This window comes from Algoriphagus chordae (assembly GCF_003254055.1).
Classification (GTDB): Bacteria; Bacteroidota; Bacteroidia; order Cytophagales; family Cyclobacteriaceae; genus Algoriphagus; species Algoriphagus chordae.
Window position 1 is genome coordinate 1 of record NZ_QKZT01000010.1, and the last position, 57671, is coordinate 57671.

50 protein-coding genes and 1 riboswitch (1 of these 51 running past the window's edge) are annotated in these 57671 nt (G+C 40.2%); of the genes, 23 read left to right on the forward strand and 27 right to left on the reverse strand.

Going from position 1 to position 57671, the window contains the following annotated elements:
* Positions 1 to 264 (forward strand): transposase (locus LV85_RS12055; RefSeq protein ID WP_146260469.1); only part of this gene is annotated, 264 nt, incomplete at its 5' end.
* A 76-nt stretch (positions 265 to 340) separates the two neighbouring features.
* On the opposite strand, the gene LV85_RS12060 is transcribed toward LV85_RS12055, so the two are convergent.
* The 6 genes from LV85_RS12060 to LV85_RS12085 form a co-directional block, all read right to left on the reverse strand.
* The gene (locus LV85_RS12060; protein ID WP_111319742.1) at positions 341 to 1087 is read right to left on the reverse strand and encodes an energy transducer TonB; all 747 of its coding nucleotides are present in this window, start codon (positions 1085 to 1087) and stop codon (positions 341 to 343) included.
* Positions 1088 to 1282: 195 nt separating this feature from the next.
* Complete coding sequence (gene metF / locus LV85_RS12065) at positions 1283 to 2236, reverse strand: methylenetetrahydrofolate reductase [NAD(P)H] (protein ID WP_111319744.1); 954 nt, start codon at positions 2234 to 2236, stop codon at positions 1283 to 1285.
* On the reverse strand, positions 2233 to 4929 hold the full coding sequence (gene metH / locus LV85_RS12070) for a methionine synthase (protein ID WP_111319746.1): 2697 nt from the start codon (positions 4927 to 4929) through the stop codon (positions 2233 to 2235). The genes metF and metH overlap by 4 nt, the downstream gene beginning before the upstream one ends.
* A 4-nt stretch (positions 4930 to 4933) precedes the next feature.
* Positions 4934 to 5986, reverse strand: coding sequence for a homocysteine S-methyltransferase family protein (locus LV85_RS12075; RefSeq protein WP_111319748.1), 1053 nt, complete (start codon positions 5984 to 5986; stop codon positions 4934 to 4936).
* A 65-nt stretch (positions 5987 to 6051) separates the two neighbouring features.
* Positions 6052 to 6151, reverse strand: a riboswitch (SAM riboswitch).
* Positions 6152 to 6241: 90 nt separating this feature from the next.
* A complete protein-coding gene (locus LV85_RS12080) occupies positions 6242 to 7483 on the reverse strand; it encodes a hypothetical protein (protein WP_245942279.1) in 1242 nt (413 codons plus the stop codon).
* A 142-nt stretch (positions 7484 to 7625) separates the two neighbouring features.
* A complete protein-coding gene (locus LV85_RS12085; protein ID WP_111319750.1) occupies positions 7626 to 9557 on the reverse strand; it encodes an ATP-binding protein in 1932 nt (643 codons plus the stop codon).
* A gap of 246 nt (positions 9558 to 9803) precedes the next feature.
* Here LV85_RS12085 and LV85_RS12090 point away from each other — a divergent pair, with 246 nt between their 5' ends.
* Positions 9804 to 10124: a YbjQ family protein gene (locus tag LV85_RS12090; RefSeq protein ID WP_111319752.1), complete on the forward strand. Its 321-nt coding sequence runs from the start codon at positions 9804 to 9806 to the stop codon at positions 10122 to 10124.
* A 17-nt stretch (positions 10125 to 10141) separates the two neighbouring features.
* Here LV85_RS12090 and LV85_RS12095 read toward each other — a convergent pair whose 3' ends face one another.
* The 4 genes from LV85_RS12095 to LV85_RS12110 are packed head-to-tail and all read right to left on the reverse strand — an operon-like array spanning position 10142 to position 13017.
* On the reverse strand, positions 10142 to 10384 hold the full coding sequence (locus LV85_RS12095) for a (2Fe-2S) ferredoxin domain-containing protein (RefSeq protein ID WP_111319754.1): 243 nt from the start codon (positions 10382 to 10384) through the stop codon (positions 10142 to 10144).
* On the reverse strand, positions 10384 to 11637 hold the full coding sequence (locus tag LV85_RS12100; RefSeq protein ID WP_111319756.1) for a DUF819 family protein: 1254 nt from the start codon (positions 11635 to 11637) through the stop codon (positions 10384 to 10386). Before LV85_RS12100 ends, LV85_RS12095 begins: the two co-directional genes overlap by 1 nt.
* A gap of 56 nt (positions 11638 to 11693) precedes the next feature.
* Positions 11694 to 12332, reverse strand: a complete 639-nt coding sequence (locus tag LV85_RS12105) for an NUDIX hydrolase (protein ID WP_111319758.1) — start codon at positions 12330 to 12332, stop codon at positions 11694 to 11696.
* 1 nt (position 12333) lies between these two features.
* Positions 12334 to 13017 (reverse strand): hypothetical protein, encoded by a 684-nt coding sequence (locus LV85_RS12110; RefSeq protein ID WP_111319760.1) that lies wholly within the window; start codon positions 13015 to 13017, stop codon positions 12334 to 12336.
* 316 nt (positions 13018 to 13333) lie between these two features.
* Here LV85_RS12110 and aceK point away from each other — a divergent pair, with 316 nt between their 5' ends.
* Entirely contained in the window at positions 13334 to 15061 is a 1728-nt protein-coding gene (aceK, locus tag LV85_RS12120) for a bifunctional isocitrate dehydrogenase kinase/phosphatase (RefSeq protein WP_111319764.1), read from the forward strand.
* Between the two features lie 10 nt (positions 15062 to 15071).
* Here the strand turns inward: aceK and LV85_RS12125 are convergent, their stop codons facing one another.
* The 3 genes from LV85_RS12125 to LV85_RS12135 form a co-directional block, all read right to left on the reverse strand.
* Positions 15072 to 15839: a TIGR02757 family protein gene (locus LV85_RS12125; protein ID WP_111319766.1), complete on the reverse strand. Its 768-nt coding sequence runs from the start codon at positions 15837 to 15839 to the stop codon at positions 15072 to 15074.
* The gene (locus LV85_RS12130; protein ID WP_111319768.1) at positions 15839 to 16393 is read right to left on the reverse strand and encodes a hypothetical protein; all 555 of its coding nucleotides are present in this window, start codon (positions 16391 to 16393) and stop codon (positions 15839 to 15841) included. Before LV85_RS12130 ends, LV85_RS12125 begins: the two co-directional genes overlap by 1 nt.
* A 185-nt stretch (positions 16394 to 16578) precedes the next feature.
* On the reverse strand, positions 16579 to 17751 hold the full coding sequence (locus tag LV85_RS12135; protein ID WP_111319770.1) for a DPBB and LysM peptidoglycan-binding domain-containing protein: 1173 nt from the start codon (positions 17749 to 17751) through the stop codon (positions 16579 to 16581).
* Positions 17752 to 18116: 365 nt separating this feature from the next.
* On the opposite strand from LV85_RS12135, the gene LV85_RS12140 reads away from it, so the two are divergent.
* The 8 genes from LV85_RS12140 to LV85_RS12175 all read left to right on the forward strand — a co-directional run bounded on the left by LV85_RS12140 (position 18117) and on the right by LV85_RS12175 (position 26176).
* Positions 18117 to 19472, forward strand: coding sequence for an NfeD family protein (locus LV85_RS12140; protein WP_111319772.1), 1356 nt, complete (start codon positions 18117 to 18119; stop codon positions 19470 to 19472).
* Positions 19473 to 19494: 22 nt separating this feature from the next.
* Positions 19495 to 19869, forward strand: a complete 375-nt coding sequence (locus LV85_RS12145; protein WP_111319774.1) for a globin domain-containing protein — start codon at positions 19495 to 19497, stop codon at positions 19867 to 19869.
* Complete coding sequence (locus tag LV85_RS12150) at positions 19862 to 20593, forward strand: lysophospholipid acyltransferase family protein (RefSeq protein ID WP_111319776.1); 732 nt, start codon at positions 19862 to 19864, stop codon at positions 20591 to 20593. Before LV85_RS12145 ends, LV85_RS12150 begins: the two co-directional genes overlap by 8 nt.
* Positions 20590 to 20877 (forward strand): Asp-tRNA(Asn)/Glu-tRNA(Gln) amidotransferase subunit GatC, encoded by a 288-nt coding sequence (gene gatC, locus LV85_RS12155; protein WP_111319778.1) that lies wholly within the window; start codon positions 20590 to 20592, stop codon positions 20875 to 20877. Before LV85_RS12150 ends, gatC begins: the two co-directional genes overlap by 4 nt.
* A gap of 17 nt (positions 20878 to 20894) precedes the next feature.
* Positions 20895 to 23666, forward strand: coding sequence for a tetratricopeptide repeat protein (locus tag LV85_RS12160; RefSeq protein ID WP_111319780.1), 2772 nt, complete (start codon positions 20895 to 20897; stop codon positions 23664 to 23666).
* A 76-nt stretch (positions 23667 to 23742) separates the two neighbouring features.
* Positions 23743 to 24459: an ABC transporter ATP-binding protein gene (locus LV85_RS12165; RefSeq protein ID WP_111319782.1), complete on the forward strand. Its 717-nt coding sequence runs from the start codon at positions 23743 to 23745 to the stop codon at positions 24457 to 24459.
* A gap of 60 nt (positions 24460 to 24519) precedes the next feature.
* Positions 24520 to 25071 carry a cob(I)yrinic acid a,c-diamide adenosyltransferase gene (locus tag LV85_RS12170; RefSeq protein WP_111319784.1) on the forward strand — a complete coding sequence of 184 codons (552 nt, stop codon included), beginning with the start codon at positions 24520 to 24522 and terminating at the stop codon, positions 25069 to 25071.
* A gap of 37 nt (positions 25072 to 25108) precedes the next feature.
* Positions 25109 to 26176, forward strand: a complete 1068-nt coding sequence (locus tag LV85_RS12175; RefSeq protein ID WP_111319786.1) for a branched-chain amino acid aminotransferase — start codon at positions 25109 to 25111, stop codon at positions 26174 to 26176.
* A 58-nt stretch (positions 26177 to 26234) separates the two neighbouring features.
* On the opposite strand, the gene LV85_RS12180 is transcribed toward LV85_RS12175, so the two are convergent.
* The 5 genes from LV85_RS12180 to LV85_RS12200 all read right to left on the reverse strand — a co-directional run bounded on the left by LV85_RS12180 (position 26235) and on the right by LV85_RS12200 (position 29138).
* Complete coding sequence (locus LV85_RS12180; protein ID WP_111319788.1) at positions 26235 to 26618, reverse strand: GreA/GreB family elongation factor; 384 nt, start codon at positions 26616 to 26618, stop codon at positions 26235 to 26237.
* Positions 26619 to 26988: 370 nt separating this feature from the next.
* A complete protein-coding gene (locus LV85_RS12185; protein ID WP_211318404.1) occupies positions 26989 to 27477 on the reverse strand; it encodes a hemerythrin domain-containing protein in 489 nt (162 codons plus the stop codon).
* Entirely contained in the window at positions 27470 to 28198 is a 729-nt protein-coding gene (gene ric, locus LV85_RS12190; RefSeq protein WP_111319790.1) for an iron-sulfur cluster repair di-iron protein, read from the reverse strand. The genes LV85_RS12185 and ric overlap by 8 nt, the downstream gene beginning before the upstream one ends.
* Positions 28195 to 28608 carry a hypothetical protein gene (locus tag LV85_RS12195; protein WP_245942281.1) on the reverse strand — a complete coding sequence of 138 codons (414 nt, stop codon included), beginning with the start codon at positions 28606 to 28608 and terminating at the stop codon, positions 28195 to 28197. The genes ric and LV85_RS12195 overlap by 4 nt, the downstream gene beginning before the upstream one ends.
* Before the next feature lie 95 nt (positions 28609 to 28703).
* Entirely contained in the window at positions 28704 to 29138 is a 435-nt protein-coding gene (locus LV85_RS12200) for an RrF2 family transcriptional regulator (protein WP_111319794.1), read from the reverse strand.
* Positions 29139 to 29329: 191 nt separating this feature from the next.
* Here LV85_RS12200 and LV85_RS12205 point away from each other — a divergent pair, with 191 nt between their 5' ends.
* The 3 genes from LV85_RS12205 (at position 29330) to LV85_RS12215 (ending at position 32229) form a co-directional block, all read left to right on the forward strand.
* Entirely contained in the window at positions 29330 to 29836 is a 507-nt protein-coding gene (locus LV85_RS12205; protein ID WP_111319796.1) for a hypothetical protein, read from the forward strand.
* Between the two features lie 66 nt (positions 29837 to 29902).
* Positions 29903 to 31004, forward strand: a protein-coding gene (prfB, locus tag LV85_RS12210) for a peptide chain release factor 2 (RefSeq protein WP_394336121.1) whose coding sequence is annotated in 2 segments (ribosomal slippage) — positions 29903 to 29953 and positions 29955 to 31004 — 1101 coding nt in all. Because the reading frame shifts where the segments join, the coding sequence is not laid out codon by codon here.
* A 49-nt stretch (positions 31005 to 31053) separates the two neighbouring features.
* Positions 31054 to 32229, forward strand: coding sequence for an MFS transporter (locus tag LV85_RS12215; protein ID WP_111319800.1), 1176 nt, complete (start codon positions 31054 to 31056; stop codon positions 32227 to 32229).
* Between the two features lie 106 nt (positions 32230 to 32335).
* On the opposite strand, the gene LV85_RS12220 is transcribed toward LV85_RS12215, so the two are convergent.
* The 5 genes from LV85_RS12220 to LV85_RS12240 all read right to left on the reverse strand — a co-directional run bounded on the left by LV85_RS12220 (position 32336) and on the right by LV85_RS12240 (position 37600).
* The gene (locus LV85_RS12220; protein WP_111319802.1) at positions 32336 to 33688 is read right to left on the reverse strand and encodes a M24 family metallopeptidase; all 1353 of its coding nucleotides are present in this window, start codon (positions 33686 to 33688) and stop codon (positions 32336 to 32338) included.
* A gap of 70 nt (positions 33689 to 33758) precedes the next feature.
* Entirely contained in the window at positions 33759 to 35114 is a 1356-nt protein-coding gene (locus LV85_RS12225) for an MATE family efflux transporter (RefSeq protein WP_111319804.1), read from the reverse strand.
* A 1-nt stretch (position 35115) separates the two neighbouring features.
* Positions 35116 to 35658, reverse strand: a complete 543-nt coding sequence (locus tag LV85_RS12230; RefSeq protein ID WP_111319806.1) for an NUDIX domain-containing protein — start codon at positions 35656 to 35658, stop codon at positions 35116 to 35118.
* A 55-nt stretch (positions 35659 to 35713) separates the two neighbouring features.
* Positions 35714 to 36196: an Lrp/AsnC family transcriptional regulator gene (locus tag LV85_RS12235; RefSeq protein WP_111320014.1), complete on the reverse strand. Its 483-nt coding sequence runs from the start codon at positions 36194 to 36196 to the stop codon at positions 35714 to 35716.
* A gap of 210 nt (positions 36197 to 36406) precedes the next feature.
* Positions 36407 to 37600, reverse strand: coding sequence for a tol-pal system protein YbgF (locus LV85_RS12240; RefSeq protein ID WP_111319808.1), 1194 nt, complete (start codon positions 37598 to 37600; stop codon positions 36407 to 36409).
* Between the two features lie 79 nt (positions 37601 to 37679).
* Here LV85_RS12240 and LV85_RS12245 point away from each other — a divergent pair, with 79 nt between their 5' ends.
* A complete protein-coding gene (locus LV85_RS12245; RefSeq protein ID WP_111319810.1) occupies positions 37680 to 38330 on the forward strand; it encodes a sulfate ABC transporter permease in 651 nt (216 codons plus the stop codon).
* Between the two features lie 65 nt (positions 38331 to 38395).
* On the opposite strand, the gene LV85_RS12250 is transcribed toward LV85_RS12245, so the two are convergent.
* A complete protein-coding gene (locus LV85_RS12250; RefSeq protein ID WP_111319812.1) occupies positions 38396 to 39202 on the reverse strand; it encodes a sulfite exporter TauE/SafE family protein in 807 nt (268 codons plus the stop codon).
* 213 nt (positions 39203 to 39415) lie between these two features.
* On the opposite strand from LV85_RS12250, the gene LV85_RS12255 reads away from it, so the two are divergent.
* On the forward strand, positions 39416 to 40219 hold the full coding sequence (locus LV85_RS12255) for a universal stress protein (RefSeq protein WP_111319814.1): 804 nt from the start codon (positions 39416 to 39418) through the stop codon (positions 40217 to 40219).
* Here LV85_RS12255 and LV85_RS12260 read toward each other — a convergent pair whose 3' ends face one another.
* The 3 genes from LV85_RS12260 to LV85_RS12270 form a co-directional block, all read right to left on the reverse strand.
* Positions 40220 to 40876, reverse strand: a complete 657-nt coding sequence (locus LV85_RS12260) for a Crp/Fnr family transcriptional regulator (protein ID WP_111319816.1) — start codon at positions 40874 to 40876, stop codon at positions 40220 to 40222.
* Between the two features lie 127 nt (positions 40877 to 41003).
* Positions 41004 to 45128: a hypothetical protein gene (locus tag LV85_RS12265; RefSeq protein WP_111319818.1), complete on the reverse strand. Its 4125-nt coding sequence runs from the start codon at positions 45126 to 45128 to the stop codon at positions 41004 to 41006.
* 23 nt (positions 45129 to 45151) lie between these two features.
* A complete protein-coding gene (locus tag LV85_RS12270; protein ID WP_111319820.1) occupies positions 45152 to 50623 on the reverse strand; it encodes a hypothetical protein in 5472 nt (1823 codons plus the stop codon).
* 603 nt (positions 50624 to 51226) lie between these two features.
* Here LV85_RS12270 and LV85_RS12275 point away from each other — a divergent pair.
* The 7 genes from LV85_RS12275 to LV85_RS12305 all read left to right on the forward strand — a co-directional run.
* Positions 51227 to 51454, forward strand: coding sequence for a FeoA family protein (locus LV85_RS12275; RefSeq protein WP_111319822.1), 228 nt, complete (start codon positions 51227 to 51229; stop codon positions 51452 to 51454).
* Between the two features lie 4 nt (positions 51455 to 51458).
* A complete protein-coding gene (feoB, locus tag LV85_RS12280; protein WP_111319824.1) occupies positions 51459 to 53588 on the forward strand; it encodes a ferrous iron transport protein B in 2130 nt (709 codons plus the stop codon).
* Position 53589: 1 nt separating this feature from the next.
* Complete coding sequence (locus LV85_RS22465; RefSeq protein ID WP_111319826.1) at positions 53590 to 53706, forward strand: FeoB-associated Cys-rich membrane protein; 117 nt, start codon at positions 53590 to 53592, stop codon at positions 53704 to 53706.
* A 51-nt stretch (positions 53707 to 53757) separates the two neighbouring features.
* Positions 53758 to 55227 carry a lipopolysaccharide biosynthesis protein gene (locus LV85_RS12290; RefSeq protein ID WP_111319828.1) on the forward strand — a complete coding sequence of 490 codons (1470 nt, stop codon included), beginning with the start codon at positions 53758 to 53760 and terminating at the stop codon, positions 55225 to 55227.
* A 505-nt stretch (positions 55228 to 55732) separates the two neighbouring features.
* Entirely contained in the window at positions 55733 to 56653 is a 921-nt protein-coding gene (locus LV85_RS12295) for a universal stress protein (protein WP_111319830.1), read from the forward strand.
* A gap of 109 nt (positions 56654 to 56762) precedes the next feature.
* Positions 56763 to 57311, forward strand: coding sequence for an RNA polymerase sigma factor (locus tag LV85_RS12300; protein ID WP_111319833.1), 549 nt, complete (start codon positions 56763 to 56765; stop codon positions 57309 to 57311).
* 34 nt (positions 57312 to 57345) lie between these two features.
* On the forward strand, positions 57346 to 57671 hold the 5' portion of the coding sequence (locus LV85_RS12305; RefSeq protein WP_111319835.1) for a hypothetical protein. Its footprint extends 34 nt past the window's final position; 326 of the gene's 360 nt are visible here — the first part of the coding sequence; it begins with the start codon at positions 57346 to 57348; the stop codon falls past the right edge of the window.

The window sequence follows — 57671 nt, forward strand, 5'->3', positions numbered from 1 at the left end:
CGACTTAGCGCCTATTTTGCTTATACCAAAAGCATCCGCAAGATGATCTATACCACTAATGCAGTCGAAGGGTATCACAGGCAGGTTAGAAAGGTCACCAAAACCAAAGGCGCATTTACCAGTGATATGGCATTGTTGAAACTCGTCTATCTGGCGACAAGAAGGATCGAGAAAAAATGGAGTTCCCCTTTACACAATTGGGGCTTGACTGTCCAACAATTAGCCATTAAGTTTGAAGGAAGGCTAAAGTTGGATATAAATTAATAAATTAGTTCCCTTCCCTTGGGGTACCCCAAGGGAAGGGAAGGACAGAGTTTAGCTAACACTCCCCTTTTTTTATCTAATCCGTCAATTCAAAATTTACTGGAAGTCTGGTGATACATTTTTCTGGGACCCCGTTCACTGTATATGGAGTCCAAGTGTAAGGATATTTTTTTACAGCTCTTAACGCTTCAGCTCCTAGTGAGGGATGAATTTCTTCTGGATTTGCAATCTCAGGATCTATGATTTTACCCTCTTCTGTCAATTGAAAAGAAATTATAACTTTTCCTTCTTGGTTGGCCATCCTAGCATCAATTGGATAGCGAAGTGTTTTAGCCAGATAGTTATTCCAACCTGAAAGACCATCTTTTGGTATTCCTTCACTAATTATCGGCTTGGAAATCACATCGCCTAGTTCTGAATAATAAACTTCGGTCTTCACAGAATCAGCCACACATGTTACCTCCGACTTCACCTGACCATTTTCATAATAGGTCTTTATTAATTCTTCAGAAGTGACAAAATTCTTCTTTCCATTTCTCTTGAGCTTTCCACTATCATAAAAAATTAACGAGAGCTCACTTTTATCAGACCCTTGATCATCCTTCAATAAGGTGTATTGAGCCACTTTTAATTTCCCACTCCTAGCGAAAGTTTGGCTTTTTAACCCTGTCGAATCTTCATCAATAATTTTGAAGAATTTGTAATCATATTTAACAGTATCGTACACTTGCATATAATGCTTATTCAAGAACTCCAGACGCTGGGCATAAAGCATATTACACCAAGTAATTGAAAGCAAAAAGGAAAATAGCACTAGTTTCATGAAGGCAATATTTTGCCGCTAATCTAGAATATTTCCTTTGCAATTTTACATATGGTATCTGAGATATTTATCACTTAAAATCATTCAACTAATTCTTTCGTTATAATCGATATCTATGATTCAATTTGCATTTCAATTTATCGAAATGGGATGCGGCTTATAATACCCAAGGTTATAGAATTAGACCTATTTAGACTAGAATATTTCTTTAGCGATTTTATAAGTTGTATCTGCTTTACTCATCGTATAAAAATGTAAGGATGGCACGTTCTCTTTCACCAATTCTTTACACTGCTGAATAGACCAGTCTATTCCTACCGCTTTGACTTCAGCATTGGTCTTACACTTTTCCAGTTCGTCCATCAGTGGGTCAGGTAAATCCAAGAAAAAGGTTCTTGGAAGCATAGTGATCTGACCAATTGTGGTGATTGGTTTGATTCCAGGAATAATAGGAACTGTAATACCAGCAGAACGTACTTGAGCTACAAAATCGAAGTATTTCTGGTTGTCGAAAAACATTTGAGTCACGATATACTCGGCACCCTTATCAACTTTTTCCTTTAGATATTTCAAATCAAACTTCATAGAAGGAGCTTCGAAGTGCTTCTCCGGATAACCTGCAGCACCCACACAGAAATCCGTCTGAAAACCTATCTCGGTTTCTTCGTGTAGATATCTTCCTTCATTCATTCGAATAATTTGCTCTACCAATTCACTGGCATAGCCATGACCTTCCGGTTCTTTAATGAATTTCCCTTCAGTCTTTGGAGCATCTCCACGCAGCGCAAGCACATTCTCAACTCCGATAAAATTAAGATCAATCAGTGCATTTTCAGTTTCCTCTTTGGTAAATCCTCCGCAAAGCAAGTGAGGCACAGCATCGATATGGAAGCGATTCATAATCGCAGCGCATATCCCAACCGTTCCAGGGCGTTTTTTTGTACTTATTTTCTCCAATAGCCCATTCGGATGCTTCTTATAGATAAACTCTTCTCTATGGTAAGTTACATCTACAAATGGTGGCTTGAAATCCATCAAAGGTGCAATCCCCTCAAGTAATTCTTTCAAACTTTGGCCCTTCAGGGGTGGTAATATTTCAAAGGAAAACAACGTTTCTTTTGCGTTTCCTAAGTGTTCTGTGATTTTCATTTGCTAGGTTCTACAAGGGTTAAATTAGGTTGATAAGCTAGGTTTGGAGATAGTAAACGCTCTGCATCTCGAAGGGAAATTCCCTTGCGCTCTGCATAGCTGGCGACCTGATCTTCACCTATTTTTCCAAGTCCAAAATATTTACTCTCTGGGTTGCCAAAGAAATAGCCAGAAACAGAAGAAGTTGGGTACATGGCATAACTAGAGGTAAGTTCTATTCCAATCTCTTTTTCCATGTCCAACAGTTTAGAAATAGTCATTTTTTCTGAGTGCTCTGGACAAGCTGGATATCCGGGGGCAGGTCTGATACCTGGGTATTCTTCGCGAATCAAAGAATCATTTTCGAAACTTTCATCCTTAGAATAGCCCCAATATTCCTTTCTAATCAATTCATGCAGGTATTCAGCCGAAGCTTCGGCAAGTCTATCTGCTATTGATTTGAACATGATATCACTGTAATCATCTCCGTCTTTTTGGAATTCAGCAAGCTTCTTCTCCATTCCAATACCAGATGTCACCGCAAAGCATCCTATATAATCCGTCTCAGTAGGATGTAAATAATCAGCTAAAGATCTATTCGGTATGCCTTTTCCTTTCTTCCCTTGCTGACGCAAGAAATGAAAGCTGGCTGTTTGATTTCCTTCTACATCAAATACAACTGCATCATCCTCAGAACGCTGCACTGGATAAAGGCCAAAAACAGCATTCGCAGTCAGCCATTTCTCAGCAATTGCTTTATCAAGCATTTCATTGGCTTCATCGTAAACTTTTTTGGCTTCAGCTCCCACAACGGGATCAGAGAAAATCTTTGGGAATTTCCCACTTAGCATCCAAGTACTGAAGAATGGTGTCCAATCTATATACTTGCGAACCACATTCAAATCCAAGTCTTTAAGAACAGTTCTACCAAGTTTCTGTGGTACAACAGGAGGAAATGACTCCCAGTCAATTTCTACAGGATTAGCTTTCGCCTGCTGGTAAGTAACCAATTGCTTCACAGATTGCTTAGCCTCATGCGCTACACGGAGCTCTTGATAGATATCCTTGTATTTCAAACGGTAAGCTTCTTTAGTTTCTATAGAAATGGCCTCTCCAGCAATAGGAACTGATTTACTAGCATCCATCACATGTACTACCGTGCCACTATATATTGGATCAATCTTAACTGCCGTATGGATTCTAGAGGTGGTTGCCCCTCCTATAAGTAATGGAATCTTGATCCCCTGTCGCTCCATTTCGGAAGCTACGTTCACCATTTCATCCAAGGATGGCGTGATCAAGCCGCTCAATCCAATGATATCTACTTTATTTTTTACAGCTTCATCTATAATTTTCTGTGCATCTACCATCACTCCCAAATCAATGATGTGGTAGCTATTACATGCTAAGACTACGCCTACGATATTCTTTCCAATATCATGAACATCCCCTTTCACAGTAGCCAGAAGGATCTTTTTCAAGGAAGATTCCTCTTGACCTTCTTCTGGAAGTGGCATAAATGGCTCCAAATAGGCAACTGCCTTTTTCATCACCCTGGCAGATTTCACTACCTGTGGAAGAAACATTTTTCCTTCACCAAATAGATCTCCTACCACATTCATCCCGTCCATCAATGGTCCCTCTATGACTTTCAGCGGGTTCTTAAATTCAAGTCGCGCTTCTTCGGTATCCTCTACGATGAAGTCCAAAATACCCTTCACGAGTGCATGCTCCATACGTTTGGCAACGGGATCTGAACGCCAGGCTTCATTTACTACTTCCTTCTTATCGGCTGACTTCACAGTTTCTGCAAAATCAAGCATACGCTCCGTAGCATCCTCTCTGCGGTCGAAAAGTACATCCTCAACACGATCAAGCAAGTCTTTTGGAATATCATCGTAAATCTCCAGCATGCTTGGGTTTACAATGCCCATGTCCATGCCGCTTTTGATCGCGTGGTATAAGAAAGCTGCGTGCATCGCCTCTCTCACAGGATTATTTCCTCGGAAAGAAAAACTCACATTACTCACTCCCCCACTGACCTTGGCACCAGGAAGATTTGCTTTTATCCATTTGGTAGCATTGAAGAAGTCCAGCGCATTCTTGCGATGTTCATCCATACCAGTAGCTACAGGGAAAATATTGGGATCAAAAATAATATCATGAGGATTAAACTTGACCTGATCCACCAGAACTCTATAACTTCTCTCGCAGATCTCTATCCGTCTCTCATAAGTATCAGCTTGCCCATCTTCATCAAAGGCCATTACCACTACAGCGGCTCCAAACTTCTTTACCGTCTTGGCTTGCTGGATAAACTCTTCCTCACCATTCTTCAAGGAAATAGAATTGACAATTCCTTTACCTTGAACACACTTCAATCCCGCTACAATAATCTTCCACTTGGAGCTATCAATCATGATAGGGATCCTAGAGATCTCAGGCTCAGAAGCAATCAGATTTAGAAATTTGACCATCGCAAATTCACCATCAAGCATTCCTTCGTCCATACAGACATCCAGCACTTGAGCGCCACCACGCACTTGATCCAAAGCTACTTCTAACGCTTCATCGTAATTCCCATTCAATATCAAGCGTGCGAATTTCTTGGAACCAGTAATATTGGTTCGCTCGCCTACATTGACAAAATTGATTTCGGGTGTAAAAACTAGAGGCTCTAAGCCCGATAGTTTCATGTAATTAGTTATTGCCATCTTCTCAGTCCAACGTTTCTTCTAATTCTTCTTCTTGTAACTTTCTAGGCTGAAAATTGGCAGCCATTTGTGCTAAAGCTGAGATATGCTCAGGCGTAGTTCCGCAGCATCCTCCCAGAATATTTAGCATCCCTTCTTTCATAAAATCATGAACTTGATCAGCCATTTCATCGGCACCCTGGTCATACTGCCCAAATTCATTTGGCAACCCTGCATTAGGATAGGCACTAACATAGAACGGTGCTTTTTTGGCTAGCACCTTCAAGTATGGTCTCAACTCTTTTGCTCCCAAGGCACAGTTCAGTCCTACAGAAAGTAGCGGAACATGTGAGATCGATATCAAAAATGCTTCTGTAGTCTGTCCGGAAAGCGTTCTTCCCGAAGCATCAGTAATTGTCCCTGAAATCATGATAGGAATACCCCCATCTTTTGGATCCAAAGGAATCTCTCTTTCCTCATAAACATCTTGGATCGCAAACAAAGCAGCTTTGGCATTGAGCGTATCGAAAATAGTCTCTACCAAAATAATATCAACACCTCCATCAAGTAATCCTCTTACCTGCTCAGCATAAGCCTCAGCCAACTGATCGAAAGTAATGGCTCGATATCCTGGGTCATTCACATCTGGTGAAAGAGAAGCCGTTCTATTGGTCGGGCCGATCGCCCCAGCTACGAAGCGAGGTTTCTCAGGGTTCGTGGCTGTAAATTCATCTGCCACTTCTCGAGCCAACTTCGCTGACTCAAAATTGATGGCATAAGCCAAATGAGAAAGATCGTAATCTGCCTGTGCTATGGTAGTGGCAGAAAACGTATTGGTTTCTATAATATCTGCTCCAGCCTTAAAGTACTCGGCATGGATATCCTTGATGATCTGCGGTTTGCTCAGAGACAAAAGGTCATTGTTGCCTTTTAGTGATTTAGGGTGCGAAGCTAGCTCGGGAGTGCGAAAATCCTCCTCAGTCAGCGTATAGCGTTGAATCATGGTCCCCATGGCTCCATCGAGTATCAATATTCGCTTAGAAAGTTCTTGAAGTAGGGATTCCGTTCTGTTTTGCATACTGTTTTTTTGTTAATCAAAAAGCTTGTCGAGCAAAACACGGAGAGAAGTACAAGGTACTAGTCCGCTCATCTGTTCCCGATGAATTGGGATGGGAGTTAGCACCTTTGTTTTCAGGTTGCTAAGACGTCGTCGGGCCCTTCCCTCGGTCTTTCTCGATAAGCAGCCCAAAGTTAATAGCATTTTGATAATAAAACAGGAGAATCACTTAAAAGGACTCACTAAAAGCTGAATTTCATTAGCAAATGAACAAATTTATGGTCTTACTCCTACCCCAAAACTCAAATAGGGCCCTGCCATAAAACTAGACATACTCAAATCGCCAAGTTTGTAATTTCCAATCGGAATCTCATAGCCTGCAGCGGCTGTAAACACCAAGTCAAAAAGTTTTCTTTTGGTCATAGGAATACCGTATTCAGCGAATATTTCAGGCTTTACCATAAGTCCGCTATTTCTCAAATACCCATCAAAATACCGCTGTTCGAATAGCTCAGGGAAATCAGGTTTAAAATCATTTGTAATCGTATATCGAATATTCCCATAACCTAATCCTGCCAAGGCGCCCAAACCAAAGTTTCTATATTCAATAAAATTATAGCCCATGTTTCCATAAACACGCAGGCTATTGAGCGTATGCTCCTTTACACTAGTAGCATTTCCGGTAAGCGCCAGATTATATAGTTCTGCACCGTAAAGCAATTTCTCCGTATTTCCCAAAATTCTTAAACCCCAGTTAGATGGTGTACCCTTCAATGGATTATAACCCGCTCCTTCTAAAATAGCATTGAATTCTTTGGGAGTAGTAAAATGTACTCCTCTGATTAATGAAACACTGATGCTTGCATCCTTGTAAAAGAAATTACGGTCCGGCAGTGAAATCCCCGCTCCTACCCTTATAAATGCACCACTTTGCGCATTATCAAAAGAAATACCTTCCATATTCCATTTGCCTTCTAAAGGACTAAAAGAATAACCAAGCTTGCTAATGATCTGTAAGGATTCTGGCCGGCCTGGTAGATCAAAATCATAACTAAGTTGAAAACCTATTTCCGTTAGGAAATTGCCATAATGGAATGTTCCTTTTTGAATATCCTTTTTTCGAAGTACATATCCTTGTTCTGGATTGTCTAAAAAAGCATCCAAATCTTCTGTCTGATGAGTCGGCAACATTTGAAAATTGAGGAAACCAACCCCTAAGGACATATAATGAATTAGCTGAAATTTCGATTCTTCGGTAAATGCATAACCAATATTTAATAAGGCGCGGGAGGTTCTATAGTTAATCGAAAAATCATCAAATTCATTTACTCCGCCTCTATTGTGTAATACATCCAAGCCCAGCATAAAATCGTTAATTCTTGCCTGATAGCCTAATCCAATGGTTTGATATTTATTTCTGAGGCCAGATAGACCTCGCTCTTCCAGCATTTTATCAAACTGATTGAGTTTACCTCCTGAAGTTCCCACCACAGCATAAAAGGTGGAGCGCTTAGTCATTAATTGCTGCGATTCCGCATCAATAAATATAAAAAAAACAAAAAGCACTAGAGTGAGTCTATTAAAAAGGGGCATTGAATGGTCGATTTGAAATAAGCTGGCTAATCCACAGCTCTTAGGCAAAATTAATGCTAAACCGGAATCAACTGAGATCTTTCGAATTAAGATATGCAGTTAATTTTCCATAGAGCCCTTCGGGAGTGAATGGTTTTTCCACAAAATCATCAATCCCTATTTCATCCATTTGTTCCTTAATCTCATGATGTGAAGTAGCAGAAAGCACTAAAACAGGGGTTTCCCTTTTGTCGCTATCCATATTTTCTCGAATCGATTTCGCAACTGCAAAACCATCTAAAACGGGCATCTGGATATCTAAAAGTACTAGATCAAATTCTCCTTTTTCAAATTCATAGATTGCCTCTTGTCCATCTGAGGCTATCACAACCTTAGGCACATTCCACATCTTTAGGAATTTCTTAATCAAAATTTGATTCACCAAGTTGTCCTCGGCAACCAAAATTGAAGCCTCTTCCAAGGATTTTTTTTTATATTCTTTCCGTTGCTTAGGAGATAAACTGCTTTCTTCCACACTGTTAAATTTCAAAACAAACTCGAATGCGGTCCCAACATTCACGGTTGATGATACCTGGACTTTCGAACCATGAAGTTCTAGCAATCTTTTCACAATTGCTAATCCAAGCCCTGTTCCTCCAAATTTGCGTGTGGTATCTGAAGAGGCCTGTGTAAAGGCTTCAAAAACAGAATCCAACTTATCTTCAGAAATCCCAATGCCAGTATCTTCTATTCGGAATTTAATTTCACAGTCATTTTCAGTTTTCTTCTGCAACTTCAAAATTGTCCTAACCTTACCGTCAAATGTAAATTTGATAGCATTAGAAAGTAGGTTATGAACAATTTGACTAATACGAACCGGATCACCTATTAAGTTCTTAGGAATTTCTTCGTCAATCTCTGTGCTTACTGTTAAGCCTTTTCCTCTGGCCTGAAAACTGTAAGAATGTACAATGCGATTGATCAAAGCCTTAAGATCAAAGGAAACCTGCTCTAGTTCTATTTTTCCAGAATCAATTTTATTGAAGTCAAGTATATCATTGATCAATACCATCAGATTTTCAGCAGAAAACTGTAAAGTCCTCAGATTTTCCAATTGATCAGCTCTCGGCTTGTCCTGCATAAGAAAATGTGCCAATCCAATCACTGCATTCATTGGTGTACGGATTTCATGGCTCATGATCGAAAGAAATTGTGACTTCGCCAATGAAGCCTGTTCAGCTTTTTCCTTTGCTTGAAACAAATCCTTCTGTGCCTGTTTTAGTTCGGTAATATCTCTAGAAATGCCAGTATAATATCCCTGATCTTTTCCCAATTCATGGACCATCCGGCCATTAGAACTAAACACTCTTTCTTCCCCATTAATATGTTTGACTCGGAATTCCAGATACTGGTTTTCTTTCAAAAAATCACCTACCTCTATCTCCATCGTTTGAAAGACCTCTAAATCATCCTGACACAGATAGTTGAGCACACTAGTCCCTATCACGTCTTTTGATTCATAGCCGAGAAACTGCTTTACATTCGGAGAGATATAGTTCAGAATAAGTGTGTCAGAGAGCGAAAAAATAATTTCTGTGGATTCTTCTACTAGTCTCCTATACTTTTCCTCTGATTTCAAAAGCTTCTCCCTAGCCAACTGTTCCTTTTTATACTTTTCAGAGAGAAACCTCATTGCGTGAGCTCTTACTATTAAAAACCTGCCAGAATAGCTCGATGGTAGATTGGTGAATGACCATTCGTATTGCTGATTGTCAAAAATTTTAGGCTTAAGAGAATTTAGAAAAACATTCTTAGGCACTTCACCTGTTTCAAAAAATTTGTTCAAAGCTTTTACGACTTCTTCATCGTCTATTACATCCCGCCATGAGTCAGATATGGGGAAAAAATTTTCTGTAAAAAACTTATTGTAAAATATAATCTCTTCAGACTCAATAATAAATAAAGGATCATTTATCTCATTGAATACATCAGAAATATCAAATTGAGCGAATTGAGTCATAGGTTAAAATTCTCAAGATATCTAAGAGGTCTCAACCTCAGCCTAAAAGTTATTCCAAACCAATATCATAAAAAATATGATTGTATTACAAGAAATTGCAATAACAAATTATCCATTTACCTAAATACTCTGCTCATATTGGCTAATTATGAAAGAATCCAAGCTTCTGCTGCATAAAAACCTTTTTCAGACTAAATTCGTGAAGTCATTTATTAAGCAAAATTTTCAAATCACTAACTACTCAAAATGATTGTATCAACCACCAACACACTTGATGGCTACAGTGTGGAACAATACTTAGGAATTGTATCTGGAGAAACCATAATTGGCGCCAATGTATTCAAAGACTTTTTTGCGAGCATCACCGATATTGTCGGTGGACGTTCATCCGCTTATGAGCGAGTATTGCGAGAGGCAAAAGCAACCGCAATGTCCGAAATGGAAATGCAAGCGAGAACTTTCGGAGCAAATGCAATTATTGGAATTGACTTGGACTATGAAACCATACGCGATGGTATGCTGATGGTCACCTCGAGCGGTACAGCTGTGAAAGTGATAAAACACTAATTAAAAATCCTGAGAAATCAGGATTTTTTTATTTGTATCAGGACCTTCTCCGCAGTTGTGTTTTTACAAAAATGATCACCTACAATCACATTAGGGGCTGTTTTACACATATCCATGCACTTGGTTTTAATGAATTTACAGCTCCCTTTCAAATCAGGTTCAGCTGTCATCCTTTTCAATTCCTTATATAGATTTTTAGCACCCGCTTTTTTACAATCGGATCCATTACATATAAAGACAAGTTTTCTGCTGTGTTTCATTATCCTCCCGAGACTGCTTGCATCATCAAGCCACAAAGATACGCACCATAGGTGCCCGCGGCATATCCTAATACTGCCAAAAGTACGCCAACTGGGGCAAGTGAGGCATCGAAAGCTGCCGCCACAATAGGCGCTGAAGCCGCTCCTCCTACATTAGCCTGTGATCCTACCGCTACATAGAAGAACGGCGCTTTGATGAGATAGGCTACGATGAGCATGATAATTACATGGAAAAGCATCCATACAATCCCCACAACAAATAAAAGTGGATTGTCGAACACTGCGCCTAGATCCATCTGCATTCCAATCGTAGCGATCAATACGTACAACAATACACTTCCTAAACGCGACGCTCCAGCTCCTTCTAACTTCCTCACCTTAGTGAAGGACAGTAACAATCCTGCTGTGGTCGCTATAACAACAATCCAAAAGAAAGGTGAATCCAAAGAGAACTGTTTCAAATTGGGATAATTCTCCCCAATAAACGGCGCTACATAATCTGCAATCAAATGAGCGAATCCTGTCACTCCAAAACCTACTCCCAGAATAATCATCGTATCCGAAAGAGTTGGGATCTTCATGATCCCCTTCCTGAATTCTGCGATTTTATCACGAAGCTCATAGATTTTGGTGCTATCAGCTTTGAATAACTTATCTATTTTCTCAGGCTTAGCAGCCCAATACAGCAACACAGCCATCCAAAGATTTGCCATCAACACATCCACCGCAATCATCTGACTAAACAGGGCTGGACTTGGACCAAACACTTCCAGCATCGCAGTCTGGTTTGCCCCTCCTCCTATCCATGAACCAGCTATCGTAGATAGACCTCGCCAAACTTCATCAGGACCAGAACCACCCAAGAGATCAGGAAACAAAGTTCCAACTGTCAACAAAGCCAGCGGCCCTCCTAGCATAATCCCTACAGTCCCAGCCAAAAACATGGTAAGCGCCTTGGGGCCTAGTTTCAAAACACCCTTGATGTCGATACTAATCGTAAATAACACCAGGGAAGCAGGCAGCAAATATCTACTGGCAACTTTATAGAGAGATGAACTTTCTCCTGAGATTAGGCCAAAAGAATTGGCTAAGGCAGGGACAAAATAGCATAGCAAGACAGTAGGAACTATACCGTAGAATTTCTTCCAAAAAGGTCTATCGCTGGCTGATGTGAAAAAAATGATTGCCAGAATTGCCATAAGCAATCCAAAAACTACCGCATCATTTGTAAGCAAGGGTGTATGTTCTTCCATTATATCTAAGCTAGTCGACTGCAACAATACCAACTATTGGCCAAAAAGCCCAAAGTCTATGCTTTTCCATTTTCAAGTATTTGAAGCAATTCACTCAAAATCATCGCTGTGGCTCCCCAGACCATTTCTTTTTCCACTTCAAAATAGGGCGTATCCAGACGGAAGTTATTGCTGAACTCTAAGACCTTTTGCTTACGAAACGCAGGTTCATAGAGCGTACTTACAGCAGCTTGGATTATTCTAGCGACTTCCTTCTCTTCGGGAACAAAATCAGGGATAACATCAGAATATCCCAAAATAGGACTCACCAAAAAATTGCTGGTAGGAATAAATAGATCACTCATTCTGCCAATCAAATTAACTTGCTCTGGCAGAACTCCTACTTCTTCCCAAGCTTCCCGAAGTGCAGTTTCCTCTTCATTAGCATCTTCTGCTTCCTTTTTTCCCCCTGGAAAAGCTATCTGTCCACTATGTACTCCTGAATAAACTGGTCTTTTGATTAGCGGGAAAAATGCTTTGTTTTCAAAGGGATAAAGCAATATTAAAACGGAACCCTTCCGGTGATCAGCTGGAAGTTTGGGATCAAACCTTCTTTTATCTACTGGATTAGGTGACATAGAAAGTTGCGCTTCTTTGCCAGGCAATGGATACTTCATCCCTTTTTCCAACAAATTCAAAACGCTAACAAAATCCATTTTAACCCAAATCTATCTGTTTGATTTTAGTATTGATGTAAGACTGTGGTTCGTAGGATTCTGAAGCTTTATCCATCTGAAATTGCTTCAAAATATGCGTATCGACATTAATTAGCCAAACCATTGGCCTATATCCCGTCAAATCCTGAAAAAAACCAAAAACCATAAATTCGTTCTCATTCAACCACAATCCATCTTCAAACAGACCCGATGGCCCCATCATCAATAAGCGTTCTTTCATACCATCTTGCCTGTACCAGACCACTTCCGCGTCAGGGTTCAAAAATGGTCTATCAATTGCATCTTGGGCTTCTACCTTATAACTATAGATATCCATGGTGCCATTTCCAGTAGGATGAGGAAACTGATAAGGGTAAAGTGGATCTCCTTTGAGAATAGGATTCTTCTCAGGCATTTCCATAGGATCTATGGTATCCGTCATCATAAAATCAAATTGGCTAGCATCAAACCTCCCCAACTCCGTACTCCAGTGACTATGCCACTTCTTGTTTTGGGCGAATGCCAGGTCTATCTGTGCTCTATTACGGTTTATTTCTTCTTCATCCACCGAAACGTTTTCTATCCGCTCATTCACCTGCTTTTCCTTGTTTTCACAGGCAAAAAATGACAAAAAAGCAATGCCGGTAATCGTCAAATAACTAAATGTACGTTTCGATCTCCTCATGGAAGTTTTAATTGAGAAGGTTAAGCTAAGTCAGGACGACTTAAAAACAAAAAAGGTTGGGACATTGACCCAACCTTTTCCTGCTCTCAAACCTATTAAACCTATTGTAGATATTCGTTTTATGAATACCTCCGAAAATTATAAAATGTTTTCATATACTCCAAACAATCGATTGCGAAAGATTTTCGAAATTTTATTTTCCCAAAGATTTCCAGCTATAAAGCGCTAAAAATCAATGAAATTATATCTTAGCAAATGCCAAAAATATTTTTCAATAAATTTTAGCTTTTTCCTCAGTCTGATCCCATAAACTTATATGTACTCAACACTTTCTAAACAACTCGCTAAAAAAATCGAAACTGGCTTTATCACCTACATGGAGCTTTTCAATACTTACACGAGATTGGCTCCCAAATATTTTAGCGAAAAGGCATGGCATGCTACTCATCTCAACAATAAGCAGAGACTCCGACTTTATAAGGATCTGCTTTTCCCCCTTGCAAAAGAATGTACAGAAATGCTGGAGGACAAAGCTGCCGATTCCGACAGTTGGATGCAGGTGAAATCTGAATATCATATCCTTATAGCCAATAGACCAGATCTAGAACTTGCAGAGACATTTTTCAATTCAGTGATCAGAAAGGTTTATCCCAAATTGACAATCGATGAGGACTTAATGTTTGTCATGGAAGGCTTTGATTCTTGTACCGTCAGGGAGTCGGAAGAACTCCTTAGAACCTACCCTTCTTTCCTTGGTTTGGAAAAAAACGTTCGTCAAATCCTAGATGATTTTGATTTTGGCGCTCCTTTTATGGACAAAGAGCAGGATATCAAATTTCTGATCGCAAGTGTAAAAAAGGTAATTCTTACCAGATACCGAGTTGCACCTGAAACGAAAACTCAGATTTTGAAATCAGTTTTCTATCGAAACAAAGCAGCATACTTAATAGGCAGGACATTTTTAGGACATAAATGGATGCCTTTTATTATTCCAGTGCTTCATGGAGAAAAGGGTGTATTCGTAGACACGCTTATTTTTGATCCTAATCTGATGAGCAGCATGTTTAGCTTTACACGATCATATTTTATGGTCGAAGCTGAGGTTCCTTCCCAAGTCGTTGGCTTTCTCCTCTCGGTCATTCCACACAAGAAAATCCACGAACTTTACAATGCTATCGGCTTCAATAAGCATGGCAAAACACTTTTCTATAGAGATTTCCTCCATCACATGGATGCTAGCGAAGATCAATTCGAAGTGGCTGCAGGGATTAAAGGAATGGTGATGACTGTATTCACCTTGCCTTCATTGAATATCGTATTCAAACTGATCAAGGATCATTTTGAGCCTCCAAAAACCATGACTAGGCAAGAAGTTCGTAGCAAGTACAAACTCGTTTCTCTACATGATCGCGTGGGAAGAATGGCGGACACGCATGAGTTTGAATACTTCAAAATCCCAATAGGACGAATAAGTCCCGACCTGATGATAGAGTTGCGTAAGACTACCAATTCACTTTTGAAGGTTACCGATACTCATCTAATCATCAAACACCTATATACAGAGAGGAGAATGGAGCCTCTAAATATATTCTTGGAGCACTGCAGCACTGAAGAAGGTATGAAAGCTACTGAAGACTATGGCAGAGCTATCTTACAACTAGCACAGGCCAATATTTTCCCAGGTGATATGATGACCAAAAACTTCGGTCTTACACGTCAAAAGCGCGTGATTTTCTATGATTACGATGAGATCGAGTTTTTGACTGATATGAATTTCCGTGTCAAACCGAAAGCAGAAACCTACGAGCAGATCTATGCACCAGAACCTTGGTATTCTATAGCAAAAAATGACGTGTTCCCAGAAGACTTCAAGCGCTGGATGATTGGAAGAAAGGACATCAAAGAGCACTTTCTGTCCTATCATCAAGATCTTTTTGATCCGAATTATTGGCAGGGAATCCAACATAGAATTACCACTGGAGAGCTAATTCATGCTTTCCCCTATCCTGATGAGATTAGATTTCGACCACAAGAGAAAATTTAAACTAAACTCCTTAAAACTTCTCTTCTACTCCTAATCCAAAAAGTGCAAAGTCATATTTAACCGGATCCGCAGGATCAAACTCACGAAGTTTCTGTGTCAGCTCCAGTGCGGTCAACCAGTCCGTTTGTTTTCGGCTGATCAACCCCAACTTCCTCCCTACTCGATCCACATGCAAGTCACATGGACAAATCAGTTGGGAAGGCGAGATATTTTTCCAAAGCCCGAAATCAACTCCCTTATCATCGTCCCTCACCATCCAGCGCAGGTACATATTGATACGCTTGCAGGCTGATTTCCGGCTTGGCGTGGCAATATGTTTTCGAGTACGTGCTGGGGAGTCTGGTATAGAAAAGAAGTATTCCTGGAATTTTGTCAAGATAGTCTGCATGGCATCTATCTCGCCCGTTTGCCCAAGCAAAAAAGCTTCCTCTAGAGAATCGTGCTTTGCATAAAACCAGCTCAAAAAATGGATAAAATAGAGCGTATCCACGTCATTGAAGGTTCTGTGCTTAAAGTTCAGAAATGGTTTCAGATCATCTTCTTGATGATTCAGTATAAAATCATGCGGAGAATTATCCATCATCTGAAATAATTCCAGGCACTTATTGATTATCGTTTTGCGCTGTCCCCAAGCCAAAATAGCAGCAAAGAAGCCCGAAATCTCTATATCTTCTTTCTTAGAAAAGCTATGCGGAATAGAAATAGGATCAAGACTAATAAAACCGGGGCGATTGTATTGTTCTACTTTCTCGTCCAGAAATTCCTTGAGATTATGCATCAAAGGGCAACTTTTACTTCTCCGCCTTGAGTACCATCAAACCACTTAAAGCACAACTCATTCTCAACCTTTTCAGACACATGCCAATCAAAGCACTTGATATTCGTAAGCGAGCGCAGTGAATCTTCATCTGGATCGTACAAGCAAATATCAAAATCCGGCAAATCTTTGGAATCTGTACTGTTCCACTTTTCTAATAAATATCCTTCTTCGAGCACACGGACCTTTTTTCCAAAAACAAAATCAGAAAGAATTGAAGGCACGCCATCTTTTCTCCTTACCTTAAACCCAGAAGGTCCAAACACAATCTGCTTGATCAATTTGGCTTCCAGCAAATCTCCAGAAAAAGGCAAATCTTCCCATTCAGACTCCTTCAAAACCACTTTTTTACCCTCAGGGCGAAGTCTATTCAGGAATCTGGAAAGCAGTGAAAAAACATAAGTCACCCCAATAAACAGCAAACCGAAGCTGGCCAAAATCGGGTAAGAAATAATAAAAATCAGATTCCAAATGAATCGGAAAATGTGGTGGAATATGAGTTGGACTTTGTTCATAGCTCGTATGCAAAATTAGCGCTGGCTTTGCAGAAACCAAAATTCTCTCTTAAAACCTAAGGAGAATACTATAGGTTCAAAACGAACGAAGACCGCCAAATCTGACGGTCTTCTAATTATAATTATGTTGGGAACATTATAGACTTTCATTTGAAAGCCACTACAGTCTACTGTTTCCCAGCTTCCTAATACATTACTTCTACAGGGAATCTACCATTCACAGCTTTCAGCTGATCAAATGCTGCCTGAGAAAGCTTGATGATTAATTTGCTATTGTCTCCAGTTTCAGGCAGCGTACCAACTACTCTTGCGAAAATCGTTACATCATTCTCCTCATTTTTCACTCGCATGATCGTTCCTACTGGCGCTGTTCTGTGAAGCACTAAATATTTTTTGTGTCCACCTGTACCTTCGATCAACTCCGCTTGCCCAGTTTCTTTAATATTTTTGAAACCACCAGAAGTAGCTGCATCAGCAGGCTCTACCATCATTTCATCAACACTAGAAACAACTCTCGGCGTGCCAATCACAGGTACTGTTGATTCCTGCATTGCTCCGCGACCTACTTTCAAAACCTGACCGTCTTGAAGATTATTGGAAGTCAAGGCATTCCAAGTTATCAAATCTTCTACGCGGGCTGAATACTGACTTGCAATAGAGAAAAGGGTCTCTCCAGCTTGTACTGTATGTGATCTCCACTCTCCAGGCACCATCGGCTTGCTAGTTTCAGCGATTACCTCAGGAGCCTCTGTTATGATCGCTTCAGGTTTTGGTGAAGATTCTATTTTTTCTTGTTCTTTAACAGCATCTTCCGCTTTCTTTGCCTCTTTAGCTTTAGCTCTAGTCTCAGATTTGGTCTCAACCGTAGTCGTAGCCACTGCCACAACTGGTGCTGGTTCTTTCTCCACGGCTATAGGAACAGCTGGCTCAATGATCAGCGACTGACCCACACTGAGGTCATTTCCTTTCAAACCATTGTCTTTCATCACAGATTCAACCGTAACGCCATACTTTTTGGAAATTGAGAAAAGCGTCTCACCAGGAACTACATTATGTAAAACTGACCCTGCAGGAATCTCCGCCATAGATATATAAGGAACCTTAATCGTCTGGCCGATTTTCAAGCCTCCTTTCAACACTGGATTAGCGTTAACTATGTCACTTACAGGTGAGTTATATCTACGTGAAATCCCAAAAAGAGTCTCCTTTGGATCCACTTCATGCAAAATAAATGATTTGTCTCCAATGCGCTCAACCCCTACTGAATCTACCGAAGTAAGCTCAGAAGCCATTGATAAGGAGGAGGAAAGAGAAAAAACGAGAAGAAAGGACCAGAAAAACTGTGATCTATTGCTCATAGGGTTGTGCTGAGTTGGGAGTAAACGAATTAGAATTACAAGATTAATTGCCAAAGTCAAGAGGCGCAAGAATTATGCTAGAAATCGAGTCTGTCTGCCACAGACAGGCATGAAACAAGCGACACTAAGATAATAGGGATGATTATATATCCTGCGAGATTCCATGTGGCTTTTTAAAGAAAATCACAAACACATGAATAGAAATGGCGAATCATCATTTGGTATTGGCTGCAAAGATCGGAGAATAGTCCAAGAATCGGAATTTATATGAAGATATTCCATCAACAAATCTCAGCTATTTGAATAAAAGAATCAGTTTTTATGTGTATTTCGTATCTTTTATCTCTCGTACACGCATTCCAAAAATGAAAATCTATTTCAGTTCATTACTTCTATTCCTACTCCTTTCTTCTCAACTAGTTCTAGCCCAAACGGATACTGGAATTGACAAGAAGGTTTTCACCTTCAAAATCGATACGGATATTGATCCTGCCATGACGCGTAGAGTGAAATTGGCACTAGAGAAAGCGGAACAAGAAGATGTTGATTTGATTATTATTGAGATGGATACTTATGGTGGAGCTGTGAATGACGCCGATGAGATCCGAACTATGATTCTCAATTTGAAAACCCCAGTTTATGTATTTATAGATAAAGATGCTGCTTCTGCGGGAGCACTGATCTCTATCGCTACTGACAGTATTTATATGGCACCTGGCGGAAGTATCGGCGCAGCCACGGTAGTCAATGGTACTGATGGAGCAGCAGCTCCAGACAAGTATCAATCCTATATGCGCTCCATGATGAGAAGTACAGCGGAAGCCAAAGGCCGTGATCCAAAAATTGCGGAGGCAATGGTAGATGAAAAAATTGAGATCGAAGGCGTATCAGAAGCTGGTTCTGTGATTACATTCTCTGTTTCTGAGGCAGAAAAATACGGTTTCTGTGAAGGTCAATATGATTCGATTAAAGATATTCTGATTGCCCAAAATCTCGAAGATGCTGAAATAATCGAATATGAAACCGGCTTCTCAGAGAAAATAATAGCCTTTTTCCTAAATCCAGCTGTAAGTGGCTTTTTGATTCTGATCATCATCGGAGGTTTGTATTTTGAATTGCAAACTCCAGGAGTGGGTTTCCCAATTCTCGCCTCTATGGTTGCAGTATTACTATATTTCACTCCTTACTATCTCAATGGCTTGGCAGAAAACTGGGAGATTATGGTCTTCTTTATAGGGGTGATTTTGTTAGCGGTGGAGCTGTTTGTAATACCCGGTTTCGGGATTTTTGGTGTACTTGGGATTGTCGGAATATTGACAGGTTTGGTACTTGGTATGATCCCCAATCAAAATTTCAACTTTGATTTTGTGCCAGCTGCAGATCTATTTGGAGCATTGCTCACCGTGATTTTAGCGGCCATCGCATCTGTAGGGATAGTTTTTTGGCTGACTCCCAAAGTCAATGAATGGTCGGCGTTCAAGTTTATCTCACTTTCTACCACTCAGCAAAGAAGCGAAGGCTACACCTCGTCTTTCAACTCAGCCTTACTCAAGGGAAAAACTGGACTGGTTCACTCTAGATTAAGGCCAAGCGGGAAAATAGAAATAGATGGTGATGTCTATGACGCCTATTCACGAGGAGAATTTATTGATCAGGGTGAAAAAATCATCGTCATTTCCACGGAAGGCACTTCCTTGAAAGTGAAAAAATGGGAGGCTTGATAGAAATTGGTAAGTTTGCGCCATGAATGGGACTCAGACGATTTACGAACTGATAGGCAAAGAACAAATCCGCTTACTTACCAGCTATTTCTATCAGGAAGTATCCACTAATGAAGCCTTGAAGAAGCTCTATCCCGAAGATTTGGCGCCTGCTGAGGAGCGTTTGTTTCTATTTTTGATCCAAGTTTTTGGTGGACCTGAAACTTATTCTGAGCAACGAGGCCATCCAAGACTGAGAATGCGGCACGCCAAGTGGAAAATAGATGCTGCCATGCGAGATCATTGGATGAATGCTATGCTCAACGCATTGGATCAACTTGAGCTTGATCCGAATGTCCGCGAAGCCATGATGAGCTATTTCGTGAAGGCAGCTAATCACATGATCAACCATGAATAAGCTGTTTCCAAGGCTGTATTCGATCTATGCCGCATTAATCTTTACCCTGAGTTTTCTATTGATTTTCCCCTTTATCCTGATATGTATCTGGATTCCTGGCTGGAATAAATATGGTAGAAAAATCAACCGTTACTGGGCTAGAGGCTATTTCCTCTGCATTTTCCTTCCTGTGGAATTTGAGAAGAGCGAGAAGATAGAAAAGAACAAACCCTACATATATTTAGCTAATCACTTCTCTTACTTGGACATTGCCATGATGGGATTTATCCCTGGTGATGTGTTATTTGTGGGAAAAGCATCGATCCGGAAAGCACCTTTATTCGGTTATTATTTCAAAAATCTCCATATCGCCGTGGATAGAGACAGATTGAGAAGCAGAGCTGAAACGATGAAGCAAACTGATCAAGCTCTTGAAAATGGTAGTTCAGTGATCATTTTTCCTGAAGGAGGAATCTTCACTAAAAATCCACCACAGATGATTCCATTCAAGAATGGGGCTTTTCGAATGGCGAAAGACAAACAAATCCCGATTATCCCTGTCACTTTATCCTATAATCATCTAATTTTACCCGACGACGGAAAGCTATTGGTACACTGGCGACCCGCCAAAATGATTCTCCATGAGCCATTAATGCCTGAAAGTTTTGATTCTGAAAAAGCCTTGAAAGAAAAATGCTTCCAAGTAATTCAGACTCAACTCGAACTAGATAATTTAAACACATGAAAATAGATACCAATTCAATCAAGAAAATTGCGCATTTAGCGAGATTGGAATTTGACGAAAGCTCTGCTGAGAAAATGTCAAAAGACATGAGTCAGATCCTCGACTGGGTAGAGCAATTGAGCGAAGTTGATACTGAAAATGTAGCACCTCTGACGACCATGTCTTCTGAAGTGAATGTGATGCGTGAAGACAAAGTAGGTCATCAGCTAGACCATGAATCAGGCCTTAAAAATGCTCCTAAGCGAGATGCTGATTACTTCCGTGTTCCTAAAGTAATGGAATAGCAGATTTGAAAAACACATTGAAAACCTCCAAAGCATTTAAAATCTTAGCCCTCCTATTCATAGTTTCAGGAGGGCTTTTTGCGCTGAATTACCTGATTTTTGATGCACAACCCTATGTCAATATTCAAGCGGGCTCGTTTCTGGATACCATAGCAATTCCGTTTGACTGGGTTCAAATTGGCCCAATTTCCTTTCCGATTAAGGTTGACAATTACCTTGTTTTTCAGGAATTCAAAGCCTTAGCACCTGAGCTGCATGTAAAAGAATCGTATGTTTATGCAGGCATCGTCTGGCTGGGAGCGGTTTCCGTATTGACCTTACTAACTGAATTCAAAAAGACATATTTCATTATTGGCGGCATCCTTTGGATTGCTTTGCTCACACTTAGCAATTTCAATGGACTGAATATTGGTGGTCAAAGTGCCAACTATCCCTTGCTCATTCTTCTCTCTGGCAGTCTTTTACCTTTAATATATTTTCACCTCTGGGGCCAAAACATTCATCTTGCTATCAAATGGCTAGTGTTTTTTGCAGGGACATTTGCTGCTCTTGCTATACTCGTCAGCCTAAGTTCAATAGATAGTCCAGCAATCTACCTTGCCGAACACAGTTTGATGATAGGTTTTGGTCTCGCGCTTACTTGGGTATTTTGGAATGGACACGGAGTACTTTCAGGTATTTACATTTTACTTGCTAGAGCCAACCGAAATCTCAACCTCAACATCAGCGTCCAAATCAGTATCATTGCCCTGCTGTATTTGGGCACAGTTTTCTATATTCTTCTTGATTTGCAGCGGGAATTGCATCCCTCTTTCACCGCATTCTCTGCGCTATTTCTCCTTATACCTATAGGTATATTTGGATGGATTTCAATAGGTGAAAAAGTAAATCAAAGTGATCAATTGGTCTCGAGACCTGCAGTGATCAAGGCACTCCATTTAATAGGTTTTGGTCTAGCATTATGGCTTGTTTGGAAATTGAAATTATCAGGAAATCAGCCAGGAGAAGAGCTGTACAAGCATCTATTGGTTTATTCTCAACTTGGTTTTTCCTTATTCTTCTTTATCTATCTGATGGCCAATTTCATGTCCGTCATGAATTCTGGAAAATCTGTAGAAACGATTCTTTACAAACCATACTCTCTTGTTTATTACCATGTTAGGATAGGTGGGTTAATTGCAATTCTAGTCCTGATGACTTATGCTGGCGGAATAGTAGGTGTTCAGGCCAACGGTATGACAAGTAATATTCTTGCTGATTATTACTACCTGATTGACAAGAAACTAGAAGCAAGTATTCTATACGAAAATGCCTGGTTGCGCTATCGTAAAAACCCTAAAGCAAAATTCCTAACTGCGAAATTGCTATTTGATCTAAAGCAGCCAACACTGGCAAAGCAAAACTTGGAAGAAAGCTTTACCGAAGCCCCGCAAGTAGATAATATCCTACTTTTGAGCGAAAGGCTTCATCAAGAAAACAAGGTTTTCGAAGCGATCTATTACTTGGAAAAAGGACTTGAAATTTTTCCTGACACTCCTCAGTTGATCAATAACTTGAGTTTGATTTATACAAAGGTCAATAAGTCAACTGAAGCATTGGACTTGATGAGAAAGTTAGATACTGATCAGCCAGTGTTGAATTCAAATCTAAGTGCTTTACAAACTAAACTTGGTCAACCGGAAATCAATCCAAGTTCAAATTCGGATTTGATCTCACAACTTAACGAGCTTGCCTCATCGAATGCTTTAGCCAATATTCCTCCTGAGGAGCTAGCAAATTCAATTCAAGAAAAGTTGCTGACTGAAACCTCTCCTATGCTGATCAATGCTGGGTGGAGAAATCTAATGTCAGAGATCAATAGAAATGATCCGAGTTCAGACTTAGCCTTCTTGGATAGTTTAGGGCAAATAACTGAAATGACAGACTACCTCATGTCCATGCAAGAGACTGCTGTGATTCGAAGTATGGCGGCAGGAAGGGTGACTGAAGCGGTGAAAAATCTGAATGGCTTAGCCTTTAGGAATCCCAATGATGCAGCTTATTACCTTCAGCTATCGGGTAGCATTTTGGCACAAAATCTAGACTTCCGAAAAGCTGCCAATGAATTTATCGCAGCTGAGGATAAAGGCTTTCAAGGATTCAGTACGCATCACTGGAGTATTTTTGGATTAGCAGGAATGCCCGAAAAAGCAGTAGAAATTCGTGATAAATATCAAGTTCGGCTACCAGCTTATGTTTCTAATGAGGATAATACCATTCCAGAATACTTGCAAATAATCGGTAGGTTTCATGAAAGTTCAGCAGAAACACTACTGTCTCAATGGCGGGCACTTGGCGAAAATGCCTTGAAAACGGACATCGCAATTCGCCTGATTGCATACAAGGCCCATGGCTTATCTAAAGAAAACTTGAAAGAAATAGGCAATTTTATTTCTGATAGAATCGGCCCACAACCTGAGATGGAAACTTTTGTAAATAATCCTGATCTCAAGAACATAGATGCTATTAATGCATTTATCTCCTGGATAAAAGCAAGTGATGACTTGACAGCCAACCCATATCTTAGTCCATTGATTATTAGCGCAGTAGAGATAAATACTGATCCACTAGATCAATATGAAATCTTGAATAATGCTACTGAATTCAATCACGACCCTATCTTATGGATTAGAAAAATCAAGGCTGCAAAAGAAGCTGGACTTGACAACTACGCTGATGAATCCTTAGAAATTATCAAACAATGGGTCGAGCCAGATGAGCTAGAAGCCCTTCTAAACAGGAACTATTGAACCCTATTAACGTTTTTTGTAATGTTAGAAATTAAATTTACAAGCCAAAATAGTATCTTTAGCAAAATCCCCAAGCATGACTAAAATTATAGAGACTACCGAAATTAATAAAACATACAGAATGGGCTCTGAAGTAATTCAAGCACTCAAGTCCGTTTCAATTTCTGTAAATAAAGGCGAATATGTAGCTTTTATGGGACCGTCAGGTTCGGGGAAATCAACTTTAATGAATATAATTGGCTGTCTTGACACTCCTACCTCTGGGACTTATATCCTTAATAATAAGGATGTTTCGGATATGACTGAGAATGAATTGGCCGAGATCAGAAATAAGGAAATCGGATTCGTATTTCAAACATTCAACCTATTACCTAGAGCAAGCTGTTTGGAAAATGTAGCACTTCCACTTGTCTATGCAGGTATGAGCAAATCAGATCGGGAAGAAATCGCATTTCAAGCCTTATCAAATGTAGGTCTTGGCGATAGAACCAAGCACCGCCCAAATGAACTTTCTGGTGGTCAACGTCAACGAGTAGCGATTGCTAGAGCTTTGGTCAACACACCAAGTATCATACTTGCCGATGAGCCAACGGGTAACTTGGACTCTAAGACTTCCCATGATATTATGGAGCTTTTTCACGAGTTGCACTCAAAAGGCAACACGATTATTATGGTAACGCACGAAGATGATATTGCACATTATGCACACAGAATCGTAAGATTGCGTGATGGATTAGTCGAAACAGACACGATAAATCCGAATCCTACCCGTGGAATTGCAATGCACGCCTAATCACACCTTATAATTTCAAATAGATTCTTATTTTTGTCCTAAGAGAAGACGGACAAGGAGATGAAAATCTATACTAAAACAGGCGATCAAGGAACCACATCATTGTTGGGAGGAACACGTGTACCCAAATCTGATTTGAGAATAGATGCCTATGGGACTGTAGATGAGCTCAACTCTTATATAGGGCTGCTCCGTGATCAAGCTGTAAATGACAAACGATCTGATCTTTTAAAGGAAATTCAGGATCGCTTATTTACTCTTGGCGCTGATCTGGCCACAGCTCCTGGCAAAGACAAAGTAAAAAAACCAGACTTACATCAAGCTGATATAGAAATTCTGGAAAAAGAAATGGATCGAATGCAAGATTTGCTTCCTCCTCTTAGGGCTTTTATACTCCCAGGTGGACATCAATCCGTTTCATTTTGTCATCTTGCACGTACCGTCTGCCGTCGAGCAGAACGAATTACTGTTGAATTAACTTCTTTAGAACCAGTTTCTCAATTAGTCATTCAATACTTAAACCGACTTTCCGATTTTCTTTTCGTCCTTGGCCGAATGATGGCTCAAGAGCTTGAAGTAGAAGAAGTAACCTGGAATCCCAGAAATATATAATTAGCTACCTGGCTCAGCCAGATTAAAGGCAAAAACAATGAAGACACAACTTGCCCTGCCGATAACTAAAGTTCAGAACTCTAGATTAGCGGAAACAGATTTTTCCAACTTAGTTTTTGGACGCACCGTCAGCGATCACATGTTTGTGGCTGATTACAAAAATGGAGAATGGTCTGATCTTAGAATTGAGCCTTATGCTCCTTTAAGTTTGAATCCTGCCAATGCTACACTGCATTACGGCCAATCAATTTTTGAAGGATTGAAAGCCTATAAGAATGAAGATGGGCAAATCTTAGTCTTCCGTGCTGATGCAAACTGGAGAAGAATGAATGAGTCAGCAGAAAGAATGTGCATGCCATACCTTCCAGAAGAAATCTTTATGGAAGGAATGACACAGTTGCTCGACCTCGATAGAAACTGGGTACCTACTGCTAAAGGAGCCTCACTTTATGTGAGACCTTATATGTTTGCTACTGATGATTACATTGGAGTCAAGCCTTCTGATAGTTATAAATTCATCATTTTCACCTGTCCAGTAGGAAACTACTACAACAAACCCGTAAGTGTCAAGGTAGAAACAACTTTTACCCGTGCTAATGAAGGTGGAACAGGTGCAGCCAAAACAGCAGGTAATTACGCCGCATCACTTTATCCTGCACGACAAGCACAAAAAGCAGGTTACGATCAACTGCTTTGGACAGATGGGAAATCGCACAGTAAGATCGAGGAATCTGGTACCATGAACATCATGTTCAAAATCAACGGTACTATTATCACTGCTCCTACGACTACCGGAACAATCCTGAAAGGAATTACAAGGAACTCGGTTATACAATTGGCGAAAGATTGGGACGAGACTCTAGAAGAAAGATTCCTAACCGTAGCAGAATTGGAAAAAGCTTTAATAGATGGGACACTTGAGGAAGCCTTCGGAACAGGTACTGCCGCTACGATCGCACATGTAGAACGAATCAATGTGAATGGAAAAGACTATACCCTTCCAACAAAACCTGCTGATGCATTTTCGCATAGAGTACTTGCAGAACTAGATGGAATCAAATATGCTGAGCTGGCAGATCCACATAATTGGATCATTTCAATCTAAAAAAACACACTTACATAATGTAAAAGGCTGTCTATTCAAAATAGGCAGCCTTTTTACATTATGAAACAACAGAAGTTCCAACCGTTAGAATTTTTAATTTTTTCAAACCCCCAGGCAATACCCATTCAATCTCCATCCCTTCCTGGAAACCAATAAGCGCAACTCCAAGAGGAGAAAGAATAGACAGCTTCTTTTCAGCTATGTTGCCATCCTTGGGTAATGTCAATTGGAAATTCAACAGTTGACCGGAAGAGACATCCTGAACTTCAAAAACTGAGTTAATACGAATTACCTGAGGTTCAATTTTTGAATCAGGAACTTTCTTGGCTTTTTCTATCTCTCTAGCAAGCAAAGAAATTTCCTTGGTAATCATATGGGAAGGAGTATTTAAGATCAACTCCTTGATAGTGCTATAATCTGATTTGGTGAGTATCGGCTTCATATTAATAAAATAAATAAGTGAACCCAAGGCTATTATGCCTCGGGTAAGAAATGAGTGAAGTCTGTAAAAATTGCCCTCCTTACGTAATAATAGAAATCACTGAGGGCTAAGGAATAAAGGCTTTATTCTTTTGGCAAAGCACACTAACATCTGGACTGACGGCTAGAGCTGCAGTTAAAATACCAAATGGAATATGTGATTTAAGTGAATTCAAAATCTGATTATTTTCATTAAAACAGCCAAATAGGTAAATCCCTGCTATTTCTATTACTTATACCACCTACGTTGATTCACCAAAAAAGGTTGACACATTAATGAATACAGAGATAAATAGTTCGATTTACCTCTGCAAAAGAAAACCACACAAAAACTAAGATCTATTCCGCTTCTGATTTCTTCCAGTTCCAATAATCATCTCCCATTCTTGTTCTTCTTCGTCGGCTGAGTTATGCTGATCTACTGCAGCCAATTGCTCAGGATTTGCTACCTCTTGGATTTGATTGAAAAGAATACGCTCTTCAAATCGAATGTGTTTCTCTAAAGCAACCTGTAGGTAATTCAAAAACTCATAATCCATTTCATCCTGAGAAAACAGCTTTTTCAATTCAGCATGTTCTGCAAGAGCCTGTTGTATGAGCTCGTTTTCCGCTCCCAATATTGGAAATACTACAGCTTCCTCCTCAGCAAAATGTGAAATCAAATGAGCATCCCAGAACCAAAGTGCATGAGCCTTCATTCTATTTACATCAATTCCTCTCTTCACTCCAGATCTAATCTTCCAGCAGAACAATAAGCCGTGATGGTGATCACGGCTTAAAGGCTGAAGTACTAGGTGTCTTTTTATTGGCTTATTAGGCATAGACAAGGGTCTTTTCTAATTCAATTGCGTTAGGAAATAAAATATTGTTCTCCAAGTGAATATGCATGTGCAAATCCTGCTCAAATTCCTTCAATAAGGAAAAGGTAACCATATAAGTTGTACATGCTCCTACTGGAGGAGTATAATCATTTGTCAATTCAGCAATTATTCTGAATCGCTCTCCTTCTGCTGCATGCTCGTCTTTCATCATCTCTACTGGATTCTCTACGCTACCAAAATGGCTAGGCTCCAATTCAGTTTTTCCTTCTGCTGCTTCCACCATTTTTTTAACAAATGGGAATAGAATAAATTCCTCTTTCTTCATGTGCGCAGTAAGCTCTCCTGCTGATCCTAAAAACAGCTCCTGAACTTCATGCAGTTCTGGGTGTAAGTCTCCATGGACTTTTACAATCTTAGCAAGCATCGGCTTGATCTCTGTGATTCGAGTTTCTACATATCGATGATGCTTTTTTTCAATATAAGTAGCCAGCAAATCAAGTGGCCAAGAATTGAAGTCTGAAGAGGATGCATCGTTTGTTTGAGCAGCTGCATTCAATTGTTCGATTAAACCATCGACAGCAACATCCTTCTTAGCACATGCTTCTTCTACAGTTCTATTGCCTTGACAGCAAAAGTCAATTTTGTTTTTCTGAAATACAGTTGCATATCGGTAATCTTGAGCCACCAATTCGCCGATGATTGAGTTGTTTGAAAGTGTCATAGTTCTACTGATTTAAAATGTGAAATTGCGAAAATGATAAGTGATGTTACTTTCACAATCTCCATTGCTACATAATAGAAATGATGATTGGAAGCTGGTAAATCGTGTACATGTATAATTAACTCTGCTCGCGCGTCCAGCAGCGGCAAAAGCCAGGCAGTCTGGATAATCAAAAGCAGTAAGGCTATTGCAAAAGCAATAAGTTTGGGACTAGCCCAGTTTTCTTTGCTTACAATTCTGCTGATCAATATTGCTATCGCAAAGACCCACTCTACTTTGTTGAGTGCCTCAAAAACCAACCTGCCTATACCCAATCCCATAGGAACGGTGATTCCCGGAGCTCTAAACTTCAACCAAGCCTCCATGAAACTGATAGCAGATACAAAGCCAACCCAGAGTAACGTGGACATTAGAGATATTGGGTTTTTGACAAGTGACATAGAGTTAAAGTCCTGGGTATAATCTTATTTATGATAGTTTTATCTTAAATAGATTCAAATTTTTTTTATCTCATTAGAATAGATTCTCCTGCTTTCAGTCCTTCTGCTAATTCCAATATCGAAGTAGAGTTTAGCATATTTTTGAGGTCAGCTCTGATTTGAACAAATTTAAAGTGCATAGGACAAGGCTGTTCATCATCACATTCCTTCAACCCCAATCCACAGCCATTAAATATGGAATCACCATCGATGGCCGTCACGATATCACTCATTTTAATCTGCTCCATTCGGTGTTTATCAATGTAAAATCCACCATAAGGACCAGTCACTGACTGCACGATGTTCTCCTTCACCAATGCTCCCACAATTTTGGCAGTGAAAGCAATCGGTGAATCAGTATTCTCTACTACCTCCCCTATCTTCACACGTCTATCGAGCATAGACTGAGAGGCTATATAGATGATTGATTTAATTCCATATTCGCAGGCTTTTGAAAACATCGCTTGTCATTAATTGCTCAAATGTAAAGGAATATTTAATTTAAGACAAATTTATCATAAATGAAATTTGATCTTTTCCAATAGCATTCCGGTCAGGCTATTTAAACATTAAAACTAGCCAAGAAACTTTATTACTACATTTCTAGCGCATACAGCAAACTTTTTCCCACATTTTGCTTTTCTTTAGAACAATGAAAAGCCTAGTACTCTTTTTTCTAATTTCCGCCATTTCGCTCTCCACTTTTGCTCAGGGGACAGATTTCATAATCCTCAAAAGAGGTGCAAAGCAAAAAACCCAAATAAGATATTACCCAGGGGAAACCATCACTTATAAAAGCACAAAAATTGACTATTTCGTCACCGACGTAATCCAAAGCATAGATCAAAACTACATCTATCTTAGCGAGAACATTCTTTCCCCCGAGACCATTACAGAAATAGACATACGGGACAAAGATCGAAGAAACGGCACATTAAGAGCGATGACCGTTTTGACACTGAGTGCGGGAGTGATATTACTTGGAGCTGAATCTATTAATAGCATTTACCAATCCCATGAATTCTCAATCAGCAGCGGGGTAGGACTTGCCTCAGGGATATTAATAGGAACGGGACTTGCGATGCTTCCCCTACGATACAAAACATTCAAAAATTCAGGGCGAAATAAAATCCAACTCATTCAAATGCGAATGGATTAATTGGAGATCTCTGGCATAAACAGATATTTTTTCAGACTTTTGCAGCTTAAATTTTAACCTAGACAGATGACTTCAGAACAACTGAAAGACTTGAAAGCCCGCACATCGGCTTTGAGGAGGTATCTTTGACTACGATCGTAAGATTGCAGAAATAGAAGACCTAGAGGCCGTATCGGCCCAGCCTGATTTTTGGAACGATCCAGAGGAGGCAGAAAAAAGCATGAAACAGATTCAGGCTAGAAAAGCTTGGACCGGTTCATTCGAATCACTCAATAAAATCATCGAGGATCTCGACGTATTGTATGAGTTCTATAGCGCAGGTGAGGTTTCTGAAGAAGAAATCAAAACTGAGTACACCAAAGCAGAAGCAGAGGTACAAGAATTAGAACTCAAAAAAATGCTCTCTTCGGAGGAGGATCAGCTTAATGCAGTATTAGAAATCAACCCTGGCGCTGGAGGAACAGAGAGTAATGACTGGGCCTCTATCCTCATGAGAATGTATATCATGTGGGGAGAGAAAAACGGCTATAAGGTTCGTGAAGTAGATGTACAATCTGGTGATGTGGCAGGAATTAAATCTTGTACATTGGAATTCGAAGGGCCGCTAGCGTATGGATTTTTGAAATCTGAAACTGGTGTTCACCGATTGGTACGAATTTCCCCATTTGACTCAGGAGGAAGAAGACACACGTCTTTTGCTTCGGTGTATGCCTACCCTGAAGTGGATGATTCGATTGAAATCGATATCAACCCAGCAGATGTGGAATTGCATACTTCTAGATCAGGTGGAGCAGGTGGACAGAACGTGAATAAGGTGGAGACCAAAGTTCAATTGACTCACAAGCCTACTGGAATCGTAGTGGTTTGTCAGATTGAACGTTCACAGCTTGCCAACAGAGAGAAAGCTATGCAGATGCTGAAATCCCGTTTGTTTCAAATGGAATTGGAAAAGAGAAATGCAGAAATCGCAAAAATCGAATCTTCCAAGATGCGCGTAGATTTTGGTTCGCAAATCCGAAACTATGTACTCCATCCTTATAAACTAGTGAAGGATAACCGAACGAATTTCGAGACTTCTGACACCCAGCATGTACTGGATGGCGGTTTGAATGAGTTTATGAAAGCATTCCTACTCGCACAGAGCGAAGAACAAGCAGGAAAAGACTAATACGAAAGGCCAGGATTTAGATTCTGGCCTTTTTCCATCACCTTCTTTTATGAAATTACGCTCTTCATTTTTTACATTCGATTTCACCTTACTCTGTCTGAGTTCCTTTCTGTTTTTTTCATCATTCAACATGATCATCCCAGAGCTCCCTGAGTACCTCAGCTCTCTGGGCGGAGAAGATTACAAGGGCTTTATCATAGCCTTGTTTACACTTTCCGCTGGACTTTCTCGACCTTTCAGTGGAAAGCTAGCGGACAAAATAGGTAGAATCCCCGTGATGATGATCGGGGCCTCTGTCTGCTTCGTCGTTGGGATGCTTTATCCGCTTCTAAGCTTTGTAGGTGGCTTTCTATTTCTGCGATTTGCGCATGGATTCTCCACCGGCTTCACTCCCACTGGTGCCGCTGCCTATGTGGCTGACATTGTCCCTTACCAAAAGCGTGGCGAGGCTATGGGATTATTTTCACTTTTCGGTTCGATGGGAATGGCAGCAGGACCTGCTATCGGCGGATGGCTGGCTACGCTATTTTCGATAGAAACAGTTTTCTATGTTTCTGCCTTTACCGCTATATTTTCTATCCTGATTTTATTGAAGCTCAAAGAAACCCTGCCTAACAAAGAGCGGATTTCCTGGAAAATGTTTCAATTGAAAAGGCATGAGATAATAGAGAAGCGAGTGCTCTTTCCTTCGGGAATACTATTCCTTTGTTGCTTCTCTTTTGGGGTAGTTCTTACGATTATCCCAGATTTCTCAACTCATCTCGGGATAGAAAACAAAGGGCTCTTCTTTGGAGTGTTTACGTTATCATCTTTAGGAATCAGATTGTTGGCAGGCAAAACCTCTGATAGATATGGTAGAATTCCAGTCATGCGAGCTGCAAGTGCTACCTTAGTTGGCGCTATGGTTTTGATTGCTTTTGCAGAGAGCAAATTTGCTTTGCTCGGATCAGGAATTCTCTTCGGTTGTGCGGTAGGCATGTATAGCCCTACCACGGCAGCATGGGTCATAGATCTGTCCCTGGACAAATTCCGAGGACGTGCATTAGCTACGATGTACATCTTTTTGGAAGCAGGCATAGGAATCGGAGCACTAGTCTCAGGCTTCCTATTTGCAAATAATCCGGATAATTTTCGTTTGGTATTTCTTACCAGTGCTGGCTTTGCAGGACTAGCATTTTTATTTTTACTTTTTGTAAAACAGAATCGGAGTATAGCAGTGGAATAATGGGTGTCAAATGGTTTCCCGCAAATTTACGCTGATAAAACCGCAGACTATACGCTGATCTTAAGATTATTACCTGAAAAATAAGCGATAATCTGCAGGAACAATTTCAATTCCCCAAGTAACCATTCACGCGTGGAATAGAGAAAATCTCCTTCTGCCGACCATTGTAATAAGTCACTTTTTCACCATCAAATAAAGCGCCTTCTTCCAGCATAATTCTCACATCCTTATTCCATTCCTGCACAAAGACCACTGCATTCAACTCAATAGCATAACCTGTATTGGCATGAAGTGGAAAATCACCTGCCCCTGGTGTATCTCCTTGATTATCCCACATACCGATCGTTGGACCAGCTGAATGCCCATAAAAGCCCAGTGGATGCGTATAGATACTCCCACGAATCCCTTCTGCATCCAACACCTTACGAGAAGCCCGAAGGATTTCATTGCCCGTTCTACCAGCTACATAATTCGAAGTCAAAATATCCTGAACTCTATTTCCTTTTTTAAAGGCATCCTGCAAGTAAGCAGGAACTTCAGTTTCTCCAGCTTTCAGCACATAAGCCATTTCTTGAGTATCTGTATTCAGTCTGAGATAGGTAATTCCAAAATCCACATGAAGTAAATCACCGGGCATAATCACCGACTCAGGAGCTTTGGTCGCAAAGTTTCTGTTTTGTTCATTGTTTGCAGGGTCTTCTCTCTGAATATCTACCGAAGGATGAAACCAGGTGTCAAGCTTCATTTCCTTAATTTTCTCTCTGTACCACCAAACCACATCTTCTGTTGTAGTCACACCGGGAGTAATCACAGCTTCAGAAAGACCTTCAGCCACTATGGAATGGGCAATTTCCTGAATATGCTTATAGGTTGCCATTTCAGGCTCGGTTCTAGTTTCTAACCAACGTACAGCCAGAGTTTGAGCAGAAACAACATTGGCTTGAAGATTCTGAGGCAGGTATTCTAAAAATACCTGATGCTCATTCGTCGTCAAGCCATCTGCATGACCGTAATCCTTAGCATAGTTCAAGGCGATTTTCTTTGGATTTTTCGAAGAAATCAATTCCATCAAAGCTTTCCACTGATCAGGCTGAGTCTCTGGATCCCAAGCCCTTTTGAAGGCCTTCCCCACATCATACCTAGCCACAGCATAAGTTTCGACAGGAGCATTTGCCGAAGGCTGATACATCACCAAAATAGTTCTCCTCCTTGCAGCATGCCAAGTTGCAGGAAGTAGAGTTCGAATGACTGGATCCTCATTATATTCTCTGGATATTACCACCCACATATCTACACCTGTCTCAGTCATCAGGTTTGGAAGTAAATTCTGGATTCGATAATCTAGCCAACTGTCGATTACCTTGGCTTGTTCGCGCTGAGTCAGCACTGCTAGATCTTGTGCAGAACTAAGGTTTGAAATAAGAATAAATGAGAATACGAAGAGTAGCTTTTTGTACATATCAGGATGGATTAATCCTGAATATAAAACAAATTACATAGACTAAGTATAGGATTTTGGTTGAGATATTCTACGAAGTGACTATTGGTTTATTTGCAGCAATCATTCGATTACTCAACCTATGAAAACGGTAAAACAATACCACAGCAGTTATACTCAAGCCGATCAGTAAACCGTACCAAATTCCTTTTTCAGCCAACCCCATCTCAAAAGCCAGGAAGTAACCTAATGGAAGTCCGATAACCCAATAGGCAACTAAGGTGATAATGGTAGGAAACCTAACATCCTCCATACCACGCAACACTCCCAATCCAGCTACCTGAATACCATCTGAGAGTTGGAATAAACCAGCTATTATCAGTAAGGAGGCCGATAAAGCAACTACTTCATCGTTGTCAATGTAAAGTGTTGGTAGATAGGATCGCATAAGAATAAATATCAAACCTGTAATCGCCATAAAAACCAGTGCCATTCCAAAAACCACCATTCCTGCTTCACGCATTGTCTTGAAATTATTGCGACCAATCTGATTGCTCACACGAATCATCCCAGCTGTACTCAAACCAGCAACCATCATATAACTAATTGAAGCCAAATTGATAGCAATCTGATGAGCAGCAAGTGCATTTACGCCTATCCATCCCATCATAATAGCAGCAGCACTGAATGCGCTTACTTCAAAAATGTATTGGAAACCTGTTGGGATTCCGATTTTCAGGATTCTATTCAATAATAAGAACCTTAGTTTACTTAAACCTATTTGCAGATTAAAGACACGATATCTTTTGGAGCGCATCACATATAGCCCCATCATGATAGGCATCAGAATACGGGATATTAAAGTAGCCAAACCAGCACCATTCAACCCCATTTCGGGTGCTCCTAAGTTCCCATAAATCAACACCCAGTTTAGAAATACATTGATTACGTTACAAAAAATCGTCACATACATCGCTTGTTTGGTCTGTGAAAGGCCTTCGGCAAACTGCTTAAATGATTGGAAAATCATGAAAGGCAGCAGCGATGCAGTAATTATATAGAGGTAAGGAATCGTCAATCGCACTACCTCCTCAGGCTGATCCAAAAAATGTAAACCTTGAGACAAACCGATAACCACCACCGTAAGTAGAGCTGCGGTGGCAATATTGATCCACAATCCATGTTGAAACAAGTGACCAATGCGCTTGAACTTACCTTTGCCTTCTGCCACAGAAACCAAAGGGGTAATACCCATGGAAATCCCCATTCCAAACATCAGAATCACAAAAAATATACTGTTCCCCAGAGAAGCCGCAGCCAGTGGCACTGCACCAGTTCGACCAACCATCATACTATCAGCAACACCGACTAATACTTGACCCAATTGACTCAAAACTACTGGAAAAGCCAGCGTGAAGGTTATCTTAAAATGTTCCTTGATTGTCATATTAAAAATTTAGAATTCTAGCAGCCTTAAGAATACCGGCAATACTGATTCCGTCTGTAATTTCTCCTTTCATCACCATTTCCAAAACTTGTGAAAAAGGCAATTTCTTTATTTTGAGCACTTCAGTTTCCTCAAACTCAGTTTCTCCTTGTGTGAGCCCTTCGGCTAAGTACACATAGCCCACTTCGTCCGTCACAGAATTGGAAGTATGGATTTTCATAATTTCCGTCCACTTCTCCGCACACAACCCAGTCTCCTCCTTAAGTTCACGTTTTGCACTAGTCAACTTGTCTTCATCTAAGGGACCTCCTCCCATAGGAATCTCCCAAGCATATTCATCCAAGGTATAGCGATATTGACCTATGAGCCAGGTATTCATGTCCTTGTCAATGGGAATGATCCCCATTGCTCTATTCTTGAAATGAACCTTTCCATAGATCCCCTCATTGCCAGCAGGGTTTGTGACATCATGCTGCTCTACACTAATCCAGGGATTTTCGTAGACAGGACTGATCTTGTTGGTTTTCCAGGGGTTTTGTTCCATTTGCTCAAAAAAAAAGGGTGACTTTCGCCACCCTTCATGTATTAGATTAGGCTAATTAAGCCGGGATAGGCATTACTTTAGAATCCTTGAAAGTAGATAAAATAACCATGGATTGCATGGAATCTACCTCCTTGATTTCAGATACTTTCTCAAGCATCAAATTTTGATATGAAGTAATGTCTTTGGCAATAATCTTTAGGATAAAATCACCAGTACCTGTGATGTGGTGACATTCAATCACTTCAGGAATAATATTGATTTCACGCATAAATGCATCAATATTCCCTTTGTTGTGACCAATCAAACTCACCAAAACAAAAGTACTTACTCCCAAGCCGATCTTCTCAGGATCAAGCTTCGCATGATAACTTTTAATTATACCTGATTGCTCCAATTTCTTCACTCGCTCCAAAGTTGGGGCTGGAGAAAGTCCAATATCTTTTGACAATTGAGCATTTGTAATTTTGGCATTAGCCTGTAGGATTTCTAGAATCATCCTATCGATTTTATCGAATTTTATTCTTAAGCTATGATCCATGATCTCTTGCATTTACCGAATTTTATATGGTGCAAAGTTAATATAATTGATGATTGTTTTAAACCATTCATCAGAATTTTAAAGAGGAAATTCGAAATTTTATTGATATTTCTTAGCTTTTACACAAACAATCCTTTCAAAATTGCTTGCCTCCTCTTAAAAATTCAAATTATCTCCTGTTATATAAGGGGTAGAACGTCACCCTTACACTTAAAGTTTATTCTTTTTGATATAATCTCTGGCTTCTTGATGAGCGGGATGTTTTCGCTTGGCATACTTCTTCACTTTCTTAAAATACTGTTTTGCCAAATCCTTGTTATTTTCTTCTGTGGCGATCTTTCCTAATTGTAACAAAGAATGTAGGTAGTACCCACTTTCCTGAGACTCAGATTCCTCGCCGAAGGATAGCGTAAGCAGGTAATACTTCTTAGCTTGTTCTAAATCTCCCAGCCGCTCATTGTATTGCGCAACATAAAAGGCGGCATATCTTCCGCTATTGGATTCATATCCTGGCATTTTAGCATCTATCCTTTCTAGAATTTGCTTGGATTGCTCCACTGATTCGGTCCAACGACCTACGGTATACAAGTGTCGGGCATAGGATCTATGGAAATACGGATTGTTAGGAAACTCCTCATGCAAATACTCAGAAATCTGTAATGCCTTGAATGGCTCCTTCTCTTCAGAAGCATAAAGTCTAAACAAAAAGTACTGGGCTTCCACCCGGGTATAGAATGCATTATTGGCCACCTCTTCTAGCTGACGCAGTCCAAGTTTTTTATCTCCTTCAGGGAATAGCGCCATAACTGGCTTCATAAGCGGGTAATTGTCAGGTATCCATTCTGCGAAATAATTAAAGAGGGCATCTCCCAAAAGTAATTCTGGGTTAAATTCCTCCTCTCCTCTAGAGAGATCCAAATACTTCAAGGAATTTCTTCCTGCCCAAGCGGCTTTGGTCCAACTCTTCCGCTCTGAATAAAGTCTGGACTGAAACCCATATCCTGCTGCCAAGAAAAAAGCGGCTTCCTTATTTGTCTCATCTTCGTCAAACATTACCTGAGCTTTTGCAATAGCCCTATCTAAGTATTTGACAAAAGTCGCATCATATTTTTCATTTGTCACATCCACTTCAATTCTCCACCAATAGCCGAGCGCGACCAAGAATTCTGGTAAAGGATGATCGGGGTATTGATTAGCTAATACAGCGAAATCCCGCTCTGCGGTAGGGAAATCAAAATTGTACATACTGTTAATAGCCGTGGTAATTCTAAATTGAAGCCCCTTGTCCAGCAATAAATACTTGGAAGGCGCAAAGATCATAGAATCCTCTGCTACTTCTTGAGCCCTAGCGACACCAAGACCTGCAAACCAAATACTTAGAATCATTACGATCCGTGCTAACATATATTTCTTCCTTTTTAAATCTCAAAATTAGAGGTATTCGCAAACAAAATTTTAGATTTGAATAAGATTCATCTTAAAAATGGCAAAAACTTTAACTCCAGAGGGACAACGTTTAAAAGAACTAATAGATTTCGATAAGCGTGTTTATTTTTTAGTGCTTGTATTTTTGTTTTTGCTGATCAGGTATCTCACTAATACTCTGATTCTTGAAGCCATCCCAGATTACAATAATTTGGAAGCAAGAGGTGACTTCATGATTTTCCACATATTTAATGCATTAAATTATCTCTGGACACCATTTGCCTTACTCTGGAAATTCACCGTGATCGCTTTTCTATTTTGGCTAGGAGCCTTTCTCATAGGCTACAAAGTCCCCTATAAAGAATTATGGCAGTTTGCACTGATTGCTGAAGTGGTTTTTATCTTTCCAGAATTGATTCGCTTACTGGTGTACATAGCTCCACAATCAGGAGTTACCTATACAGAAATAGATGAATATCGAGCGCTTTCTCTACTCTCTCTGATTGGCTCAGACAATGTAGCCGCACAATATCACTATACTTTAGCCACGCTGAATATCTTTGAGATTATCTACGGAATAGTATGGCTCTATGGATTTCATATGATCTCTCGAAGACCTTTTGGGGAATGTGCAATAGTCGTATTTATAAGTTATTACATTCCCTTAGCAATTTGGCTCGTTTGGTATATGATGGTTTATCGAGCTTAGATTTGCTGAAAAAATGGGTTTGGAAGTGACCTACACTCAAAATTTCTATACAATACCTGATTCAGTTAAAGCGACATCAGTTCCTTACTGATGATGTAAAGCCCCATCAACAACACAAACCAACCAAAACCTTTCTTAAGTGCCTTTTCGTTGATCTTCTTAGATAAGGAACTGCCAATAAAAATCCCAACTATCGACAAGCCGGTAAAAATTAATAGCATTTTCCAGTCAATGGTTTGATTAGAAACATCACCCAAAAATCCTATTAAAGATTTGGCGGCAATAATCAATAGTGAGGTACCCACAGCCATTTTCATTGGAAGCCTTGCCAAAAGTACAAGAGCTGGAATAATCAAAAAACCTCCTCCAGCACCTATCAGGCCGGTTATCAGACCAACTACAATTCCTTCGATCGCGATCAGTGGGATGTTAAACTTTACTTTTGTCTCTTCTTTAGATTCATCTGACTTCCTTCCCTTGATCATAGAATAGGATGCCACCAGCATTATCACTGCAAAGAAAACCATGATACCAATGCTTTTGAAAATCACAAGCTCATTTACGGCGAATAAAGGATCAGGAAGAGCTGGTACTAAATATTTTCTAGTTAAGAAAACGGCAATAAAAGAGGGTATTGCAAATACTAGGGCGGTTTTGTAATCCACCAAATTCTTACTCATATAGGTAAAAGAACCTACCAAAGAGGTACTTCCCACGACAAACAGGGAGTAAGCAGTAGCTAAAACAGGATCAATTCCCAAAATATAAACAAGCACGGGAACTGTCAATATAGATCCTCCTCCCCCGATTAGTCCCAAACTAATTCCTATGATTACTGCTGCTGCATATCCAACTAGTACTATAATCTCCATTTCAAAATTTTCAAATTTGATATCACAAAAGTACCAGTGACATCTAAGCGAAGAAGTGACAAATGTTACACTTATTGTCTTAAGGTAAAATGTCTCCGGAATATTTCTATGAAAAAAGCGCTAGATCGATTTGTACATTTTTTCAAATCTGATAAAACAAAAGTTAAATTATTCCTCCACAAATGCCTAAATTAATGTGTAATAACTAAGACTATGAAAATAATTCTTCCTATTGATTTTTCAGACAACTCCCTAAATGCACTGGATTTTGCGATCGCCCTTGCTGGAAAAAGAGACGGAGAGATCATCCTAGTTCATGTGATTGAATCAGTATTTGACTTTGCCTCTCAGGCTTCTGTTGCCATAGAAAACCTGCATCGAGATGCTGAATCTCTTATGCAAAAGACTCTGGAGAAACATAAAGACTCAGAGCTAAAATTTACTACAATCATAAAGGAAGGAACGGCCTCCATTTCTGTTGCCAGAATAGCTAGAGATATGGATGCTACTTTGATAGTCATGGGTACCCAAGGCGCAAGTGGCATATTGGTTAAGTTAATTGGCAGTACCACTATCAACCTTATCAAAGAATCCTCTGTCCCTGTATTAGTGGTGCCAGCGGAAGCAAATGCAGAGGAAATAAGAAAAGTGGCCTTGGCTTTGGAATTCGCCAATCATGAGGAAAAATTCATCGACTGGGTTATTGATATGAGTATACGCTGGGAACGAGGTTTAGAATTTGTCCATGTGCAAACAGCCTCTGACTATGAGGAAGATTCTGGTATCAAAAAATTAGAGGATTTCATTACCTCTCATCATCCCGGCTTACCTGTGAAAATCCACACCTTTTATGCTTCCACTCCTGTAGAAGGATTAGACCAATTTTTGGAAGAAAATGAAAATGTAATCCTAGTCATGTGCCATGAACACAAAAATCTCTGGGAACAAGTGCTTAGCCGTAGTCAGACGATAGAAATGGTATTTCATTCTAAAGTCCCTCTACTGGTAATGCCCTGATTACTTACTAATCAATTCCTCAAAATCATCACGGATATAAATCACATTTCTCCCCAACTCAATCCATTTTTTCTTCTCTAATTGTTTTAAAAGGCGGGAAACAACTTCTCTGGAAGTAGTCAGTTCATTAGCGATTTCTTGATGGGTGGTATGAAGTTCATTCGTCTTATGCTGCTTCATCTTAGTCACTATAAACCGCATCAGCCGCTCATCCATTCGTTTGAAAGCTACGGCATCCAGTGCAACCAGCAATTCCTGAAAACGTCTTTGATAAGTGTTTGAAACAAAATCCTTCCACTGTTTGAACTCATCCGAAAACTGATCAAGAACAGTGATAGGTATGCCAATAAGCATGGTATCTTCCTCCACCACAGCTTTAATCTCAGATGGCTTCATAGACGAGCAACATGTCAAAGACAAAGCACAGGTCTCTCCTGCATCTAGAAAGTATAAAAACAACTCTCTACCTTCCTCATCCATTCTAGATATTTTGATTGAACCTTCCAATACTATTGGGACCATCTTGACAAACTGCCCTGGCTCCATCATCACTTTTCCTGCCTCTAATTCCATGATTTGACCCTTGTCCAAAATCTGCTTTAGAAGTTCCGGATCGGTGAAATTAGGTAGGTATTCCTTTAAATCTTTGGTAGTCATATCCTGTTATAATAATGATAAAGGTAGGCTTCAGTTGATTTTCTCTGAGTGATATTAATCACAAGTATATAAAAAAACACCTCCCAAGAAACTTGGGAGGCATCTACTTTTCAAATAAGCCATCCAGTTACTCACAGGTTGGACAGCAGACAAAAGGAACTTTCGTGAGTGGAGAAGTTCTCAAAATCCTAAAGTGCCCTAATCCCTTGCTTAATGGACGAATGTCCGACATTAGATTTACCTCTGCTTTTTTAGCTTTCAATCCTTCAGCCATACGTTCGGAAACTATATTGACTCCTGCATTTCTTAAATCTGACAAATGATCATGAATATTAGTAATGTTACCAAATACCTCCACTACCAACACACTTAGCGCACTGTCCTCTGGCAATCCAAAAGACTTCAACTTCTCAGCAATATCCTGTGAGGTCACTACTGCTGTGCCTACGGGCTGTTCATCTTTGATACTGGCTATAAGGTTACCTAATTGCAAATTTGCAGGATTTAACTTTATGCTTCCCGTTGTATAATCGCCGATGGTAGATTTGAAATACACCTGTTGCGTCAGATCATTGATTTTCTTGAGTCGTTTAGGATCGGTATTCACTCGAACTCCTATTTTCATTTCAATCTCCCCTAATAGTATATTACGATGATCTCTTCCATCTGCTTGGAAAACTTGGGCATACACCATAGTCCAAAGACTCGTTCTTGGTGGTTTAGCAGTTACGTTTTTACCATTATGTACGGCTTTGGCATAGTTTGCACTTACATACAATTGGTTCTCATCTCTATTGAGCGAGCAAAGTAAAGTTGGTGCTGGGTGCTGAATGCCAGTCACTCGCAGTGGTCTGCCGAATCGACCTTGGGCAGTAGACCAAAGATTGTCATCTCGATCTGCCCATTGACCATGCCCTACTCTGAATTCATAGGTAAAGAAACCAAACATCTCTGCACTCTCTGCATGTAAGCCTGCAGGTATAGGCAACATATAATGCCTATCACTATCAGTAGCTTGAATCATAGGCTGCATGGCGCCTATCCCAGCTTTATCATCACTTTGACCTGGTATTATCTGCCTTGTCAATTCTGGGTCTAAACTAATAGGAGCTTCTTCTGGTGGAACCAGTTGACCTCCCTTGTTATTAGCAATCAACTGATCTGGTGCATTTCCTAGCATCCTGCAATAGTAAGTATCATCAGGGTTTTCTACAGGCTTATCAAATTCAACCCAGAGATACCGCTTTCTAGCTTCCGAAGAGCTATAATCTTCCGTCCTTTCATAGGGAGAAAAAGCAATCCCTACACTGACCAACTTAGGTATTTGTACAGGTGGGAGGACTGTTGGCAACGTCAAACGCTCAGTTTCTACTGTCTCAGCACTGGCATGTCCTTCCTTTGTTTTAGGTTTGATTTTGTACTCAGCCCAGAGTTCGTCTGGAAACCTCAGATCACCATTACTTTGCTTCAAGTCATTTTTGGGATCTAAGGCATCTATGTAGATGATTCGAGTATAATTCCTGTTTACACGATCAAAGCGATCCGGCTGCAAAGCTTCAAAGGAAACCGTATGCTTCAATTCAATATCTCCCAAATAGGTATTTTTTCGACTTTCAGTACTCTTGTCTTTTCTGAATTTGAATTCTCGTTCAATTTCAAAGGCAACATCTTGTAAGCAGTCCCAAGCCCAATCACGATTCACTTTATAACTCAAGGTAGCCAGCCAATGATTATATAAGTCCGCTTTGGTAGCAAAAGTGATAGAGCTTCCGTCTGGTGCCAAAGTATGTCTGATTCTGGAACTACATCCTATGGCAATTCGCTCTCCTTTTGGTGCAACTAGGGTTAAGCCTTTTGATTCCAAACCAAGCGCATTTGCCAATCGCTCCACTACCCCAGAATGCTGCTCTTCTGAATCTCTTCTTAATAGAGATGAAAAGACATTTCTCTTAATTGTAGGAACAGCATCTGGTTTTAAGAATAGTGCCTGAACAGGCTGAACTGTCTCAAAAGGCTGTAATAAATCTAATTCAGCAGCTGGTTCCTTATAGAACATTAATTGCTGCACTTTGCCAAACCTGCTATCCTTGTCCTCATTATCATCTATAAACCCAAAGTAACTTTCTGGCGCTCCATCAGTACTTGCTTCGGCCCGAAGTGATATTCTAATGTGCCTTCCAGTAGGCAAGGTCAATTGTTCCATTTCATTGATAGCTTCAATCAATAAATCTTCATCCAAAAATGGATTTGCAGGCTCTCCAAGGTTCAAGACAGGAACATCAATAAATTCTATCGGAACATTCAAAGTCCCATCAAAGTCAACTGGAAATGCCCTGCTAGTCTCATACAGAGTAATGAAACTATCTCTACCAGTTTGACTCAATTGGGTATCCATTCGAAGTGACTTCACCTCTACTCTTATCTTGACTAGCTGTACATCTGGATCTGCCAAGGCAGGTTTTAAGCCATCCGGCTGAAAAGTTAAGGCCTTTAATAAACTGACAGGGTCTTGACCGATGCTTTGGTATTTATTAGTAAAGACTACTGCTGGATATTCTAATAGAGGTCTCTGAATTACCAGTTCAGGATTCGCATCAAACTCTGTTTCTTCATCATTTGTAGCGTTAAAATAGGTTCTTAGATTCGAGCGGATTTCGATAGGCTTTTCGATACGAAGCATACCTGGATTTACATACCTTTTGAACGAAACACTTGTCTCGGGACTAGGAGCAGCATTCAGTGGACTATCTGCCAAATTGGGCCCTCCTCCAGAGATATCCGTCATTCTAATCCTGAATTCATAAGTGTTCCCATAGCGAAGCTCAGTCTCTAATGGGCTTGGAATTAAAGCTCTATTTTGTACAACACGTCTATCTTGAGTTTCATTTTGAGTGCCTCCATTATCCACATCATTTTTGTAAATCTCCAATGCATCTTGGTCTTCAGTCACCAAGTTTTTCCCCATATAATGGGCATAATACATCGGCAACCAATAATGGTCTGAGTTCGGGCCAGAGATCTTGTTGGGATAAACCTGATACGGGAGCTCTGTAGTGCTGGAATCTAATTGTCCCGCAAACATATTCTCAGCCTCATTGATTTCAATGCTGTTTAGACTTTCCCATTCGTTCCCTTCGGCCACTTGTCGCACGTCAATGTGGTAGCCCATCACTCCCATCGGAGCATCAATTCTCTCATTTGAGCCAGGGTTGGAAGGGTTTTCAATCATCTGACGTAAATACCAAACCAAAATTTGCTCATCATCCCATCCTAGCCGAATACCCGCGTCTGACTGTGGGGACAGTTCATCCTGCGATTCTTCTAATAGATTTCCACTCACAGGTTGATTGGCATGGACAATTTTCGCAAAGCCATCATTGTAGGTTTGTGCTTCCATAAAAAGCTCGTCCCAAGGTCCCAGAGGGACTGGCTCCGATGGATCTGAAACCATCTTATACAACACAGGAAATAACACTGGAGCAAAAACAGGTCGTGCCGTTCCCATTGTTAATTCAGGTATTTTAGCGGCATATCTTTTGATCAGTGGCCCATCCGAATCCTCTAATAATCCAGCTTGAGCTGCTGAATAGGGATCGTTTGTAATATCAGCATAAAGATATCCTCCCTCCTCGAACCAATCAGCTTCTACTTCTAATTGAACTTCGTAAATCATCCCACATGCTTTTGCCAGCAGTGGTTGCCTCAAAATATTCGCAAAGACTTTTCCCCAGCTCAAACTGGTTTTAGGCTGATAATTTATAGGAGGTATTTTATCTCGAACAGCACAGTGATACCCATCATCTGTAACAGCATTTGGATGTCTGGGTTGGGTGAAATTGAAGCGTTCTCTGTATGACCTAGGCAAATACTTTTTAATACTCTTCTCTACAGGGACAGGATCCGAAAGCTTATCCGAATTGTCTGTAATTGGCAAGGGCATAGCTGCTGCTACTTTCTCAATTATCGCAGCTTTATCGCTTGCTGGAACTACATTAACTTCTCTTACGACTGGAATTCTAGTAGGAGCGGTGGCATTACTCAGAGGAAAATCATCCGTACCCCTAACAATGGAGAAGCTAAATTCTGGTTGCACATTTGCAAAGCCTGGAACATTAGCAGGATTTGCTAATCCCGTTGGCCAGTTTGAAAATGGATTTGCATTTCGTGGGACTACCACGATATTAACTGTCAATATATTTCCATCAAAACGCTGTGGAAAAGTCATTAAGGAAATTAATCTTCTAGGTTCCATAAGTTGATTTTTGAGGTAAAAAATTAAGCTATCTGACGACTTTCTTGCCAGGTCTCTTCAAAACTGATATTGATAATAAAGCATATACTGATATCCAAACCGAAGGTCACTGAAGCCGTACAATCCGTCCTTCCTGGGGCAGGCTCAGCTATTCTTTTCATCGTACCACTTGCTTCTATGTAAATCGTAACACTTACAATGCCTCCAAGCAAGTTCGCATGCCCTTTGAACAGCATAAATGCCGTTATCTCAATGACATTGGCATCTGCATACATTTCACATCCTACCATATAGGTAACACTTACATTCCCTACCACCGGCAGACCTACAGAGATATTAGCTCCAAAGCCAAACTTCAGCATCAAGCTAGGACCAATCTTCGTGTCGCAGGCAATCTTGACTTCTACAGAACCTACTGCATAGATCGTGGCGGCTCCTACCGTAACGCACATCACTTCTAGTCCTCCGTTGAATTGTACAAATCCACCGGCGGTTGGCAAGAGTTGGGCTGGATCAGTGGTTACTTTCAGTGCTGCATTGAAATAAACACCTAAAGCAAGGCCAGCTTCTAATCTCAATGGGCATTGAGGCGAATTATAAACCGAATCTTCTGGAGGGAATCGAATAAGCGGAATTTCTTTGGTGGCTTCGAATTTGTATTCCCAGATCTCACCAGCATTGCTCATCGCTATTTGAAGTCCTTTCCTCATCACAGCACCATAATCTCCTGTGCTGAGTGCTGCGAGCATTTGTAGTAATTCAATTACTGGCTGTAGTGCATCAGAAAATTCTACCTCAGGAAGTGGAATTCCATCCAATGGACCTGGGTTATCCTTGTCTCCTGCATATCCAGATTCCTTGCCTTTACCAGCATCAAAATTTCCCTTAATAGTCATCAATCGCTCAAAAGAGCCCAAATCGACAACCATAGCCACATTATTGACCTTACTTTTCCAGGTATCTGTTAGATCGTTGGCAAAAGAATCAACATCAAAATTGAGCTTAGAATCCACATAGGTAGTAGTGTCCCCCTCTTTTTTACCTGCTTTATATTCAATATAGATTTTCAAAGCATCCATATTGACTAGGTATAGCGGATCGAAATTTGGAACATCAAAGGCAAGCGCCTTATTCAAAGCACTATTTGCTTCTCCAGAAAGTAGTTTAAATCCTTTATCAACGATTTTCCCAGCCTCTTCTTTGGCTGTTATCTCCATTATCTCAAGAACCTTCTTTCCTCCATCTTTTGCAGCATTCTCTATAAAGGCCTTTACCGCATTACCATCTTCATCTATTCCATCTAATAAGGCCATTGCCTTGCCAAAGTTGGAATAGGCATCTCCTACATTTGGGAAAATGCTGCTTCCGTTCATAAGTTTATAAGCATCCGAGAATATAGGAGGCGTTTTACTCATGAGCTTGGATACTCCTTTCTTGTAACTAGGAGTTAGGAAAAGTGCCTTTTGAGTAGCGGTACTTTGTAAGAAACCATAATTGACCGTAGCAGCCTCAGGATTCCGAAGGATTTCCATAGGGTGAGCCAAACGAACCAGATTGTTGTTCACATCTGTTGCTTTGACCACCACTTCTTTTTGCCACTCTCCAATTCGAATCAGAGGAATAGGGATGTGTGGCGGTAGTGGCGTAACATCTCCACTACCTGTTTCATGCTGAACCATGCTCCAACTGCCATCTTTAGGAAGAAGAACGGAGCCTCGAGTCGCTGCCACAAAAATAGGCTCATTTGCTGCATTACCCGGTTTCTCAGCATGTGAAATATCAAAACGATTGATTTGCATCAACTGCCCTGTACCACCTACATCCATCACACAATCAATATCTCCTCCAATCGTACCTCCTTGAAGATCCAATAACGCTTTATGTTGACTAGGAGTCAATGGAATACCTGGAGGAGATAATTGTACGTATCCTAGTATTTTTTTTGCAGGAGTCTTTCCATTTTTATGGCCTTGAACCAGATTCTCTATTGCTACGTCTGCATCAAAATAAACAGGCGTACATCGCACTTCTTGTTCTAGGTAGGTTTTACCTTCTGAGGTTTCACTATTAGGTATTATATCTCCAGTTTCATCTATATAATTTTTGCCTATAGCAATATTATTGTAGGTCACAAAATCTGCTATACTTCCATCCTCTTTAATGTTTGTGATGTTGTACAAACCACGTAAGGTACCTGGATGCAATTCATATCGTGCCTTATCTTGCAATGCGCCAGGGAATTCTTCATCAATATATTTTGCCCTAAAATCAAAAATCCCGTCTGATTCTGGCTGCCAACCACTATCAGTCCTGTAAATAAATCCAGAACTAGTCCTGAATATGGTAATAGTCCTGACTACACGGATTCCCCAAGGATAGACAAGACTTTTTACCTGAATTACCTCATGGCCGGTACGACCTAGCATAATATCAAACCTAGCCTGGCTCGTTTGTGCTATGGCAGCTGAAGGACTTAACCAGTTGCTAAATGTACTGGCACCATAACCAGTAAAGTCAATCTTACTCAGAGGAACTCCTCTTTCGTTAATGATATTTGGGCTTCCTGGGTTGACAAAAAACTCAGTATTAAAAATCCTAGTAACACTATCTCCTAAGGTACTTGCTCCAGAAAGAGTCCCATCTGCTTTCAAAACATTCGCCAACTGTACGGTAAAACCAGCAAACATAGGAAGATCATCTTTCTTCGGCTCACCTGGCTCCTTTTTCCCATAATCTCCTGCAGTAGCTCTAATCTGAATACCTCCCTGCATCTCATTTGGGAAATTAGGTCTCACCTGATCGAGCTGGGGTTTGATAGTTTCCTTAGCGTTTGTATGTGACAAATCAGCCTTTGCTCTCAACCCAAAAGGAAGGGTAAATAATGCAGAAACGGGTGTTTGTTTTTGCTGATATTTTTCTAGAATAAAATCAACAAGCGGTTTAGGTGAAATTGCGATCCTTTCATGATGGTTATTCATCAATCTCGTTGGCCCACCATCATTTTGATAATAATTAAACAAAGCAGGCGGGTCTCCTGGTTTATTTTTTCCAGGTGCTGTCAAATTAAAGACTGGTTCCCATGCTACCTGCGGCATCATAAATAGTCGTGTCATTGCACCTTGAGCAATGACCTCCATTCCTTCTACTGAAATTATCTGATTGCCGGTTTGGGAAATAGTAGCCTCAGATTCGCTTACATTCCTAGCAACTCCAGTTGTCAGTCTCTGATCTCTATAGAGTCCTAAACTAACACCTAATTGATTTGCGTTGGAACTTACGTCTAGTAAGACAAAATAATCTGCTTCATAAGGCCTTGTGAAAGGTTCAAGTTGATCACCATAAGGGGGTAATGAATTGTCACTAGCCGCTAATCTCCCAGTATCTGCTTTTAATTTCAAAGTTTCTACCCTTCCTTCTGTGGATTTCAATTGGCTTAAGCCCATTACAGCCGACGAGGATAAACTGCCTACTGAAGTAGCGGCTGGAGAGGCTGTAGCGGCCGTAGAATTCCCTGGAGTAAAATGGAAATTAACGTGAACTTTATCATCTTTTCCATCAACGGGCTCTTGAGAAATTTGACATACCAGCCAGCTTTGAATTCCTTTTATACCAGCAGTTTTTCTTCCGAATTGCTTGCTGAGAATCCCTAAGTTTGCCACATACGGATCTGGCAATGTTGGCATATAACTTAGCATACCAAACACTAGGAAAGTCTGACTCTTAATAATCTTAGTCCAATCTGCATTACATTCCCCAAATACTATTGCTCCATTAACTGGAGAAAGGGTGAAGAGCGCATTTTCTAGCGCGATTGCAATACTCTTGAAATCAGGAACATTTTCAAACGGTAACTTATTGTCCCATAAAATATTATCATCCCATATATAAATCAAATTCTTATCATCAGAACCTGCCAAAACCAAAGCGGAATTCTTTGTTTTGACTGCTACTGGATGACCATTGACTTGTAAAGGTCTATCTACTTTGATTTGTGTATTTGCTAAAGCAACTAGCATTTCTGTACCCTCTGCAAGTGAGTTATACATAAACATAGCTGACTTATTAAGGGCTAAAGAAACCGAAGTTCCATATGCATTTAGGTCATCTTTCCAGTGAGCTAGTTCCTGAAATGCCCCATCCCCATTCGATAGCAAATCTGTGATTCCGATTCTACCATTTTCCACAAGAATCTGAGGCTTCTCTAATTTTAAATTCTTACCCTGAAGGCCAGTCCATTTGAACTTCAATCCAGTCTTCAATTCTTGAAGCATCCCTCCAGAACCTGCCACCTCCAAAGGTGCCGAAATATCTAAAGCTGGAGCAGGAATGGCCCACCATGAGGAACTTACTGCCGCTGATTCTTGAATTTCCACCATTGGGCTTACTTGCTTCTTAGGCGAAAACTCAGATTCCGAACAAGCATACGGTATAAGCACCCTAGATAATTGGTTATTATAGACAGGTGCTTTATTCGCTTTACTGAAAGATGCTGTTTGACCATACACAGACCATTGTGCAGGACTACTTTCCGATATTTGAGCCTTTGAAGCTCCCGAAAATGCAAATTTCAAGCTATCGGGGTTCTGCACTTTTGCCTCAAAAGCATCTTTACCATGCTTCTTTTTTGCATTTACTGCATCAGGTGTTTGATCTACCTCCAATTGTACCTGAACAGAAGTATTAGCCGCCAACACCAATTTATCTCCTTGAAGTACTGGATTTGCACTTAATTGAATCTTACCACCCTTGACTTTCAGACCGGCATATCGGGTAGTTGAAGCATTCGAAGCCAGCATATCTGCTCTGATATAAAAACTCCCTGCCACTACATCATATATTTTCGCTACCTCAATCGGCGGAGCGTTCACTGCTTTGATTTGAGATTCTAAAAATGAGGCTTTAAATAAAAGGACTGGAAGATTAGAGTTCTGCTGATATATGCCGATCAGTTTTGTGATTCTAAAAAAATCTATCATAATCACCCTACCATCCAATTTGGTCAGTGGACCAATCGTTTTTTCTACTTTAGCTCCAGCTGCCCAATCAGGAACACTGGCTCGAATCTGAGTGCTTCTGACAGGCACCTCACGAACAAAAGCTTTTAATCCTGGATCTGCAGCTATAGTCGCTTTTTTTAAAACAGCCTTTTTTTCTTCTTCCTTTTTACTCGCAGCCTTAATAGCTTCTTTACTTAATGTTCTCTTCTCAACCGGATCAACTGTTTCCTTGATCGTCTCAGAAGCGGCTTTAACAGCAACTTTTTCGGCTTCTTTTCGGATTAGCTCAATCTTCTCCTTAGGAATTCGATCTTGAAGGAAAATTTCAGATCGTTCGAAACTGAAAGATTCAGGTTTAATTTCTGAACTGTCCTGAATTAGGAGAGACTTAGCCAAGAGTGGAATTCCTTCCTCCCATTGTTTTTTATCACTTGCTTTGTCAGCTTTCAGGTGTCCGAAAATTTCGGACAATAATAATTCGAGTTGATCCTTTTCCATGGTAAAAAGTGTTTAGAATAAAGCTGCTCTTTTAGGTCAAAAACTGTTTCCTTCAACTACAAAATAAAAATCAATCTCATAACAATTAAAGCTTAAAAAGAGCGAAGTGAAGTTAAAAAAATAATTGACCAATCACTAGCCCAATATTTCCTAAATCATTGAAAACCCATTATTTACGAAAATATTTTTAGTATTTTTTACCAAATACTATCAAACAATATAGTGTGGAGGATTAAGCTATCAATGGAAATCAGATCAGAAATCAAAGCAATTTTCGCCTATACATGCATTTGAAATGCCCTATGATTATCAATAAGAAAATGATCTCCTATTGTTTTATATTACAGACAGTTTAAAGCAATTATTTTAGCACCTGTTTTGATTATCATCTTTTAGTCCAACAGGACTTCTCAGGTAGCCGACGAGCTATCGCAATAATTTTTAACCTGAATTTTGTTGGAGCAATTTCATCTTTATCAAACAATACTTTCTATCAAAAAATCTCTCCTGTTTGATACATGACAAAAATCTTCTTTATTTTTCTTTAGATTCATTCCAAATAATCCTATTTTTGCCTTTGGTTTTTAAGACCTGCACAATTCTATGTTCATAACAGCTGATTCAATACCTGTAAGCCGGGCAGCAATTATCCAAGAAATCTTAGATTCTCCGTTGAAAATCAACTTGATGGAACTTGGTTTCCTGCCTGGAAAAACTATTACGCTTCAACATTCTGCCCCTCTGGGTGGCCCTATGGCATTCAGACTTGAAGAAACCATACTAGCCTTAAGAAAAACCGAAGCTTCGCTCATAGAAGTACAATTGCTCTGAATACATGCCTGAGTCTATCTCTCCTTCCCTAGTCAAATCACCAAAAATCGCCATCATAGGAAACCCGAATGTTGGCAAATCGACCATCTTCAACCAACTCACTGGATTGAGCCAAAAAATCGGCAATTACCCAGGGGTAACTGTGGACAAAAAAACTGGTTCGATGAATTACCAAGGGAGCAATTATGAGATCATTGATCTTCCAGGTACCTACAGTCTCTATCCCAACTCTGAAGACGAAATCATTGCTCATCGGGTATTAAACCAACTCAAGGAAGAAGAAAGACCTGAGTTTGTATTGATGGTAATTGATTCCTGTCAGCTTTCTCGAGGCTTATTTTTAGCCACACAGCTGATTGATTTGGGACTGAATCTGGCGATCGTACTCAATATGGCTGATATCGCTACCAGAAAGAATATTGCGATCAAAACCTTCGAAATTTTCAAAGCTCTAGGCGTTCCGATTTTGAGTACAGATGCCAGAGGAGAAAAAGGATTGGATCAAATTCGAGAATTAATTCATCAACAAAATTTCAGTAAAAAGTCATCTTTCATCAATATCGAAGAAGTAGTCTCAGCTACTTTGCTTTCAGAAGTAAAAGAGAAGTTCAAGCTTTCAAATTCCTACCAGGCTTATCAACTACTTCGATTTGGAGAGAAAGACAAAACATTTTCCTTAGACGATCGGAATTGGATCAAAGCCAAACTTTCAGAAAGTCAGCTACAACTTGATGCTGCTCAGCTTGAGGAAACAAAGATTCGATATAGAAAAATCACTTCGATTGTTGAAAAAGCAGTTGTTAAAACCCCAGATGCAAAGCAAGAATCTGGAATTGACAAGATTTTGTTACATCCAGTATTTGGATATCTGATATTCGGAGCGATCCTACTCCTTATCTTCCAAGCTATTTTTGCATGGGCCACGGTGCCTATGGATTTGATCGATGGATTCTTCGCCTCTTTAGCCGGCTGGACTTCAAACTTATTACCAGAAGGGCCTCTATCTAGTCTGATTACCGAAGGTATTATCCCTGGTATCGGCGGAGTGGTGATATTCATCCCACAAATTGCCATGCTTTTCGGTTTTCTGGCAATTCTGGAAGATACCGGATACATGTCTAGAGTAGTCTTTTTGATGGATCGCTGGATGAGACCCTTTGGGCTTCATGGCAAAAGTATTGTCCCACTTGTATCAGGTGTTGCCTGTGCAATTCCGGGAGTGATGGCTGCTAGAAATATCGGTAACTGGAAAGAGAAAATCATCACTATAATGGTGACTCCCTTGATGAGCTGCTCAGCACGTCTGCCAGTTTATATTATTCTAATAGGGCTAGTTGTACCGAATGAAGTCGTTTTTGGAATTTTCAATCTACAAGCGGTTGCCTTATTAGGACTTTACTTGCTAGGCGTTGTAGGCGTGTTATTCACTGCATTGCTGTTGAAAAACATCCTAAAAACCGAGGAGAAAAGCTTCCTGATGGTAGAACTTCCTACTTACCGAGCACCACGTTGGCTAGATGTCCTTTGGACGATGTACAATAAGTCAAAAACCTTTGTATTCGAAGCAGGTAAGGTAATACTTGCCATTTCAGTCATACTATGGGTACTAGCATCCTATGGCCCGCCAGATCGTATGGATGCCATCAGAGCAGAAAGTGAAGTGAAACTTGCGCAAGCTAGTCCCGATGAGATTCCAGTGATAGAGAACGAAACAGCCTCTCTATTATTAGAGAATTCCTTCATAGGTATCATGGGAAGAGCTATAGAGCCTGCCATTCGTCCTTTGGGCTATGACTGGAAAATCGGAATCGCCTTGATCACTTCATTTGCAGCTAGAGAAGTATTCGTTTCTACGATTGCAACCATCTATAGTATAGGTGCCGACACGGAAGATGAACTCACGATCCGTCAAAAACTCAATCAACAGATAAATCCTGAGACTGGTGAAAAAGTCTATAATACTGCCACCGCATTTTCATTAATGGTGTTTTATGCCTTTGCCATGCAATGTATGAGTACGCTGGCTGTAGTCTATCGCGAAACTAAAGGTTGGAAATGGCCGTTGATTCAGACAGTGTATATGACAGCATTGGCGTATTTCTCTGCACTGCTGGTTTATCAAATTCTATCATAATATGTGGCAGCAAATCCTAGTTGGAATCATTGTATTGGCAGCTATAGGCTTTTTGGTGAAAAAATATTTCTTCAAATCAAAGTCTAGTTCCGGTTGCGACAAGTGTGCAAAATCTTGATTTTTGCTTGAAACACAGTCTTATTAACAGTTTTTTGATACTTTTAAGCTCATGGGCAAAGTAGCCAGTCAGAGCATTCAAACCACCATTTTTTCGTACCTGGGAGTTGTCATAGGATATGTCAATGTATTGTGGCTTTATCCCTATGCATTAGATGCATCTCAATTAGGTACTTTTCGAACGATTCAGGACTTGGGCTTACTGTTTGTTCCATTTGCTCAACTAGGCGTTGGGCATGGAATCACACGCTACTTTCCTCAACTCAAATCCAATCAATCTGCTTTTTTGAGTTATGGCTTAGTATTTTCTTTAGCTGGTTTTGCGGCTGTCAGCTCTATTTTCCTAGGTTTCAAAACACAGATAATTGAGCTGTTTGCAGTGAACTCGCCTGAAGTGATTGACTTTTTTGGGATCGTATTGCTGATCACCTTATTCGCTTTACTTAGTAGCATTCTTGATGCCTATAGCCGTTCCTTTCTGAAAATAGCTGTTCCTACCCTAGTACGAGAAGTTTTTCTTCGCTTGCTCACAGGGATTCTGGTAGGATCATATTTGCTCCAATGGATCTCTTTCCCGCAGGTAATGCAAGGATTGGTAGCTGTTTATGGTTTTGCCTTGCTAGGCGTTTTAGTCTATTTATTGTGGCTTGGCGTGCTCAAACTGGATTTCAGATGGAACACTTTCCCTAAGGGATTCAGGAGTTCCTTTATCCAGTTTAGCCTAATTACCTTCTTGGCTACGGCAGCTTCCACCTTAATAATGAAGATTGATAGTATCATGGTTAGCTCTATGATCAGCCTAGAAGCCAATGCGATCTACACGATTGCCTTTAGTATGGCGCTAGTGATAGAATTACCTCGGCGAGCGATATCACAAGTGGTGATGCCAGTCATCGCTGATCACTTCAGCAAAGGCAATCACGAGGAAATCAACAAGCTTTACAAACAGGTCTCCAACCGACAACTGTACATCTGTCTGTTACTATTCATAGGTATAAGCGCTAATCTAGACTCCTTGTATTACTTCATTCCAAACCGTGAAATCTACGAAGCAGGCAAGCATGTAGTCATTTTGATAGGACTAGGAAAACTCTTCGACGTAGTTTTCTCTGTGAATTCTGAGATCCTTGTTTTCTCTAAGCATTACCGATTCAATCTTGTCGCAACCATCGGCATGAGTATATTGATAATTGGCTTGAATTACCTGCTTATCCCTATTTATGGGATCGAAGGCGCTGCTATGGCCTCCGTGGCAGTGATGTTCTTATTCAATCTAGTGAAGTACCTGTTTCTCAAAATCAAACTAGGCTTCGATCCTTTTTCAACAGAAACAATAAAAATAATTGTTGTAGGGTCTATCGCTTATAGCCCTACAATTGCAGGCTCATTTACCCTTTCTCCTATTCCCAATATCATAGTAACCAGTTTAATTGTTCTTGGTTTCTATTGGTTTTGGTCAAGATTGATTGGTGTAGGAACAGAAGAATGGAACTGGGTAAGGAATAGGTTAAAACGAAAATAACCAAGGAGAAAGGATGTAAAAAACGCTTTGAGTATGATAAGATCAAAAAAAATGTCCGAGTCTTAGAGTGTTGCAAACCTCCTACTTGACAAGATTTGAGCTGCCTGTTAACCGCAAACTTCCACTGTTATCCTGACTCTTGCGAGACGAGGCCCCGATAGCTATCGGGGTGAGGCCTGTTTTTGGGAAGAGCTTCACTCGGTAAATATGTAATTTGTGAAGTTTGAACATGTCGACGACCCGGACAGTACAAATATACGATTTATTACACTGCAGGTTGGCGAAATTGAAGGATGATTCCGATAATGTATACTGAAGCTGGTGAAAAACAGTGGAGCTCAACAGCTTATACCAGAATATTATTTCAGAAAAATCCTTTATCCAGAACCTTTAAAGTACGCATAAGACGAATATCGGGATTATTCCAAATAATATTTCAAGAAAGTCCTAAACTTATATTCTAATTACTCTTAAATTTGCATCTCAAAACCATTGGCGCTTTATTATGTATTTGATTAAAAAAATGGTCGTTTGCCTTGATCAGACTACGTTAGATCAAACATTGATTCAACATGCAGCTTTTATAGCTCAGGTCAATCAAACCAAAAAAATATACTTTGTAAATGTGATTAAGAATCTCAGCATCCCTAAAGAGGTGCTGGAGGAATTCCCTAATTTGGTGGAGAACATGATCAATGAAAGGCAGGAAGCCATGGAATCTATGGTCAATGAGCACTTCAAAAATCCAAAAGGAATTTCTTTGAATTACATCGTCAAGGAAGGTTCTATATCAAAGAAGATTTTAAAGCTTGCCGAGGAAAAATCGGCTGATATGATTTTGATTGGGAGAAAAACCCAGCTTCCAGGTACTGGAGTTGCTTCATCTAGATTAGCCAGACGTGCAAGCTGTTCCCTACTTATCGTCCCTGAAGGCTCTGTTACTAAAATGCACCGTCTGCTGGTACCAAGTGATTTTTCAGATTATTCCAAAGACGCATTAGAAGAAGCAATAATGATTGCTGAGAAACATGGTGGACTAGAGATTGTTTGTCAGAACGTATTTACTGTACCAGCTGGCTATCATTACACCGGTAAGAGTTATGAGGAATTTACCCAGATCATGCGCATGCATGCCGAGATAAATTACAAAAAATTCATTCGTAAAATCGATACCAAGGGCAACAAAATCATACCTGTTTATACCCAGGACGTCAACGATGATCCCGTGGAAGAAATCGTAGCTAAGGCTAGGGAAATCGAAGCAGATGGGATTATCATAGGTGCAAAAGGTCGTACAGCTGCCACAGCATTATTTATAGGAAGTATGGCGGAGCGATTGATCCAATACAATGAAAGTATCCCTTTATTAGTGACCAGACCAAAAGGAAAAAATGCAGGTATTCTGGATTATATCCTTGAAATCTAAGACCAATCCATTCCCCCTATCAATATTTTTTCACCTGTAAATCAAGACTTAAGATGCATTTTTTGATGCTGCTATAAACCCTTTTCTATAAATTGGGTCTAAAACTAGAATGAAGCAAAACGGTGACCAGGAAATCCTACAACTCATCCAAAACCCCAGTACTAGGGAGATGGGTTTTAGGCAGCTGATCTTGGCTTACCAAAAACGAGTATATCATGTGATCAGAAGAATGGTTTTGATTCATGAAGATGCAGATGACATCACCCAAAACACCTTTATTAAGGCACATCAATATATCGACAAGTTCCAGGGGCAATCAAGTCTATTCACATGGTTATATAGGATTGCAACCAATGAATCCCTGACCTTTCTAGAAAAGAAGAAAAAGCGTAATTTCTTCTCCATTGATGACCATCAGGAGAAATTGGAATCCTATATTGACCAACCTGGAAATATAGACGGAGATGAAATCCAGCGAATACTCCAAAAAGCATTACTTACACTTCCTGATAAGCAAAGACTTGTGTTCCATTTGAAATATCAGGAAGAACTTACTTATGAGGAAATGTCTGAAATTACTGGCACCAGTATTGGTGCTCTCAAGGCTAGTTATCATCATGCAGTGAAAAAAATCGAACATTCCTTATCCCTTGAATAAACTATTGACCATCAACCCAGTCTAAACTTATATCATGCAAAAACTTCCGAAAATTCAGGATTTCAAGGAGCCAGAAGGTTATTTCGAACAACTTCCCGACCAAATAGTAGACAGGCTCACACCACAAAGGACTATTCAATGGATGCGATACGCTGCAGCAGCTGCTGTTTTGGTGGTAAGCTTAGGCATTTGGCAGTTCAACACTACTGATTCACAATTCGAAATGCTGACCATGGACGAGGAAGTTGACTTATATATCGAAAGTCAGTATTGGTCTGCCGAAGATGTCCTCAGCATGGTGGACAATCCGGAAGAAATTCTAGACCAGATCATAGCAGAAGAAATGGTATACGAAGTAGA

Excerpts from the sequence above, each read along its gene's own strand:
- LV85_RS12060 (WP_111319742.1), bottom strand. The coding sequence starts at position 1,087 with ATGAAACTAGTGCTATTTTCCTTTTTGCTTTCAATTACTTGGTGTAAT.
- metF (WP_111319744.1), bottom strand. The coding sequence starts at position 2,236 with ATGAAAATCACAGAACACTTAGGAAACGCAAAAGAAACGTTGTTTTCC.
- metH (WP_111319746.1), bottom strand. The coding sequence starts at position 4,929 with ATGGCAATAACTAATTACATGAAACTATCGGGCTTAGAGCCTCTAGTT.
- LV85_RS12075 (WP_111319748.1), bottom strand. The coding sequence starts at position 5,986 with ATGCAAAACAGAACGGAATCCCTACTTCAAGAACTTTCTAAGCGAATA.
- LV85_RS12080 (WP_245942279.1), bottom strand. The coding sequence starts at position 7,483 with ATGACTAAGCGCTCCACCTTTTATGCTGTGGTGGGAACTTCAGGAGGT.
- LV85_RS12085 (WP_111319750.1), bottom strand. The coding sequence starts at position 9,557 with ATGACTCAATTCGCTCAATTTGATATTTCTGATGTATTCAATGAGATA.
- LV85_RS12090 (WP_111319752.1), top strand. The coding sequence starts at position 9,804 with ATGATTGTATCAACCACCAACACACTTGATGGCTACAGTGTGGAACAA.
- LV85_RS12095 (WP_111319754.1), bottom strand. The coding sequence starts at position 10,384 with ATGAAACACAGCAGAAAACTTGTCTTTATATGTAATGGATCCGATTGT.
- LV85_RS12100 (WP_111319756.1), bottom strand. The coding sequence starts at position 11,637 with ATGGAAGAACATACACCCTTGCTTACAAATGATGCGGTAGTTTTTGGA.
- LV85_RS12105 (WP_111319758.1), bottom strand. The coding sequence starts at position 12,332 with ATGGATTTTGTTAGCGTTTTGAATTTGTTGGAAAAAGGGATGAAGTAT.
- LV85_RS12110 (WP_111319760.1), bottom strand. The coding sequence starts at position 13,017 with ATGAGGAGATCGAAACGTACATTTAGTTATTTGACGATTACCGGCATT.
- aceK (WP_111319764.1), top strand. The coding sequence starts at position 13,334 with ATGTACTCAACACTTTCTAAACAACTCGCTAAAAAAATCGAAACTGGC.
- LV85_RS12125 (WP_111319766.1), bottom strand. The coding sequence starts at position 15,839 with ATGCATAATCTCAAGGAATTTCTGGACGAGAAAGTAGAACAATACAAT.
- LV85_RS12130 (WP_111319768.1), bottom strand. The coding sequence starts at position 16,393 with ATGAACAAAGTCCAACTCATATTCCACCACATTTTCCGATTCATTTGG.
- LV85_RS12135 (WP_111319770.1), bottom strand. The coding sequence starts at position 17,751 with ATGAGCAATAGATCACAGTTTTTCTGGTCCTTTCTTCTCGTTTTTTCT.
- LV85_RS12140 (WP_111319772.1), top strand. The coding sequence starts at position 18,117 with ATGAAAATCTATTTCAGTTCATTACTTCTATTCCTACTCCTTTCTTCT.
- LV85_RS12145 (WP_111319774.1), top strand. The coding sequence starts at position 19,495 with ATGAATGGGACTCAGACGATTTACGAACTGATAGGCAAAGAACAAATC.
- LV85_RS12150 (WP_111319776.1), top strand. The coding sequence starts at position 19,862 with ATGAATAAGCTGTTTCCAAGGCTGTATTCGATCTATGCCGCATTAATC.
- gatC (WP_111319778.1), top strand. The coding sequence starts at position 20,590 with ATGAAAATAGATACCAATTCAATCAAGAAAATTGCGCATTTAGCGAGA.
- LV85_RS12165 (WP_111319782.1), top strand. The coding sequence starts at position 23,743 with ATGACTAAAATTATAGAGACTACCGAAATTAATAAAACATACAGAATG.
- LV85_RS12170 (WP_111319784.1), top strand. The coding sequence starts at position 24,520 with ATGAAAATCTATACTAAAACAGGCGATCAAGGAACCACATCATTGTTG.
- LV85_RS12175 (WP_111319786.1), top strand. The coding sequence starts at position 25,109 with ATGAAGACACAACTTGCCCTGCCGATAACTAAAGTTCAGAACTCTAGA.
- LV85_RS12180 (WP_111319788.1), bottom strand. The coding sequence starts at position 26,618 with ATGAAGCCGATACTCACCAAATCAGATTATAGCACTATCAAGGAGTTG.
- LV85_RS12185 (WP_211318404.1), bottom strand. The coding sequence starts at position 27,477 with ATGCCTAATAAGCCAATAAAAAGACACCTAGTACTTCAGCCTTTAAGC.
- ric (WP_111319790.1), bottom strand. The coding sequence starts at position 28,198 with ATGACACTTTCAAACAACTCAATCATCGGCGAATTGGTGGCTCAAGAT.
- LV85_RS12195 (WP_245942281.1), bottom strand. The coding sequence starts at position 28,608 with ATGTCCACGTTACTCTGGGTTGGCTTTGTATCTGCTATCAGTTTCATG.
- LV85_RS12200 (WP_111319794.1), bottom strand. The coding sequence starts at position 29,138 with ATGTTTTCAAAAGCCTGCGAATATGGAATTAAATCAATCATCTATATA.
- LV85_RS12205 (WP_111319796.1), top strand. The coding sequence starts at position 29,330 with ATGAAAAGCCTAGTACTCTTTTTTCTAATTTCCGCCATTTCGCTCTCC.
- LV85_RS12215 (WP_111319800.1), top strand. The coding sequence starts at position 31,054 with ATGAAATTACGCTCTTCATTTTTTACATTCGATTTCACCTTACTCTGT.
- LV85_RS12220 (WP_111319802.1), bottom strand. The coding sequence starts at position 33,688 with ATGTACAAAAAGCTACTCTTCGTATTCTCATTTATTCTTATTTCAAAC.
- LV85_RS12225 (WP_111319804.1), bottom strand. The coding sequence starts at position 35,114 with ATGACAATCAAGGAACATTTTAAGATAACCTTCACGCTGGCTTTTCCA.
- LV85_RS12230 (WP_111319806.1), bottom strand. The coding sequence starts at position 35,658 with ATGGAACAAAACCCCTGGAAAACCAACAAGATCAGTCCTGTCTACGAA.
- LV85_RS12235 (WP_111320014.1), bottom strand. The coding sequence starts at position 36,196 with ATGGATCATAGCTTAAGAATAAAATTCGATAAAATCGATAGGATGATT.
- LV85_RS12240 (WP_111319808.1), bottom strand. The coding sequence starts at position 37,600 with ATGTTAGCACGGATCGTAATGATTCTAAGTATTTGGTTTGCAGGTCTT.
- LV85_RS12245 (WP_111319810.1), top strand. The coding sequence starts at position 37,680 with ATGGCAAAAACTTTAACTCCAGAGGGACAACGTTTAAAAGAACTAATA.
- LV85_RS12250 (WP_111319812.1), bottom strand. The coding sequence starts at position 39,202 with ATGGAGATTATAGTACTAGTTGGATATGCAGCAGCAGTAATCATAGGA.
- LV85_RS12255 (WP_111319814.1), top strand. The coding sequence starts at position 39,416 with ATGAAAATAATTCTTCCTATTGATTTTTCAGACAACTCCCTAAATGCA.
- LV85_RS12260 (WP_111319816.1), bottom strand. The coding sequence starts at position 40,876 with ATGACTACCAAAGATTTAAAGGAATACCTACCTAATTTCACCGATCCG.
- LV85_RS12265 (WP_111319818.1), bottom strand. The coding sequence starts at position 45,128 with ATGGAACCTAGAAGATTAATTTCCTTAATGACTTTTCCACAGCGTTTT.
- LV85_RS12270 (WP_111319820.1), bottom strand. The coding sequence starts at position 50,623 with ATGGAAAAGGATCAACTCGAATTATTATTGTCCGAAATTTTCGGACAC.
- LV85_RS12275 (WP_111319822.1), top strand. The coding sequence starts at position 51,227 with ATGTTCATAACAGCTGATTCAATACCTGTAAGCCGGGCAGCAATTATC.
- feoB (WP_111319824.1), top strand. The coding sequence starts at position 51,459 with ATGCCTGAGTCTATCTCTCCTTCCCTAGTCAAATCACCAAAAATCGCC.
- LV85_RS22465 (WP_111319826.1), top strand. The coding sequence starts at position 53,590 with ATGTGGCAGCAAATCCTAGTTGGAATCATTGTATTGGCAGCTATAGGC.
- LV85_RS12290 (WP_111319828.1), top strand. The coding sequence starts at position 53,758 with ATGGGCAAAGTAGCCAGTCAGAGCATTCAAACCACCATTTTTTCGTAC.
- LV85_RS12295 (WP_111319830.1), top strand. The coding sequence starts at position 55,733 with ATGTATTTGATTAAAAAAATGGTCGTTTGCCTTGATCAGACTACGTTA.
- LV85_RS12300 (WP_111319833.1), top strand. The coding sequence starts at position 56,763 with ATGAAGCAAAACGGTGACCAGGAAATCCTACAACTCATCCAAAACCCC.